Origin of the sequence: Dactylosporangium sp. NPDC000521, assembly GCF_042898305.1 — a bacterium.
In the GTDB taxonomy this organism is placed as follows: Bacteria; Actinomycetota; Actinomycetes; order Mycobacteriales; family Micromonosporaceae; genus Dactylosporangium.
In genome coordinates this window covers 57672-113427 of the sequence record NZ_JBIAYW010000009.1, presented here as the reverse complement: position 1 = coordinate 113427, position 55756 = coordinate 57672, and the positions used below count along the sequence as shown (strand labels likewise).

Below are 55756 nucleotides of genomic sequence, written 5' to 3'. Positions count from 1 at the left end.
CATCTCTCTGTTCACCTCATCGCGAGCAAGCTGACATTGATCAGCCCTCGACGCTGATTGCTTCCGTGAGGTAAACAAAAGTGGGCAGAAACACGGTCGGGCGGCAGACCGACTGATCGATCGATCATGATCGACCAATGGCGGGCAGACCGACTGGGGACGGTGGCATGGACGGATTGGTACTGAGAGCGGCGAGTTATCCCGGCGACGAGTGGGTCCCGCCTGCCCAGGCAGAGGAATCCGCGCAGGTCGCAGCCATGGTACCCCGGCAGCGAGGGCAGCACTCGACGGGCCGGCGCGGCAGGATGTTCGTCGCCGCGGTCGTGTGCTCGCTGCTGTGCTCGCTGGTCCCCCGCCCCGCGTACGCCGATCCGGCCGGCACGATCCCCGACACCGGTTCGCGGCCGATCGCGTCCGGCACGCTCCTCATGCCCGGCCAGAGCGGCACCACCGCACCCGCGACCGTCGGCGGGAGCACCACGTCGCTGCGCGGCCCGCTCGCCACCCAGCTCGCCACGCTCGAGGTCTCCGTCAGCACGCTCGGGCAGAAGCGACTCCAGGCACAGCTCGACCTCGAAACCGCGCAGGCCGCGGCCGCCGACGCCCAGGACAAGCTGCGGCTGGCCACCGACCAGCTCGCCGAGCTGCGCAACCGGGCCGACTCGGCCGCCGCGGAGGCGTACAAGCGCGCGACGGGTCTCGGCCCGCTCGACGGCTATGCGCACAACCTGCACCAGTTCGGCCTGCTCGCCCCGGGCCTCGGCCAGCAGCCGGGCAGCCAGGAGAACGCCCGCGACCTGCTGCGCGCCGAGCAGGAGGAGGCGGCCGCCAAGCAGCAGTACGAGCTGGCCCAGTCGACCTACCTCGCCGCGCAGGGCACGTTCGCGCCGCTCGACGCCGAGTTCCAGGTCAAGGACGCCGAGTACAAGAAGCTCAAGTCCGACAACGAGCAGGCCGTGCTGACGATCGCCGCGCAGGAGGCGGCCGCGGAGCAGGGCCTCGGCACCGTCGACAACGTGCCGGTCGACGGCATGGTCGCCAACCCGAAGGCCCTCCAGGCGCTCAACTTCGCCCTCGGCAAGATCGGCAGCTGGTACGTCTGGGGCGACGAAGGCCCCAACACCTTCGACTGCTCGGGCCTGGCCTACTGGGCCTACGGGCAGGTCGGGGTCCGCGTGCCGCGGGTCGCCAACGACATGTACCACGGCACCCACGCGATCCAGGCGACCAAGCGGACCCTCGGCGACCAGCTGCTCCCGGGCGACCTGGTGTTCTTCGCCAGCGACTCCAGCGACTGGCGCTCGATCTACCACATGGGCATCTACGTCGGCGGCGGCAAGATGGTGCACGCGCCGACCACGGGTGACAAGGTGAAGATCGGGCAGGTCAAGTGGTCGCGCTTCTACGGCGCCACCCGGATCTTCGACGCCGTACGGGCGCCGAACGCGACGGCGACCGCCACCGCGTCGGCGACCGCGACGGCTTCCGCCACCGCGTCGGCCACTGCCTCGGCCACTGCCTCCGCCACCGCATCGGCGACGGCGTCGGCCTCGGCGACCGCATCGGCTTCCGCGTCGGCCACGGCGTCGCCGTCCGCGACCAAGTCGGCGACCCCGAAACCCTCCGCGTCGACGTCCTCCTCATCGCCCTCGCCGGCGCCGGAGCCCGAGGACACGACGCAGCCGCCGAGCACGCCGGCCACCACCGCCGCGGCGCCCATGAAGTCGGCCCTCAAGCCGTCCACCGCGGGGGCCAGCACGACCGCGCAGACCACGGCCTCCACGGCGGGCAACTGAGCATCCTGTACCACCGGACCGGCTCACGGGTCTCCCGTGGCCGGTCCGTTCGTTTCCGAACAATCCGGCGTCCGCGCACACGGTTTTGATCCAAAACCCGACCGAGGTCCGGTCCAGCGTTCCGTGACTTGATGTGGCACCGTGGACGCGTGACTGGCGGCGGGGGCACGCCGGGAGCGCGATGACGCCCGGGCAGGGCACGGTCATGGAGGGCAGCAATGGACGAGCGGGAGACACGGGACGGCGCACGCGACGAGGGGGTGCGGGCCGGCGCCCCGTTCGGCTTCTCGCCCGGCGCGCAGTCGCAGGCCACGAACCCGGCGGCCGGCACCGGCGCGGACGCACTCGACGACCTGCCGCCGCTGCCGCCGCCACCGCCGGTCGGCGCCGAGCTGCCGCCGGACATTCCGGCGGAAGTGGTCCCCGACGCGGCCTACGAGCTCCCGCCCACCCCCACCGACGGCGCCCTCTGGCCCGGCGGCGACCCGTTCGCGGACGCCGCCGACGACGACGAGGACGATCCGGAGGTCGCGGCGATGGTCGCGGCGTTCAACTCGACCGACACCGCCGTGCCCGGGTCCGGCGTGCTGTCCGAGGCGCCCGACACCCCCGAAGGCCTGGACGCCGGGGTGATCCCCGCCGGCACCGGGGTGGCTGCCGGGGTGAGTCCGGCGCCGAGCGGCTCGTTGAACGAGGCGCCCGACCGGCCGCCGGCCGGTCCTGACGCGCCGCGCCGCCGCGCCGAGCCCGAGGCTGACGTGATCGCCGCCGCGCTCTCCGCCGAACCGCCGGCGTTCCAGCTGCCGAGCTTCGACTCCGTCGCCGGGACGTACGGTCCCCCGCCGGGCGAGTCCACGCCGTACTCCGGAATGCACCCCGCGGAGCCGGCGTCCCCGGAGGTGGCGGCGCCACCGTTCGCGCCGATCCCGGTATCGGGTTTCGGGGCTCCCGCGGCGTCGGCGCCGGCGCCGGACCCGGTGGCGCCGGGTGATGCGCCGGGTGGTTCGCCGGGTGGTTCGCCTTCTGCTGGTTCATCGGTTGATGAGGGGCCGTTGCCGCCGCTGCCGAGCCGGACCCGGGCGCCGCGGCCGCTGCCGGAGTCGTCGTGGGACGCGTTCGCGCTGCCGTGGAGCGCACCTTCGTCCTCCGATTCCCCTGCCGGCGCTTCGTCCGCCGACGCGTCTCCCGCCGGCGCTTCGTCTGCTGACTCGGCGGCCGGCGCTCCTGCGGCGGAGCCGCAGGTGGTGCATCCGTTCGCGGTGCAGCGGCCGTCCCTGCCGTTCCCGCCTGCCGCCGATCCCGCTCCGGCCGCCGCGGCCCAGCCTGCCGCCGAGCCTGTGCTCGCGCCGATCGACCGGCCCGTCGTCGACGTGCCCGCCGAGCCGCTGATGGCGCCCGGCTCGTCCGCGCCGGTCTCCTCCGCGCCGGTGGTGCTGCCGGTCGCCGGGGCGTTCGCGGCCGCCGTGGTCGCCGCCCGGGCCAGCGCCTCCGTGCCGGGCGCCCGCTCGGTGACCGCCGAGGAGGCCGAGCAGGCCGCCCGCGCTACCGCCGCCGCCACCCCGACCGTGTACCGCACCTCCATGGCCCTCCCCGAGTCCATGGCCGCCCCCGGCACTGCCGGTCCCGGCACCTCTCCCTCCGGTGCCGTCGCCTCCTTCGCTCCGCGCGCCGAGGTTTCCGGCTCCGCCGCGTCGGACGCGGGCCTCTCCGGCTCGGACGTCGCCCTCTCGGGCTCGGGTGGTGCCGGGTCGGCCGCTTTGGGCGATGTCGAGCGGTCCCCCGCTGGGCCTGTCGATCCGCTGCCTTCGCCTTCGCCTTCGCCTTCGCCTTCGCCGCAGCCGGAACCTGAGCCGGAGCCTGAGCCGTCGCCGCAGCCGCAGCCGGAGCCGTCGCCGTTCCCGAGCCCGGAGCCGGTGCCCTCGCCGGAGCCGGCGCCGTTCCCGCCTGCGCCGGAGCCTGAGCCGATCCCGACGCCGTACCCGCCGGCTCCTCCGGTGCCCACGCCCTCTCCCCTGCCGCAGCCGGAGCCGATGCCGCGACCGTTCCCGGGTCCTGGACCCGAGCCGTCGCCGATCCCGGGTCCCGGACCCGAGCCGTCGCCGCCGTTCCCCGGCCCCGGGCCGCAGCCGCCGTCGCCGTTCCAGGCGCCCGCGCCGTACACGACGCCGTCCTCCCAGCACCCGTGGGGCACCTCCGACACCGGCCAGCCCGCCGCCGCTGCCTCCGGACAGGACGGGGCGCCTGCTTGGGCCCAGCCGGCTGCCGGCGTACCGCAGCCACCTGCCGCACCGCAGCAGCCCCCTGCCGCTCCGCAGCCGTGGCTGGCGGGCCAGCAGCCCGTGTCGACCCCGCCCGGCCCGAGCTGGGCCCAGCCCCCGGCGCCGCAGCCGTGGCAGGCTCCCCCGGCCCAACCAGCGCCCGGCGGCCACGGTGCCCCGGGCCAGCAGCCCCCGGCCTACCAGCCTCCGCCGCAGTACGGCACCCCTGGCCAATACGGCACTCCCGCCCAGTACGGCGCTCCGGGCCAGCAAGGCGCCCCGGGCCAGTACGGCGTTCCTGGCCAGCAGGGCGCTCCCGGTCAGCCGGGCCAGTACGGCGCCCCGGGCCAGCAGGGCGCCGCAGGCCAGCAGGGCGCCCCGGGCCAGTACGGCACTCCGGCCCAGCCGGGCCAGTACGGTGCCCCCGGCCAGCACGGCATGCCCGCCCAACCCGGGCAGTACGGCACCCCTGGCCAGTACGGCGCTCCGGGCCACCAGGGTGCTCCGGGCCAGTACGGCGCTCCAGGACAGCAGGGTGCTCCAGGCCAGCAGGGTGCCCCCGGGCAGCACGGCGCCCCGGGCCAGCCTGGTCAGTGGGGTGCTCCTCAGCCCGGCCAGCAGGGCTCCGCAGGCCAGTACGGCACGCCGCCTCAGCACGGTCAGCACGGCTCGGCGGGTCAATACGGCGCTCCTGGCCAGCCCGCCCAGTACGGCACGCCCGGCCAGCCCAACACCTACGGAAACCCGGGGCAGCCTTCGGCACCGGGCCAACCTTCGGCGCCGGGTCAGCAGGGATGGGCCACCCCGCCGGCGTCAACCCCGCCCGCGCAGGGCTGGGCCGCGCCTCCCGCACCCGCACAGCCCAGCTGGCAGCAGCCCCCGGGCCAGCAGCCTGCCGCCCCACAGGGCGAGCAGGGCTGGGCCGCCGCGCCAGGCCAGGGCTGGGCCCCGCCACCCCCGACGCCCCAGGGCTGGCAGCCTGGCCCCGGCCAAACGGGCGAACAGGTCTCAGCTCCCCCAGCACCCTCCTGGCAGCCGCCCCCGGCTCAACCGGCATCAGCCCCACCGGCGTTCGCCCCACCGACCTCGGGCGCACCGGCGTCCAGCTCCCCGCCGTTCGCTCCACCCTTCGGCGCACCCGCGTCGTCACCGCCGGCCTTCGCCCCGCCCGCGCCGGGTCCCTCTGACTCCGCCCCGCCAGCGTTCGCGCCGCCCACCTCTGGCGGACCAGCGTCCAGCACCCCACCGTTCGCCCCACCCGCGTTCGCGCCACCGTCGTCATCCGACTCAGCCCCGCCAGCGTTCGCGCCGCCCACCTCTGGCGGACCAGCGTCCAGCAACCCACCGTTCGCGCCGCCAGCGTTCGCGCCACCGTCGTCATCCGACTCAGCCCCGCCAGCGTTCGCGCCACCGACCTCGGGTGGACCGGCGTCCAGCACTCCGCCGTTCGCGCCGCCCGCATTCGGGGCCCCGGCGCCGAACTCGCCCGCTTCGGCGCCACCGAGCTCCGGGGCAGGGTCGTTCACCATGCCATCAGCGTCACCGTCGGACTCCATGCCGCCGGTGTCCTCGCCGGGCGCTGTGTCCGGATCGTTCACCATGCCATCAGCGACGCCGTCAGCGTCGACGCCGCCGGGTTCTGCGCCACCAAGTTCGGGGGCTGGGTCGTACACCATGCCATCAGCGTCACCGTCAGACTCCATGCCGCCGGTCTCCTCCCCGCCGGCCTTCTCGATCCCCTCGGCGAACCCGTCGGACTCGATGCCGCCGGTGTCGGCGCCGCCGAGCTGGGCTCCCGGTGGGCAGGCGTCAGGCTGGTCGCCGCCGCCGGTCGCTGACTCGGTGTCGGCGCCGTTCGCGCCGAGCTGGACCACGCCGGCCGCAGAGCCCTCCGCGCCGCCTGCGTCCTCCGCTCCCTCCTCACCTGCCGCTCCCGCGGCTTCTGCCTGGGCCCCGCCGCCGTCCTCGCCGGACAGCCGCCAGGGCTGGACGCCGCCGCCTTCCTCCGACGGGCCGCCGGCCTACTCGGTGCCGACCGCCCAGCCCGAGGTGCCCCCGCTGCAGCAGACAGGCTGGGGCGCTCCCTCCTGGGCCCCGTCCGAGCCGCCGTCGGCCGGCCCGGAGCGGGACGACCGGCCGTCCAACGACAGGACGCCCGGCGCCGTCTACCCGTCGAGTGGCGCACCCGCCAACCCGTCTCCTCCGCCGCACCAGCAGCCGCCCGCGATCCCCCCGCCTGAGGCCGACGAGACCCAGGTGGTGAGCGACGCGGGCCCTTCGCCCGCGGCGGAAAGCTACGGAAAGTGGGCTCGGAACCATCGCGGCTCTGCGGGCACAGTCTATGGCGGGCAAGGTGTCACCCCGGTGACAACAGCTCCGGCCGACGGCGGCAGCAGTCCTTTGGAGAACTCCGGCTCGCTGACCGGGCACATCTTGAGTCAGGGCACGCAGGAAGCGGACGAGGACGACGACGAGCCGGCCCGGTCCAGCAACCTGAAAGTCATGATCATCATCGCGGTCATCGTGGTGGTGCTCGTGGCGGGCGGTTACCTCGCGGTCACGTTCTCCAGGTCGTTCATGGAGGACATGTTCGGCGGCGTACCGCAGAAATAGTGAGGCACGACACCTCGACGCGGGGTCGGTGAGCGAGATCGGATAAGCTGAAGGGTCTCCAATCGGAAGGTCCCAGCTCCTTGCTGCTCGCTGACCCCAGTTCGTTCCCCTCCATCTTCGAATCCACCGATGAGCCGGGCTTCGCCGGCCTCGGTCTGCCCGCCAAGTTGGTGCGCGCGCTCGCCGACCAGGGCATCACCGATCCGTTCCCCATCCAGGCCGCGACGATCCCCGACGTCCTCGCGGGCCGCGACGTGCTGGGCCGGGGCCGCACCGGCTCGGGCAAGACGCTCGCGTTCGGCCTGCCGTTGCTGGCCCGGCTGGCGGCGAGCGGGCGGTCCCGCCCGCATGCGCCGAAGGCGTTGATCCTCGTGCCGACGCGCGAGCTCGCGATGCAGGTCAACGACGCGCTGACGCCGCTGGCGAAGACGCTCGGCCTGTTCTGCAAGACCGCCGTCGGCGGCGTGCCGTATGACCGGCAGATCTGGTCGCTCGAGCGGGGGGTCGACGTGCTCGTCGCGACGCCCGGCCGCCTCGGTGACCTGATCAAGCGCGGTGCCTGCCGGCTCGACGCGGTGGAGATCACCGTGCTCGACGAGGCCGACCAGATGGCCGACATGGGCTTCCTGCCGGAGGTCACGGAGATCCTCGGGCAGACGCCGGCCGGTGGCCAGCGCCTGCTGTTCTCCGCGACGCTCGACAAGGACGTCGACTCGCTGGTCAAGCGCTTCCTGGTCGACCCGGTCACGCACTCGATCGAGCCGCCGACCGCTTCGGTCGGCTCCATGGACCACCACGTGCTGCTGGTCCCGCCGAACGACAAGTTCGCCATCGCCGCGTCGATCGCCGCCCGCAAGGGCCGCACGATCCTCTTCGTGAAGACGCAGATGGCCGTCGACGAGCTGGTCGAGCAGTTCGCGGCCGTCGGCGTGCGGGCCGGTGCCCTGCACGGCGGCAAGACGCAGCGGGTGCGCACGCGCACGCTCGCCGAGTTCAAAGAGGGCGCGTGCAACGTGCTGGTGGCGACCGACGTCGCGGCGCGTGGCATCCACATCGATGACGTCTCGCTGGTCGTACACGTCGACCTCCCACGTGACCAGAAGGACTATCTGCACCGCGCCGGGCGGACCGCGCGGGCGGGTGCCACGGGGACGGTCGTGACGCTGGTGCTGCCGCGGCAGCGTCGGCGGGCGGCGGCGCTGCTCGCGAAGGCCGGGGTCACCCCGACCGAGCTGCGGGTGCGGGCCGGCGATCCGGCGTTGGCCGAGGTCACGGGCGCTCGGCAGCCGAGCGGCGTGCCGGTGCGCATCCAGCGCAGTGCCCCGTCGCACGGTGGTCGTCCGGCCCGGCGGCCGCAGCACGACCATGATCGTCGTCCACGGCGTTAGTCGATGACGACAAGGGCGGTCCGCGCATGGTGCGGACCGCCTTCTTTTGTCGTACCCATCGGATAGCGTCGACGCATGACGGTGCTACCTCGGGCGTTCGCGTGGCAACGGACCGACACGACAGGCGGCGAGTTCGTCACGCTCGACGACCGCCGCGGGCTCTATGCCAAGGGCACGGCGTTCGCCGCCGACAACGCGTTGTATTCATGCCGATATGACCTGCACACCGACGAGGGCTGGGCGAGCACACGGCTGGAGGTGACGGCCGAGGGTGCGGGCTGGCGCCGGACGCTGCGGATGGAGCGGGCCGCGGGCCGGTGGCGGGTCACCACGGGCGAGCAGGGCGATCTGGAGCGGGCGCTGCCGACGGCGCCGTTCGCGGGCATCGAGGAGCCCGAGCGGCTGCATCAGGTGCTCGACATCGATCTGTATAACTCCCCGCTGACCAACACGTTACCTGTGCGGCGGCTGGGCCTGCACCGCGCGGAGCCCGGCACGGTGTCGACGATCGAGGCGGCGTGGGTCCTGCTGCCCAGCCTGGCCGTGTTGCCGTTGCAGCAGGTGTACGAGGTGCTGCCCGGCCGACGGGTGCGCTATTCGTCGGAGAGCTTCACGGCCGAGCTGGAGCTGGACGCGGAGGGTTACGTGGTGGACTATCCCGGGCTTGCGACGATGGCCTAAGCCGGCGGCTGGGTGCGGCCTTCCCACTTCGTGGAGAGGGCGATCGCCGTGCGCGTGCGGGCGACGCCCTTGACGCGGTTGAGTTCGATGATGAGCCGCTCCAGGTCGCCGATCGTCTTCACGCGCGCCTTGCACAGAAACGATTCCTCGCCCGCCATGAAGTAGCAGGATTCGATCTCCGGATGCTCGCGGAGTGCCGCGAGGATGTCGTCGGTGTCGCCGCTGCTGTCGTGCACGATGCCGATGACGGCGGTCAGCGGCAGCCCCATGGCCTCCGGGTGGATCTCGGCGCGGTAGCCCTGGATGACCCCCGACGACTCGAGCTTGCCGACGCGCTCGTGCACGGCCGGCGCGGACAGGCCCACCTTCCGGGCCAGCTCCGCATATGGAAGACGGGCGTTGTCTCGAAGCAGGTCGATAAGTTGTCGATCGATCGCGTCCATCGCGTCCAGCCTAATGGTCGGGGTTTTAGCACAGCTAATTACCCAACACGTGCGATTTCCTCGTTTCCCGGACACGGCACGCTAGCGGTGCTGTAATGGGCGTACATCCCAGGATGACTCGTGCTTTCAGCTTGCCGCATGGGGGTGCGCGGGCCCGATCGAGCCACCCATGGGTTAAGGAGGGGCCGTGGAGACGGGAGATCGTCTGCTGACGCCCGGCGAAGTCGCCGCCTTGTTTCGTGTCGACCCCAAAACGGTGACACGTTGGGCGGCGGCCGGCCGGATCAGCAGCATCCGAACCCCGGGGGGACACCGGCGGTTCCGGGAATCCGAGGTGCGGGCACTGCTCGAAGGAGACGAGTCGCTCGACGACACCTCTAACGGGAATGGCCGAGTTCACCCGACCAACGAGTGAACAAGGTATGAGTGACGCCGGCAGCGTCGAGGACCTTGCCGGCGATGAAGTCAACGAGTTGGGCGGCCGTGGCCGCCGCTCCGGCCGAGTAGAAGCCGGGGCTGGCGGGGAGGACCACGGCGCCGGCGTCATGCAGGGCGATGAGGTGCTCCAGGTGACTACGGGTCACCGGGGTCTCCCTCGGGACGACGACCACCGGCCGGCGCTCCTTGAGGTTGACCTCGGCAGCCCGTTGCAACAGGTCCTTGGAGAGGCCGATCGCGATGCCCGCGCATGCCGCGGTGCTCGCCGGGACGACGAGCATGCCCTTGACCTGGTACGACCCGCTGCTGGGACCGGCAGCGAGGTCACCGGCGGGCCAGTAGGCGACGTCTGCTTCTGTCGCTTCTTGCCCCACCCAGGTGGCCAGGTCGTCCTTCCAGTGCGCGTCACGGAAGGGCGCACCGGTCTCGTCGAGGATCGTGAGCCGGGCGGCGCGTGACACGACGAGGTCGACGGCCTCGCCCGCGTCGAACAGCGCCCGGATCACCGCGGCCGCGTATGGCGTGCCGGATGCCCCGGACACGCCGACGACCCACGGCCTGCGCTGATCCACCACGCGGTCAACTCTGCCACAACTGACCGGGCCGCTCGGAAAGTGTCGTACCGGGTTGGCAGGATGGTGGCATGGCACGCGGCTTCCCATATGCGGATCTCAACGACTTCCTCGCCGCCCTCCAGCGGGCGGGTGAGCTGCATCGTGTTTCCGCGCCGGTCGATCCGCACCTGGAGATCAGCGAGATCGTCACGCGGACCGTGCGGGCTGGCGGCCCAGCGCTCGTGTTCGACCGGCCGACGCGTGGCGACATGCCGGTCGCGATCAACCTGTTCGGCACCGAGCGGCGGATGGCGATGGCGCTCGGCGTCTCCCATCTCGACGAGGTCGGCGAGCGCATCGGCTCGCTGGTCAAGCCGGAGCTGCCGGTCGGCTGGGCGGGCATCCGCGACGGCATCGGCAAGCTGCTGCAGCTCAAGGCGGTGCCGCCGAAGCACGTGAAGACCGCGCCGTGTCAGGAGGTCGTCTACAAGGGCGACCAGGTGGACCTCAACCGGCTCCCCGGCCTGCAGATCTGGCCCGACGACGGCGGGATCTACCACAACTTCGGCCTGACCCACACGAAGCACCCCGAGACCGGCAAGCGCAATCTCGGGCTCTATCGGCTGCAGCAGCACTCGCACAACACGCTCGGCATGCACTGGCAGATCCACAAGGACTCGACCGCCCACCACGCGGTGGCCGAGCGGCTCGGGCAGCGGCTGCCGGTCGCGATCGCCATCGGCGCCGACCCTGTCGTCTCCTATTCGGCGAGCGCCCCACTGCCGTCCGACATCGACGAATACCTGTTCGCCGGGTTCCTGCGCGGCGAGCGGGTCGAGATGGTCGACTGCCTGACCGTGCCGCTGCAGGTGCCGGCCAATGCCCAGATCGTGCTCGAGGGCTATCTGGAGCCCGGCGAGCGCCTGCCTGAGGGGCCGTTCGGCGACCACACCGGGTTCTACACGCCCGTCGAGGACTTCCCGGTGCTGCACGTCGAGTGCATGACGACCCGCAAGCAGCCGATCTACCACTCGATCATCACCTCCAAGCCGCCCCAGGAGGACCTGGGCCTCGGCAAGGCGACCGAGCGGATCTTCCTGCCGCTGCTGAAGATCATGATCCCCGACATCGTCGACTACGACCTGCCCGCGGCCGGCGTCTTCCACAACTGCGTGATCGTGTCGATCCGCAAGCGCTATCCGAAGCACGCGCAGAAGGTGATGAGCGCCATCTGGGGCGCGCACCTGCTGTCGCTGTCGAAGCTGATCGTGGTCGTCGACGAGGACTGCGACGTGCACGACTACGCCGAGGTCGCCTTCCGCGCCTTCGGCAACGTCGACTACAAGCACGACCTGCTGATCACCGAGGGGCCGGTCGACCACCTCGACCACTCGTCCTATCAGCAGTTCTGGGGTGGCAAGGCCGGCCTCGACGCGACCCGCAAGGGCCCGTCGGAGGGCTACCATCGCGGCTGGCCGGAAGAGATGATCATGTCTCCCGAGGTTGTGGCGCGGGTCGACAAGCGCTGGAGAGAGTATGGGTTCAAGTGACGCTCACTGAGGCACCCCCGAGCCGGGTCAAGGCTTTCCTGCGGCTCGTCGCGATCGAGCACTCGGTGTTCGCGCTGCCGTTCGCCTATCTGTCGGCGCTGACCGCGATGACCGTGCACGGCGGCCACGTCAACTGGGCCGATCTGCTCCTGGTGACGATCGCGATGGTCGGCGCCCGCACGTTCGCCATGGCCGCCAACCGGATCATCGACCGCCACATCGACGCCCGTAACCCGCGCACCGCCCAGCGTGAGCTCGTCACCGGCGCCGTCAGCGTCCGCACCGCGTGGACCGGCGCCGCCGTCGCCCTCGTCGTGTTCCTCGGCGCCGCCGCCCTGCTCAACTGGCTGTGCCTGGTCCTCGCCCCGCTGGCCGTGGTGCCGCTGGTCCTCTACCCGTACGGCAAGCGCTTCACCAACTGGCCGCACGCGCTGCTCGGCCTGGCGCAGATGGTCGGCCCGGTCGGCGCCTGGCTCGCCGTCACGGGCGACCTGCGCGGTTCGGGCCCCGCCTGGGTGCTCGGCGCCGCGGTCGGCCTCTGGATCGGCGGCTTCGACCTCATCTACGCCTGCCAGGACGCCACCGTCGACCGCGAGATCGGCGTCCACTCCGTCCCTTCCCGCTACGGCGTCCCCTTCGCCCTGCACCTGTCCAGCGCCGCCCACGTGGTGACGTTCGGCCTGTTCGTGTGGTTCGGCCAGCTCGTCGACCTCGGCTGGCTGTGGTGGATCGGCCTGGCCGCCACGGCCGTCGCCTTCATCTACGAGCACGCCATCGTCCGCCCCGACGACCTGTCCCGCGTCAACCGTGCCTTCTTCACAGCCAACGGCTTCGTGGGGATCGCGCTCTTCGTGTTCGCCCTCCTCGACCTGACCGCCTTAGGCGGCCTCCGCCCCTGACCTCCCCTCACACCAACCCCCGCGTCCAGTTGACGTGTGACATTCGCGCTGACCTGGGGGTTCGCATACACATCGCGCGCGGGCGTGGACCTTCGCGTCAACATTCGCGCGGCCGCTGAGCACGGCCGCTCACGCGGGCATTGGGCGTTCACGCGTCGCACATGCCCGTCGAGCGCGAGCGTCCGGCACCCACGATGATGATCACCTCAGCGCTGACATTCCCGCGGGCGTCGACCACAGGCGTCGGCGTTCACACGTTGCGTGTGTCAGTCGGGTGCAAGCGTTCGGCATCTACGATGATCACCTCAGCGCTGGCGTTCCCGCAGGCGTTGAGCACAGGCGTCGGCATTCACGCATCGTGTGTCAGTCGGGTGCGAGCGTCCGGCACCCACGCCAGGCCAGCAGCCCACACCCAGTCGACAGGGCCTGCCGCGGTCGGCTGCGTCGCCGAGTGAAGCATGATTGGACGCCCCTTGTTCGGCTCAGGCAGCCGGGCAGCGGCACACCACAGGTCGGCAGGCCGCACCGGCTCCGGGATGTCGATCGATCCGGCGGACGCTCGTGAACAACCGCGCCAGCACCGGTGTGGTAGCCAAGCCCCGGCCGCGATCGGCAGGACGACGCCGCTGGTGGTGCTGGTCATCGTCGCGCCGGCGGTGATCCAAGGACAGGCATGGTCGCCTGGGCGACCAGGATTGTCCTTGGATCATGGCCGTGACCGACGTCACCGTGGGGATGGCTGCCGCGTCGCGCTGCTCGGGTCTGGGCGGGTGACGCGAAGTGGCGTTGGCGGGTGGGTTGTCGGCGCTGAGTCCGCTGCCAGGGGCGTTGCGCGACCGGTGGTGCTGGTCATCGTCGCGCCGGTGGTGATCCAAGGACGGGCATGGTCGCCTGGGCGACCAGGATTGTCCTTAGATCATGGCGGTGACCGACGTCACCGTGGGGATGGCTGCCGCGTCGCGCTGCTCGGATCGGGCGGTGACCCGACGTGGCGTTGGCGGGTGGGTCGTCGGCGCTGAGCTCGCTGCCCAGGGCTGTTGCCCGACCGGTGTGCTGGTTGTCGCCGTGTCGGCGGTGATCCAAGGAGCGCCCTGGTCGTTTGGGCGACCAGGGCGGTCCTTCGATCAAGCTGGTGGTGGGTGGTTCAGCGTTGCGAGACGGGTCAGACGCCGGCGTAGGAGTGGAGGCCGCTGGCGACGAGGTTGACGCCGAAGAGGTTGACGAGCATGGTCAGCCAGCCGACGACGGCGATCCAGGAGGTGATGCGGCGGCTGACGCTCGGGGTGGAGCGGGCGTGGAGGTAGCAGGCGTAGACGACCCAGGCGATGAAGGACCAGACCTCCTTGGGGTCCCAGTTCCAGTATCGGCCCCAGGCTGCCTCGGCCCAGATAGCGCCGGCGATGACGCCGAAGGTCCAGACGGGGAAGGCGAAGGCGTGGACGCGGAAGGTGACCCGCTCCAGGACGTCGGCCTGCGGGATGCGCTCGCCGAGGCTGTACGGGAAGTTGCGCTTGCCCTGGTCGTAGCCCATGCGGATCAGGTGCATGGCGGCGGCGACGAAGCCGACGAGGAAGATGCCCGAGGCGATCGAGGCGGCGCCGACGTGGATGACGAGCCAGTAGGACTGCAGCGCGGGGACCAGGGGGCCGACCTGGACGTACAGCGTCATGCCGGCGATCGCGAGCAGGAGGGACGCGACCAGGGTGACGAAGAGGCCCAGGTGGCGGAGGTTGCGCCACTTGAACAGGACGACCAGCCAGGCGGAGACGCCGACGAGGGTGGCGGTCATGACGAACTCGTACATGTTGCCCCAGGGGGCGCGGTCGGCGGCGATGCCGCGGGTGACCAGTGCGCCGACGTGGGCCAGGTAGCCGAGGACGGTGAGACCGACGGCCACGATGCCCGCCCACCGGAGACCCGAAGCACCCGAATCAGACTTATCCGAAAAATCGGAAATGTTCGCTGAAGAGGGAGGAGGCGCGGAGGAAGAGGAGGAGCGCGCGGAGGAAGAGGAGGAGCGCGCGGAGGAGGAGGAGGAGGAGGAGGAGAGCGCGGAGGAGGAGAGCGCCGAGGAAGAGGACGCGGAAGCAGAAAGCGCCGAAGAAGACGCGGAAGCAGAAAGCGCGGAAGAGGTGGACGCCGCAGCGGCGACCGGGACGGCCTCGACCGGGACGGCCTCGACCGGCGGGGCGTCGGCAAGCGCCAGAACGCGCTGGCCGACGAGGCTGCGGGCGCCGAACGCGTACTCGACGGCGTACGCGAGCATGGCCAGGACGTAGCTGAAGATCGTGACGACCAGCAGCTGATTGGACAACTCACCCATCAAACGACCTCCTTGACGTCAGCGTCAGTCTGCGCCACCTGGTCCGGCACGGCGGCGGCAGGGGTCACCGCGGCCACGATCGACGCGAACTCTTCCGCGAAGCCCGGGTAATCGCCGCGCGGCAGGCCGCCCGCCGACATGCCGGTCGGGGTGATCCGGAAGAACACCCGGCGGCGCTTGCCGGTGAGGGAGCCCAGCAGGCCGAGCAGCAGGGCGGCCGCGCCACCCAGGACGATCGGCTGGCCGGGGTCGTGGCGGATCGACATGCTGATCCACTGCTCGGTGCCGAGGAACTCGACCGTCGTGCCGTCCGGGAGGGTGCCCTTGTCGCCGGGCTTCAGCATGATCGGTGCGCCGAACGGGCTGAGGCGCTTCGCGTCGATCTGGCGCTGGTCCAGCGTGTACACGGACAGGGGGGCGCCGGCGTCGAAGCCGAGGACGCCGCGGTACGCCTGCAGCATGAGGCGCGGGTCCTTCTCGGCGGGGAAGGCCGACGACGCGACCGAGGGGTCGGACGGCAGGGTGGGCAGGTAGACGCCGGAGAAGCCGATCTGGGCCTTCTCGTCCCGGGTGCCGGTCGACGGGTTCAGGTTGACGTCCGGGAAGGTGGCGACGCCGTCGCTGGTGAGCATCCCGTCCTTGGGCAGGAAGGCAGCGACCTGCTCGTGCGACTTGCCGTACTTGTCCGTGTAGCGCAGGCGGGGGGCGTACCCGTGGCCGAGCAGCGACACGTTGGCGCCCGAGAGCCGCAAGGGGTCGTTGACCTGCAGCACGTGCTTGGAGGAGCGGCCCCGCTCGGTGACGGTCACGTCGGCCTTGTAGGTGACGGGCTGGCCGTTGTCGAGGTACGTGGCGGCGAACTTGTCCATCCGCACGCAGAAGCGGGGCAGGTCGCCCTCGCCGACCTGGGCACCGAGGGCGTGCTCGTCGTAGTTGAGCAGGGTGTTGCAGAAGGCGAAGTCCTGTCCCTGGATGAGCAGCCGGTTGCCGTGCCAGCCGAACCAGGACCCGTACGCGACGCCGATCAGCAGCGACAGCAGCGCGAAGTGGAAGACCAGGTTGCCGGTCTCCTTGAGGTACCCCTTCTCCGCGCTGATCTCGGTGACGTCGCCGGAGACCCGCACGGCGGTCCGGAAGCGCCGGCGCCGCAAGACGCCCAAGACCGAAGAAGCAGATGCGGCGGGCAGATCGACGGCGGAGGCGGGCAGCCGGGAGAAGCGCGCGGGAGCGGGCGGAGGCTTGCGCAGCATCGCGGCGAGGTGGGACCGGAAGCGGGGCACCAGGCAGCCGACGAGCGACGTGAAGAGCAGCAGGTAGATCGCCGAGAACCACGGCGAGGCGTACACGTCGAAGAAGAAGAACCGGTCCAGCGTCGGGCCCCAGTCGGGGTTGTCCCGCAGATACTGCCGGACCTGCTCGGGCGACACGTTGCGCTGCGGCAGGACCGAGCCGGGGATGGCGGCGACGGCGAGCAGGAACAGCAGCACCAGCGCGGTGCGCATCGAGGTCAGCTGGCGCCAGGCGCGCCGGCACACGGAGACGAGCCAGCGTGTCACAGCGGCACCAATCCGGGCCCGAAGTTGGCCGTGAGAGCGATCATGAGCGAGTGCCAGACGCCGGTGATGAGCGCGACGCCGACGAGGACCAGCAGCGCGCCGCCGATGCGGGTCACCCACCGGCTGTTGCGGCGGATGAAGCGGATGACGCCGATGAGCCGCTGGAAGCCCAGCCCGACCGCGATGAACGGCAGGCCGATGCCGAGGCTGTACGCGATGGCGAGGGTCACCGCCCGCGCCTGGGAGCCGCTGGTGGAGCCGAGGGCGATCATCGCGGCGAGCGTGGGGCCGGTGCACGGCGCCCAGGACAGGGCGAAGACGACGCCGAAGACGGGAGCGCCGACGAGCCCGGCGGCCGGGAGCCGCTGGATCCTCCACTGCCGCTCCAGCCCCGGCACGAGCCCGATGAAGGCCAGCCCGAGGACGATGACGATCACGCCCGCGACGATCTCGATCGTCCGGCGGTGGACCATGAGCTGCATGGCGGCGCTGGTGGCGAGGACGATGAGGGTCACGAAGACGGTCGTGAACCCGGCGATGAAGAGCGAGATGCCGGCGACGACCCGCCCCCGGCGCTGCCCGGAGTCGAGGTCGGCGCCGGCGAGGCCGGTGACGTAGGAGAGGTAGCCGGGCACGAGCGGCAGGATGCACGGCGACAGGAAGCTGGCCAGCCCGGCGAGGACGGCGACGGCGACCGCACCGACCAGCGGGCCGCTGGTGGTGAAGTCGAAGACGCCGGCGAGGAGCATCAGGCCTGCTCGGCGACCAGGTCGCGCACGATCGGCTCGAGCAGCTTCTGGTCGACCTGGGAGCGGATGACGGCGGCGACCCGGCCGCCGCGGTCGATGACCAGCGTGGCGGGGATCGTGTTGGGCGGCACGGCGAAGTTCAGCGGCAGCTCGCCCGGCGGGTCGAAGATGCTGCCGTACGACGGCTTCACGTCGGCCAGGAAGGACGCGGCCGGGTCGCGCTGGTCGCGGACATTGACGCCCACGAAGACGACGCCGTCGCCCTTCGTCGCGCTGTACACCTTCTCCAGCTCGGGCGCCTCGGTGCGGCACGGCGCGCAGTAGGACGCCCAGAAGTTGATCACGACGACCGAGCCCTTGTGCTGGGCGAGGTCGAACGAGCCGGCACGGTCCATGAAGTCGCCGCGCATCGCCGGCGCCGCGACCCGGTCGGCGGTGGCGATCTTGCGGCTGCCGAGTGCGTTCTGCGGGGTGGTGCTGTCACAGGCCGCCAGGAAGACGAAGGCGACCAGCACCACGGAGAGCCAGGAGCGCATCATGCGCCTTTCGCGTCGCGCGCGCCCGGCGACATGGCGACGAGGTGCGCGGCCGGCTCGCTGTACGCCACCCCGACGATCTTCGCGTCCTCGAAGTGGAAGCTGGTGTAGCTGGCGAGGTTGCACTCGCGCTTGCGGGGGTCGTGCCACAGCCGCCGGCGCTCGACGTGCCGGCGCAGCGTCCAGATCGGCAGCTGGTGCGACACGCACACGGCCTCGTGGCCCTCGGCGGCCTCCCTGGCGGCCATCAGCGCGGCGAACATGCGCGAGGCGATCGCCGTGTACGGCTCGCCCCACGACGGGGTCACCGGGTCGCGGAGCACCCACCAGTTGCGGGGGTCGCGGAGCGCGCCGTCGCCGGCGCCGACCCGCTTGCCCTCGAAGAAGTTGCCGCTCTCGATGAGCCGCTCGTCGACGGCGATCGGCAGCCCGAACTGGTCGGCGATCGGCGACGCGGTCTGCTGGGCGCGCTCCAGGGGGCTCGCCACCACGTAGGTGACGTCCTTCTCGGCGACGGCCTGGGCGGCGGCCTTGGCCATCTGCACGCCGAGCTCCGACAGCCGGTAGCCGGGAAGGCGGCCGTAGAGGATCTTCTCCGGGTTGTGCACCTCGCCGTGGCGCAGCACGTGCACGATCGTCTTGGTGGTCATGCCGCCACCTCCGCTACGCTCCGGCGCCCGTGGTGAGCCCGCTCCGGACCGCTCATGACAGGCCCGCCGAGGCGGCCGCGGCGGCGCGGGCGGCGTGCGGGAGGGCGGCCGCGATGACGTCCAGGGCCTCGGCGCCGATCGCGGTGGAGACGAACCACGACTCGAAGGCGCTGGGCGGCAGGTAGACGCCCCGGGACAGCATCGCGTGGAAGAACGCCTTGAACGCCGCCACGTCCTGCGTGCGCGCGTCGTCGTAGTTCCGCACCGGCTGCGCGGTGAAGAAGATCGAGAACATGCTCCCGGCGGTGGCGAGCGTGTGCGGTACACCCGCCGCGGCAAGAGCATCGGAGGACAGCTTGCCGATCGTGGCCGCGGTCGCGTCGAGCTGCGCATAGACCTCGGGGGTCGCCAGCCGCAGGGTCGCGAGGCCGGCCGCGCAGGCGAGCGGATTGCCCGACAGCGTGCCGGCCTGGTAGACCGGGCCGGCCGGGGCGAGGTGCGCCATGATCGAGGCGCGACCGCCGAACGCGGCGGCCGGCAGCCCACCGCCCATGACCTTGCCGAAGGTCCACAGGTCGGCGTCGACGGGCTCGAGGCCGGTCCAGCCGGCGCTGCTGACCCGGAAGCCGGTCATGACCTCGTCGAGGATGAGCAGCGCGCCGTGGCGGTGGGCGAGCTCGGCGAGCTTGCCGTTGAACCCGTCGTGGGGCGCGACGACACCCATGTTGCCGCAGGCCGCCTCGGTGATCACGGCCGCGATCCGGTCGCCCTCGGCGGCGAAGACCGCTTCGACGGCGGCGATGTCGTTGTACGGCAGGACGATGGTGTCCCCGGCCGCCGCGCCGGTGACGCCGGGCGAGTCGGGCAGCGCGAGGGTCGCGACCCCGGACCCGGCCGCGGCGAGCAGCGCGTCGACGTGGCCGTGGTAGCAGCCGGCGAACTTGACCACCTTGGGCCGGCCGGTGAAGCCTCGGGCGAGCCGGAGCGCGCTCATCGTGGCCTCGGTGCCGGAGTTGACCAGGCGGACCTGCTCGACGGGGGTGCGCGCGACGATCTCCTCGCCCAGCGCCACCTCGCCCGGTGTCGGGGTGCCGAAGCTGGTGCCGTGCGCGGCCGCGGCGGTGATCGCACCGATCACCTCGGGGTGCGCGTGGCCGAGGATCAGCGGCCCCCACGAGCAGACCAGGTCGACGTAGCGTCGCCCGTCGGCGTCGGTGAGCCAGCAGCCCTCGCCACCGACCATGAACCTGGGGGTGCCACCGACCGCGCGGAACGCCCGGACAGGTGAATTCACCCCACCCGGCACGATGGCCTGAGCGCGGTCGAACAGTGCCTGCGAAGCCGGAGCGTCACCCGCATAGGGGCCGAGGCCGGCGGAGTCAATAGCTGTCACAGCCTGCCCATTCTGACAGCCTGTCCGCGGCGACGCCGAGCGCCCCCGGGCGGCCTGTGCCCGACGCCACTGCGGGAGGTGAATCACGTTAGGCTGTGCTGGTGGATCGACCGGAGCTTTCCGTCACTGTGCGGCGCGCGCCGACCGAGACCGTGGTGGCGCTCGCGGGCGAGATCGACATGTCCACGGTCCAGCGGCTGGCGACCGCCGTCGATGAGATCCTCGGCGGCGACGCCCCGCAGCGGGTCGTCCTCGACATGGGGGGCGTGACGTTCTGCGACTCGCAGGGCCTCGGCACGCTCGTCGTGCTCAGTCGCAAGGCGACCATGGCACAGAGCTACCTGGTGCTGGTCAACGTGGGTGCGTTCCTGATCCGCGTCCTGGACATCACGGGCCTCAGGGGCGCGCTGATGATCCAGGAGCCTGCCTGAAGGCCCTGGTCAGCGTCTCCATCGCCTTCTCCACCTGCGAGCGGCCGACCTCCCCGCCGGCGGCCAGCCCGGCCTTCAGCAGCGCGGTGGCCTCGTCGACGGCGACCCCGGCGGCCCGCAGCTCGCCGTCCCTGGCCTTGACCAGCTCCGACAGCACCGCGAGCTGAGCGGTCTTCGTCCACAGCTCGACGAACACGGACACCTTCGCCCGGAGCACCCATGGGTCGAAGGGCTTCGTGAGGTAGTCGACGGCGCCGGCCGCATACCCGCGGAGCGCCAGGTGCGAGTCGCGGTCGGCCGCGGTGAGGAAGATGATCGGCACGTGCCGGGTCCGCTCACGGCGCTTGATGTGCCGGGCGGTCTCGAAGCCGTCCATCGTCGGCATCTGCGCGTCGAGCAGGATCAGCGCGAAGTCGTCCACCAGCAGGTGCTTGAGGGCCTCCTCGCCGCTCTCGGCGGCGACGGCCTGGACCGGCAACCCCTGCAGGATCGCCTCCAGGGCGAGGAGGTTGTCCCGCCGGTCGTCGACGAGCAGCACCTTCGCCGGCCGGTCCGGTCCAGTCAAGGGACGCGCCCCTTTCATCCGTTTCGGAGCAACTTACACCGCCCGACCCTCCCCGTTCACCCAGGCGGACATCACGTCAAGCAGCTCATCAAGATCGACTGGCTTGGTGATGTAGTCGCTCGCCCCTGCGGCCAGGGACGACTCGCGGTCGCCAGGCATCGCCTTGGCGGTCAGGAACACCACCGGCAGGTTCGCGAAGCGCCGGTTGCGCCGGATCGCCCGGGTCGTCTCGTTGCCGTCCTGGTCGGGCATCATCGCGTCCATCAGCACGATGTCGACGCCCGGGTGCTCCGACAGCACGCGGACGCCGTCGGCGCCGTTGTCGGCGTACAGGACGGTCATGCCGTGCAGCTCGAGGGCGCTGGTGAGGGCGAAGACGTTGCGGACGTCGTCATCGACGATGAGCACGGTCGCACCGTCGAGCTGATGCGCGGCCGCGGTCGGGCGCCGCTCCGTGGTCGGCAACGCCCGCAGCATCGCCGGGCCGGGCGGCAGGCTGCGCACCGGCGGCTGAGGCTGCGCCGGCACGGTGTGCACGGTCTGGGTGACCTCGGTCGCGATGACGTCCGGCAGATAGAGGGTGAAGACGGCGCCCCGGCCGACCTCCGAGGTGACCCCGATCGCACCGCCGAGCAGCCGGGCCAGTTCGCGGCTGATCGACAGGCCGAGGCCGGTGCCACCGTACTTGCGGCTGGTGGTGCCGTCCGCCTGCTGGAACGCCTCGAAGATCAGCGCGACCTTGTCGTTGGAGATGCCGATCCCGGTGTCGGCGACCGCGAACGCGATCACCCGGCGCGCGCCGGCGAGCGTCGGCGACGTGAACTGCAGGTCGGGCGTGGCGACGCTGATCGACAGCGTGACGGCACCCTTCTCGGTGAACTTCACCGCGTTGGAGATCAGGTTGCGCAGGATCTGCTGGAGGCGCTGCGGGTCGGTGACGATCGCGGGCGGCAGCTCCTCGGCGGTGCTGACCGTGAAGTCGAGGCCCTTGTCCTCCGCCTGCGGGGCGAACGCCTGCTCCACGTACGAGCGGATCTCGTCGAAGGAGACCTCGCCGGGCTCCACGTCCATGCGACCCGCCTCGATCTTCGACAGGTCGAGGATGTCGTCGATGAGGGCGAGGAGGTCGGAGCCCGCGTTGTGGATCGTCGCGGCGAACTCGATCTGCTTCGCGGTCAGGTTGGCGTCCGGGTTGTCGGCGAGCAGCCGCGACAGCAGCAGCATCGAGTTGAGCGGGGTGCGCAGCTCGTGGCTCATGTTGGCGAGGAACTCCGACTTGTACTGCGACGCCTGCGCCAGCTGCTGCGCCTTCTCCTCGAGGCCGAGGCGGGCCATCTCGATCTCGCGGTTCTGCTTCTCGATGTTGCCCTTCTGCTCCGACAGCAGCGTCGCCTTCTCCTCCAGCTCGGCGTTGGTGCGCTGCAGCTCCGCGGACTGGTCCTGCAGCTCCAGCGCGAGGCGCTGCGACTGGGACAGCAGCTCCTCGGTCCGCCGGTTGGCGAGGATCGTCTTGAGCGCGACGCCGATGGTGACCACGAGCCGGTCGAGGAACGCCAGGTGCAGCTCGGAGAACGAGGCGACGCCGGCGAACTCGATGACGCCGAGCGGCTCGCCCTCGAACAGCACCGGCAGGACGACGAGGTCCGCGGGTGGGGTCGCGGCGACCCCGGAGCGGACCTGGAGCCGGCCGTCCTGGGGTGCGCTGACCCGGATCGCGCGGCGCGACAGCGACGCCTGCCCGATCAGGCCCTCACCGGGCGCGAAGCTGACCTCGGCGCCGGGCGCCATGTAGCCGTAGGACGCCTCGAGGCGCAGCCGCAGGCCGGACTCGGCATCGGCACTGGCCAGGAAGAACGCGCCGATCTGCGCGTCGACCAGCGGCGTCACCTCGGCCATGATCATGCGGCAGACCTCGCCGAGGTCGCGCTGGCCCTGCAGGAGGCCGCCGACGCGGGCCAGGTTGGAGTCGAGCCAGCCCTGCTCGGCGTTCTTCTTCGTCGTCTCGCGCAGCGTGACGATCATCTGGTTGATGTTGTCCTTGAGCTCGGCGACCTCGCCGAGCGCCTCGACCGCGATCCGCTGGGTCAGGTCGCCGCGGGTCACGGCGGTGGACACCTGAGAGATCGCCCGTAGCTGGGTGGTCAGCGTCGAGGCGAGCTGGTTGACGTTCTCCGTCAGGTCGCGCCAAGTGCCGGAGACGCCGCGCACCTGCGCCTGACCGCCGAGCTTGCCCTCGGAGCCGACCTCGCGGGCCACCCGCGTGACCTCGTCGGCGAACGACGACAACTGGTCCACCATCGTGTTGACCGTCGACTTCAGCTCCAGGATCTCGCCGTGCGCGTCGACGGTGATCTTCTGCGACAGGTCGCCACGGGCGACGGCGGTGGTGACCTGGGCGATGTTGCGGACCTGGGACGTCAGGTTGGACGCCATCGAGTTGACGTTGTCCGTCAGGTCCCGCCAGGTGCCGGAGACGCCCTTCACCTGGGCCTGGCCGCCCAGCTTGCCTTCCGTGCCGACCTCGCGCGCGACACGCGTGACCTCGTCGGCGAACGACGACAGCTGGTCGACCATCGTGTTGACGGTCGACTTGAGGGCGAGGATCTCACCCTGGGCGTCGACGGTGATCTTCTGCGACAGGTCACCGCGGGCCACGGCGGTCGCCACCTGCGCGATGTTGCGGACCTGGGCGGTGAGGTTGGACGCCATGAAGTTGACGTTGTCCGTCAGGTCGCGCCACGTGCCGGCGACGCCGCGCACCTGCGCCTGACCGCCGAGCTTGCCTTCCGTGCCGACCTCGCGGGCGACACGGGTGACCTCGTCGGCGAACGACGACAGCTGATCCACCATCGTGTTGACCGTCGACTTCAGCTCCAGGATCTCGCCCCGGGCGTCGACCGTGATCTTCTGCGACAGGTCACCACGGGCCACGGCGGTCGCCACCTGCGCGATGTTGCGGACCTGGGACGTCAGGTTGGACGCCATGAAGTTCACGTTGTCCGTCAGGTCGCGCCACGTGCCGGCGACACCCGTCACCTGCGCCTGACCGCCGAGCTTGCCTTCCGTGCCGACCTCGCGGGCGACACGGGTGACCTCGTCGGCGAACGACGACAGCTGATCCACCATCGTGTTGACCGTCGACTTCAGCTCCAGGATCTCGCCCCGGGCGTCGACCGTGATCTTCTGCGACAGGTCACCACGGGCCACGGCGGTCGCCACCTGCGCGATGTTGCGGACCTGGGACGTCAGGTTGGACGCCATGAAGTTCACGTTGTCCGTCAGGTCCCGCCACGTGCCGGCGACACCCGTCACCTGGGCCTGACCGCCGAGCTTGCCCTCCGTGCCGACCTCGCGCGCGACACGCGTGACCTCGTCGGCGAACGACGACAGCTGATCCACCATCGTGTTGACGGTGTCCTTGAGCTCGAGGATCTCGCCCTGCGCGACAACGGTGATCTTCTGCGACAGGTCGCCACGGGCCACGGCGGTGGCCACCTGGGCGATGTTGCGGACCTGGCCGGTGAGGTTGGACGCCATCGAGTTGACGTTGTCGGTGAGGTCCTTCCAGGTGCCGGCCACACCGGGCACGTCCGCCTGGCCGCCGAGCTTGCCCTCGGTGCCGACCTCGCGGGCCACGCGGGTCACCTGCTCGGCGAAGATCCGCAAGGTGTCGACGAGCGAGTTGATCGTCTCGGCGAGCTCGGCGACCTCGCCCTTCGCCGCGACGGTGATCTTCTGCGACAGGTCGCCTCGGGCGACGGCGGTGGCGGCGGTGGAGATCGAGCGGACCTGGCCGGTGAGGTTCGCGGCCATCGAGTTGACCGAGTCGGTGAGGTCGCGCCAGGTGCCGGCGACGCCCGTCACCTGCGCCTGGCCGCCGAGCTTGCCCTCGGTGCCGACCTCGCGGGCGACACGGGTGACCTCGTCGGCGAACGACGACAGCTGATCCACCATCGTGTTGACCGTGCGGCCGATGGTGAGGAACTCGCCCCGCAGCGGCCGGCCGTCGATCTCCAGCGCGAGCTGCTGCGACAGGTCGCCCTCGGCGACCGCGACGATGACCCGGGCGATCTCCGTCGTGGGCCGACCCAGGTCGTCGATCAGCGAGTTGACCGCGTGGATGCGGTCCAGCCACGCCCCCTCGAAGCCCTCCTCGTCGAGGCGCTCGGTCATGCGGCCCTCACGGCCGACGACCCGGCTGATCCTCATCACCTCGCGGGTGTGCCGCAGCTTGAGCTCGGCGAGCCGGTTGAAGCGCTCGACGACCTCACCGGGCAGCCCGTCGCGGCGGCTCAGCCGGTACTTCAGGTCGCCCGCAGCCAACCGGTCCAGCCCGGTGGACAGCTCTTCGAGCAGCAGCGTCTCGGGACTCTTCTGGGTGACTTCTTCGACTGTGGTCATAGCGTCTCCACCGGTCTCGGGGGCAGGCGGTGTCCACCCATCGTCGTCTCCAGGTTGGATTGTTACCACCGTTCGGTAGAGACTGCGAGGTGTGAACGCCCCGACCGTCCGGAGGATCCGGCTTCCGGCCGACCATAGCTCTCCTGGGCTGGCCCGCGAAGCGATCCGGACGATCGTGCACGAACGGGACCTGGGCGGCATTCTCGACGAGGCGCTGCTGCTGGTGACGGAGCTGACGACCAACAGCGTCGTGCACGCCGGCACCGAGGTCGACGTCGAGATCACCGCCGCGGACACATCGCTGACGGTCACCGTGCTGGACTTCAAACCCGGCACCGTCGTGCCCAACATCCCCACGCCCGGCACCGACCTGGACGAGCGCGGCCGCGGCCTGCTGCTCGTCGACCAGCTGGCGTCCTCGTGGGGCACCCTGCACTTCGGCGGCGGCAAGGGCGTCTGGTTCCGGCTGGACAAGAAGACCGGAGCCGTGGGCAGCGACAGGACGCCACCCAGCTTCGAGATCCCTGTCGCGCCCGCGCCGGAGGCCCTCAGCGCGCTCGGCTGGTCGGGCGTCGGCACGTCGCTGACCGAGGTCTCGGAGGAGCTGCTGCAGCGGCTCGTCGGCGTGATCGGCGCGACCGGCGCAGCGCTGACCATGGACGAGGGCGACGGCCCGCACACGATCGCCGCCGTCGGCCGGCTCACCGGGACCATCGACAGCGGCCTGCGGGTGCCGCTGCGGGTCACCAAGCCCTGGCGGGCGGAGCTGCTCGTCGCCGGCGGTGGCGGCAACCCGTACGCGCGGCCGCTGACGTCGCTCGCCGCGGACCGGCTGATGCTGCTGATCGAGAACCACCGGCTGCGCCGCGCCGACTCGGAGCGGCGCACCTGGCTGACGTTCCTCGCCGACGCCAGCGAGCTGCTCGCCCAGTCCCTCGACGTCGAGCTGACCCTCGCCCTCATCCCGCGGCTGGTGGTGCCGCGGCTGGGCACCTGGTGCGCGATCCACGCCGCCGACGCCGGCGGTGAGCTGCGGCTCGCCGCGGCCGCGCACGCCGACGAGGCCATGCTCCCCGGGCTGCTCGACGCGCTCGCGCAGGCGGCCCCGCAGCTGAAGGAGGCGATGGGCACCGACGCGGTGGTGCCGCTCGGCACGCCGCTGGAGGGGTATGTCATCGCGCTGATCGCCCGTGGGCAGCACCTGGGCACGCTGACCGTCGGCGGCAGCGGCGACACGTGGCAGCGCAGCGAGGAGATCGCCGTCGTCGAGGACGTGGCCCGCCGCGCCGCGCTCGCGATCGACAACGCCAACATCCACGCGGAGCGGCGCAGCATCGCCCAGGCCCTGCAGCGCTCGCTGCTGCCGCCGCAGCTGCCGAAGGCCGAGGGCGTGGAGTTCGGCGCCGAATACGTGCCGACCGGCGAAGGGGTCGACGTCGGCGGCGACTTCTACGACGTGGTGCCGCTCTCCGGCCGCCGCTGGCTGGTGGTCGTCGGCGACGTGTCGGGCAAGGGCGTCCAGGCGGCGACGGTCACCGGGCTGGTACGGGACGTCACCCGCGTCCTGGTCCGCGACGGCCGGCCGATGCCCGAGACACTGAAGCGGATCAACGAGACGCTGATCGATCGGGGCGCCGGCCGCTTCTGCACGCTGTGCCTGGCGGAGATCCTGCGCCGGCCCGACGGCACCCTGGACGTGGCGCTGCACCTCGCCGGGCACGACCAGCCGGTGCTGCTGCGCGCCGACGGCAGCACGGAGCTCGCCGGCAGGTGCGGCACCGCCCTCGGCCTGCTCGACACGATCAACACCCCGCGCACCCAGATCACGCTGCAGCCCGGCGACACGCTGATCTTCTACACCGACGGCGTCACCGAGCGCCGCCGCGGCACGGAGCTCTTCGGCGTCGACCGGCTGCGCGAGGAGGCGGCGCTGCTGGCCGGCTTCCCCGCCGACGTGGTCGTCGCCCGCCTGCGCGCGACGACGCTCAGCTTCTCCGCGGAGTCCCCCCGCGACGACATCGCCATCTTCGCCGTCCGCAACGACAGCTAAAGCCAAGCGACAGCTAGAAACCCAACGACACCTAGAAACCCGACGACACCTAGAAACCGCGCAGCCGGAGCAGCTCTTCGTAGACGTCGGCCGGGTGCGCGTTGAGGTCGTACCGGCTGAGCAGGAACAGATGCTCGCCCGCGTCGATCTCCAAGAGCTCGCTGCGCAGGCCACCACGGGACCGGGCGTCGACGCGCATCCGCTCGACCTGCACCCAGTCGACCCGGCGGCGGCCCGCGTAGCCGCTGACGACGGTGACCCCGTCCAGGTCGGCGGCGAGACGGACCGGTGCGACGAAGTCCCGCAGCGCATAGATGCCGAGGATGGCCGCGGCGACCACCGCGGCGGTGAGCATCCGGCGGTCGCTCGCGGCGAACACGCCGGCGACCAGGAGGCCGATCGCCGCGCAGCCCTTCAGCGCGGCGAAGCCGGTCGACACCCGCCACCGCAAGGCGGTCACGGGCGGCTGCGGCTGCGGCATCGAGGAGTCGAAGGTTCCGCTGCGGAGGTCCATGCCCCCCAGCATGCGCTATTTCGTCTTGGTGATCGAGGTGGCGGTGACGGTCCCGTCGGCGTTCTGGCCGACGACCGTCACGCTGGAGCCGGCGGTGAGGTCCTTCAGCGCACCCGGCGTGCTGACGGTGGTCGTGCCGCTGGTCTTCACGATCAGCGTCTGGCCGTCGGCGGTCTCCACATAGACGGTGGTGCCGTCGACGAGCTTGACGGTGCCGGTGATGCCGCCGCGGGTCCCGCCCTGCGCGCCACCCTGCGCGCCGGTGCCGGCCTGACCACCGTTGAAGCCGCGGCCGGCGAACTGGCTGGCGAGCGCCGCCGGGTTGACGCCGCCGGGACCGGTGGCGGCCGCCGGCGCGGTGCCGTAGGACTTCTGCACCTGGGCGCCGCCGACGAAGCCGGCGACCAGCAGCGCCAGCCCCGCCAGGACGAACGTGGCCCGGTTGGCGAGCCGGCGCGGCGCCGCCTTGGTGATCCGCTCGTTCAGGTCGTCGTCGAGCGGCTGCGCGAGCAGGTCGTCCGGCTCTTCCACGACCACGGGCTCGAGGACCACGGTGTCCGGGTCGTCCAGCTGATCCAGTGTCGATGCGTTGGGCCGGCGGAAGGCGTGGCTCACGGGAATCTCCTACTCATAGCGCAGCGCTTCGATGGGGCGCAGGCCGGCGGCGCGGCTGGCCGGGTAGCTGCCGAAGAACAGCCCGATCGCGACCGAGAACCCCAGCGCCAGGAAGACCGAGCTGGGCACGATGACGGGCTTGATGCTGACGATCGTGAAGCGGCTGCCGATCACCGCCGCGGCCACGCCCAGGAGGCCGCCGATCAGGCTCAGCACGGTCGCCTCGACCAGGAACTGGGTGAGGATCGTGCGCTTCGGCGCGCCGAGCGCCTTGCGGATGCCGATCTCCCGGGTCCGCTCGGTGACGGTGACCATCATGATGTTGGTGATGCCGATGCCGCCGACCAGCAGGCTGATCCCGGCGACCGCGCCGAGCAGCAGCGTGAAGGTCTCCGCGGTGTTCGCGCGGGTCTCCAGCAGCTGCGACGCGTTCTGGATGCGGTACGCGCTGGTGCTCGACCCGGTGATGTTCAGCTTCGCGTTGAGGATCGCGGTGACCTCGCCCTGCGCGTCGGTGACGTCCTCCGGCGCGGTCGCCTGCACCAGCAGCTGGTTCAGCGACCCGTAGCCGGTCAGCGACTCCTGCACCGCGGTGACCGGGGCGATCGCGACGTCGTTGGGGTCGGTGAAGCCGGTGCCACCCTTGTCGGCGAGCACCCCGACGACGGTGAAGAGCTTGCCGGAGACCGTGATCTGCTTCGACAGCGGGTCGACGGCGCCGAACAGCTCCTCCGCGACGGTCTTGCCGATGAGCACGACCTTGCGGGAGTCCTTGACGTCCTCGTCGGTGAAGAGGGCGCCCTTGTCGACCTTGAAGTTCGAGGCCGCGACGTAGCCCGGGTACGTGCCGACGAACTGCGCGATCGTGTGGTCGGTCCCCTCGTAGGTGGCCGACTGCGAGCCGGTGACGACCGGCGAGACGCTGCGCACGTGCGGCGCCTCGTCCTTGTCCGACAGCGCCGGGACCAGGTCCATGGTGAGGGCGGTGCTCGTCGTCGCCGCCGCGCCCCGGGCGCCGCCGCCACCGCCTGCCGTGACCGTCAGCGTGTTGGTCCCCAGCGACTCGATCTGCTTCTGTACCGCCTGTGCCGAGCCGTTGCCGACCGCGACGAGCAGAATGACGGCCGCGACGCCGATGAGGATGCCGAGCACGGTGAGACCGGACCGCAGCTTGTTGGCGGTGATCGCCCGCAAGGCGAAGAGGATGTTCATGTCAGCCGCTCATCCTGGACGATGTGTCCGTCGACGAGCCGGATCAGTCGCTTCGCCCGCTCGGCGACGTCCGGCTCGTGGGTGATCAGCACGATCGTCCGGCCCGACGCGCTGAGCCGGTCGAAGACGGCCAGGACGTCGTTGGTGGACTGCGTGTCGAGGTTGCCGGTCGGCTCGTCGGCGAGCACCAGCGCCGGCGCGGTGACCAGCGCCCGCGCGACGGCGACCCGCTGCTGCTGGCCGCCGGAGAGCTGGTTGGGCTCGTGGCCGGCGCGGTCGGCGAGCCCGACCATCGCCAGGGCGAGGTTGGCCCGGCGGCGGCGCTCCGCGGACTTCACCCCCGCGTAGGCGAGGGGGAGCTCGACGTTGGCGAGGGCGCTGGTACGCGCGATCAGGTTGAACGCCTGAAACACGAACCCGATCCGCCGGTTGCGCACGAGCGCGAGCTGCCGGTCGTTGAGGCGGCTCACGTCGACGCCGTCGAGCAGGTACTTGCCGCTCGTCGGGATGTCGAGGCAGCCGAGAATGTTCATCAGTGTCGACTTGCCGGAGCCCGACGAGCCCATGATGGCGACGTAGTCGCCGCGCTCGACGGTCAGCGACACCCCGCGCAGGGCCTGGACCTCGGTCTCGCCCTGCCCGTAGATCTTCTTGACCTTCTGGACGTCCAGCACTGGGTGCATGACCGGCGCTCCCATCAGTTGCCCTGGCGGCCGCCGCCGCCACCGGTGAAGCCGCCGCCACCGCCGGTGAAGCCGCCTCCGCCGCCGGGGAAGTTGCCGCCGCCGGGGAACTGGTTCGTGCTGGTGCCGGTCGAGGTGGTCGTCGTGGTGATCACGACCTGCTCGCCGGCCTTGAGCCCCGACCTGATCTCGACGAACGAGCCGCCGGTGATGCCGACCTCGACCGTCCGGGTCTCCACCTGGCCGTTGACCTGCACCTGGACGGTGCGCTGCCCGCCGGCCGTGCGCAGCGCCTGGGTCGGGATGCGCACCGCGTTCTGCGCCTCGGCGATCGTGACGACCGCCGTGGTGCTCTGCCCGAGCCGCACCCCTTCCGGCAGCGTGTCCAGGCCGATGACCACCGCGTAGGAGTTGACGTTGTTGCTGGTCGTCGCCGTCGGCGAGATCGTGCTGACCTTGCCGGTGGCGCGGGTGCCGCTGAGCGCGCTCCAGCTGACCTCCGCGGCCTGGCCGGGCTTGAGCTTCGTCGCGTCGGCCTCCGCGAAGCCGGCGTTGATCTGCAGCTTCGTCAGGTCGGCGAGCTGGATGAAGCCGGTCGAGCCGCTGTTGGGGGAGGTCGTGCCGCCGGTACCGCCGCCGCCGGACGAACCGGAGGACGACCCGGAAGACGACGAGGCCGATCCGACGGCGCCGTTGACGGCGGTGACCGTGCCGGCGATCGGCGCGGTCAGGACGGTGCCGTTCACCGTCGTCTGCGCCGACGTGACGTTGGCCTGCGCGGTCGCGACCTGCGCCTCCGCGGAGGCGATCGTGGCGTCGTCGGCGTTGTTGTTCTCCGCCCGGGTCAGCGCCGCCTTCGCCGCGGTCAGGTTGGCCTTGGCGGTGCTCAGCGACGCGTTCGCCGCCGTAGGGTCGATCTTCGCCAGGACCTGCCCCTTGGTGACCACGTCGCCGACCTTCACGTCCACCTCGGTGACCGTGCCCGAGCTGGTGAAGTTGGCGTTGGCGGTCGCGGAGCTGGCGACCGAGCCCGACGCCGACACCGTCTGCGACACCGTGCCCTGCGTGACCGCGACGACCCTGGTCCGCGTGGTGGTCTGCGACGCCTGGGCCGCCGCCGGGCCGGAGACGATCTGGTAGGCCCAGAGCCCGCCGCCGGCCACGGCGACCGCGAGCCCGGCGTTGATCAGGCCGACGGAGTTCAGACGAGGCCGGCGAAGCGACGGCAGCGACACACGCATGAGGGGAATCGTGGTGGGTGCCGCTCGGAGCGACCCTCAGCTTCCCTCGGAGTTACCTCGGAATTCTGTTATCCGTTTTCATCCGATTCGTCATCCTTGAGCGAGGCATCGAAGTCCGGCTCGTCCATCGCCGGCAGCAGCACGCGGAACCGCGCACCGGCGCCCGGCGCCGTCCACAGCTCGACCCGCCCGCCGTGCGCCTGCACGATCGCCGCGACGATGGCGAGGCCCAGTCCGGCGCCGCCGTGCCGGCGGGAGCGGGAGCCCTCCGCGCGGTACAGGCGCTCGAACACCCTGGTGGCGTCCTCCGGCTTCATGCCCGGTCCCGTGTCGCTGACCTCGATCGCGGCGAGCGGCACCCCCTCGGGCAGCGGCGCACCGATCGACGCGGTCGGCGGCGCGGTGTCGCCGGTCGCCCGCCCGACCCGGACGACGACGCGGGTGTCCTCCGGCGTGTGCTGCAGCGCGTTGCTGACCAGGTTGGCGACGACCTGCCGGATGCGCGCCTCGTCGCCCTCCACGGTCACCGGCTCGAACGTCACCGACTGGTCGTCCAGCGCTGACAGTTGCACGAACCGGGTCGGCACCCGCACGTGCGCGTCGCGCACCGAGTCGGCGGCGACGGCGAGCAGGTCCACCGGGTGCCGCTGCAGGGGTCGCTCCTCGTCCATCCGGGCCAGGGTCAGCAGGTCGTTGACGAGCAGCCGCATCCTGCTGACCTCGGCCTCGATGCACGCCATCGCCTCGTCCAGCGCGGGTCCGGGCGGGGCACCGCCGCGCCGGTACAGCTCGGCGAAGCCCTGCACGGAGGTCAGCGGCGTCCGCAGCTCGTGCGCGGCGTCGGCGAGGAACTGGCGCAGCCGGCGCTCCGATTCGGCGCTGTCGTCGACGGCCTCCTCGATGCGGGTGAGCATCGTGTTCAGCGCGATGCCGAGCCGCCCCGACTCGGTGTGCGGGTCGGCGTCGACGATCCGGCTGGAGAGGTTGCCGCCGGCGATCTCGACCGCGGTCTCCTCCATGCGGGTCAGCGGGCTCAGCCCGACCCGCACCAGCGACGCCGTCGCGAAGCCGGCGAAGCCGAGCACGATCAGGCTCACCAGCAGCGAGTACTGCAGCATCTGGTCCCGGGTGTCCTGGATCTCGACGAGGGAGACGGCGTTCGCGCCGTATCCGCTGCCCGCCTGGGAGGGCAGTGGGAACACGATCACCCGCCAGTCCTCGCCGGCCGGGCTGGTGACCGTGAACGGCTTCGGGTTCTCGGCCCGCTGCCGGATGTCGCCGAAGAGCGCCGGGTCCAGCACGGCGGTCTGCGGATCCTTGAGCTTGCCCGCGCTGTCGAAGCGGTAGATCTGGTACAGCGGCCCGGGAAAGAACTCGCCGTTGTACCGCTCGCGCCGCCCGGTCACCGAGGCGCTCGGGGCCGGGTTGGGGCTCGCGCCAGGGTTCGGGTTGCGGCCCGCGAACGCGGGCGGGTGCGCCGAGCGCTCCAGCTGGTCGTCGATGCGCTGCATCAGGTACCAGTTGAGCAGCCCGACGCCGATCGCGTTGGCGGCGACGAGGGCGACCCCGGCCAGGGCCACCACGGAGACGACGATCCTCGTGCGGACCGTCCATTGGCGCCACGGCCTGAGTCTCACCGCTGCCGCTACTTCTGGGGCAGCCGCAGCGCGTAACCGACCCCGCGGACGGTGTGGATCAGCGGCGGATCCCACTTGTCGACCTTGCGGCGCAGGTAGTAGACGTACGACTCGACGATGCGCCCGTCGCCGCCGAAGTCGTAGTTCCACACGCGGTCCAGGATCTGCGCCTTGCTGACCACCCGGCCGGCGTTGGTCAGCAGGTACCGCAGCAGATTGAACTCGGTCGGGGAGAGGTCGACCCGGTGCCCGCCGCGGCGGACCTCGTGCGCGTCCTCGTCCATCTCCAGGTCCGCGTAGCGCAGCACCCCGCCGTCGACGAGCTGCTGCTGCTCGCCCAGGCTGCGGCGCAGGATCGCGCGGATCCGCAGCACGACCTCCTCCAGGCTGAATGGCTTCGCGACGTAGTCGTCGGCGCCGACCGTCAGCCCCGAGATGCGGTCCTCGACGGAGTCCCGCGCGGTCAGGAACAGCACCGGCACCGGCCGCTGACCGGTGCGCAGCCGCTGCGCGACCTCGAACCCGTCCAGGTCGGGCATCATCACGTCGAGCACGACCAGGTCGGGCGCGAACTCGGCGGCGGCCGCGAGGGCCTCCCGTCCGCCGCCGGCGACCTTCACGTCGAAGCCCGTCAGCCGCAACGTCGCGGACAGCAGGGCACGGATGCTCGCCTCGTCGTCCACGACGAGGACCTTCGGCTGCGGCGCGTTCGCCTGCACGGTCATCGGCTCCATCGTCACCGACCTGCCGTCAGGATCTCGTCGCCTTCGGCAAGTCCGCTCGTGATCTCGGTGTTGACGTCGCCGCGCAGCCCCGTCCCGACCTTGCGCTCCTCGTCGCGGCCGTTGACCCTGACCACGACCAGCCCTCCGCGCACGGCCGTGGAGGGCACCGACAGCACGCCGTCCACGGACGCGGTGACCACTGCGACAGTAGCGCTCTGGCCGTAGAGCAGCGTGTCGGGCACCTTGTCGAACGCGATCAGCGCCGCGTAGCGCACCAGCCGGTTCGACACCGTGCCGGCCGGGTCGATCTGGATGACCTTGCCGTCGTACTTCGCGCTCGCGTTGTCCGGCAGCGTGATCCGGGCGACCTGCCCGGCCTTGAGGTGCGCCACCTCCGCCTCGGTGAACTGCGCCTTCACCACGACGTCGCCGGTGCCGGCGAGCGTGATCACGCTCGAGCCGGCGGTGGACCCGACGGTGCCGTTCACGGCGAGGATCTTGCCCGCGAGCGGCGCGGTGATCACCGTCCCGGCCAGCTTGGCGTTGGCCTGGGTGAGGGTGAGCTTCGCGTTGTTGAGCCGCTGCTGCGCGTTGAGCAGGTTGTCGCTGGCGTTCTGGACACTGTTCTGGTTGCCGTTGCCGGCCACGGGGTTCTGTCCGCCGCCGGGCGCGCGGCTGGCGCTCGCGCTGACACTGGGCGTGCTGGTGGCACTCGCCTGGGCGGTCTCCGCGCGGTCGAGGGCGTCCTCGGCGCTGTCGACGCTCTTCTCGGCGGCGTCCACCGACTCCTGCGCGGCGGTCGCGTCGATCCTGGCCAGCACCATGCCGGCCGCGACGACGTCGCCGGGCTTGACGTTGAGCTCGGTCAGCGTGCCGCTGCTGGTGAACCCGAGGGTGCGGCTCTGCTGCGCCTGCACCGTCCCCGACGCGGAGACCGTCGTCGAGACCGTCCCGCGGGTCACCTTCGCCGTGCTCACCTTCGCCGGCGCCGCCTTCTCGCCGCCGTTCTGCAGGACCCCCACGACGACCGCGGCCGCGAGCACGGCAGCCCCTCCGGCCAGCCACCAGACCTTCATGCCTGCAAGTTCACCGGCCCCGGCTCCCCATCACCTCGACCGGACCTCAAAGTTTCCTGGGAAGGCGCTCTCACCGAATTTTGAGGTCCAGCCCACGGTGCGTCGAGGTTCGCGCCGTTGCATGTGGTGATGACCAAGCGGATCGGTGGCGCCGCTCTCGCGCTCGCCGCGGTGGCGTTCTTCGCCACAGCCTGCGGATCGTCGGACAGCGCGGCGCCGGCAACGGCTGCCTCCGGCACCGACTACGCGTCGTGCCTGCGCGACAACGGCGTCAACCTGCCGCAGATGAACGGCTCCGGACGCCCCACCGCCCGCCCGTCCGGCAACCCGTCGGGCCGTCCGACCGCGTTCCCGTCAGGGCCGCGCCCGTCCGGCAGCGGTGGGTTCCGCGGCGGTGGCGGCGGCTTCTTCGGCACTGCCGCGCCGAACGGCGTGGACCAGCAGACCTGGGAAAAGGCGCAGAAGGCCTGCGAGTCGCTGCGCCCGACCGCGTTCCCGAGCGGCGGTTTCGGCAATGGCGGCGGCGGCAACGGCGGAGGTCGCGACGCGGCGTACCGCAACTGCCTGACCGAGCACGGCGTCACCGTCAGCGGCCCGGTCGACCAGCTCGACACCGGCGACGCGAAGGTGGCGGCCGCCGTCACCGCCTGCGCTCCCCTCAAGCCCAGCCCTCGCCCGTCCGCTTCGTAGCCCTCCCCGGTTGCCGGACAGGCTGTGCGCCGATCTTGCCGGCGTGGTGGTGGCAAAAAGGACACTGTGGGAGTGTCCTGGCACTACGCCCGCAAGATCGGCGCACGAAAAGTGCCGGAAGCGCGTGTCGCTGAGCGCGAACCGTCGTTGCCTTCGATATGGAGACGCTGGACACATTCACGTGCACATTCCTGCCGGCCACGGCACTGGCGAAGCTCTCCCCCGCGACCATCCGCCGCCACGTCCAGGTGCTGCGCGGCTGCGCCGGCGACCGTGACGCCGTCGCCGTCGTCGCCCGCTGCACGTCCCGCGCCTCCCGGAACAGTGTGCTGATGCTGACCCGCAGCCGCCTCGTGATCACCACCGAGTCGCCGCTGCTGCGCCGGGTCTCCCTGCACCTCAACACCGACCTGCACTCGCTCGCCGACGTCACCTGGACCCCCGAGCCGACCCGCTCCGGCATCCAGCTCGGCGTGACCGCCATCGACGGCGTCCGCGAGAACATCTGGGTCCGCCTCACGAACAAGGCCGAGATGCGGCGCCTCGACGAGGCCCTCAAGCAGGCGTTCCGCACGCCGTGGGGCGTGATCGCCGCCGCCACCACGCCCCGGGTGCCCGCTCTGGCCACGGCGGCCCTCCGCATCGCCTGAGCGATCAGCCGGCCTCCGCGTCACTCAGGCAATCGGCTCACCCTTCACAGCAGGCGCTGGCTTCCGCGCGAAGGGTGAGCCGATCGATGCCCTTGTATCCGACTGGCCGGAGATCCAAACATCGCCCGAACATCGGGCGGGGTGCGGGCGCGGCAGAATGAGCCCGTGGATCAGGGCAAGGGGCTGGTGCTGGTCGTCGAGGACGAGCGGCCGATCGCCGACCTGCTGCGCATGTATCTGGCGCGCGAGGGCTTCGGGGTGCACGTCGAGCACGACGGCACGGCGGGCCTGGCCGCGGCGCGGAAGTTGCGGCCCGTCGCGTGTGTGCTGGACATCGCCCTGCCGGGGATGGACGGCACGGAGATCTGCCGGCGGCTGCGGGAGGCCGGTGACTGGACGCCGGTGCTGTTCCTGACCGCGCGGGACGACGAGGTCGACCGGATCCTCGGGCTGGAGCTGGGCGGCGACGACTACGTGACCAAGCCGTTCAGCCCGCGGGAGCTGGTCTCGCGGGTGAAGGCGGTGCTGCGCCGCACGCAGGGGCCGCCCGACGTCGAGCGGATCCGCACCGTCGGCCCCGTCACGCTCGACCCCGCACGGCGGGAATGCCGGGTCGGCGGCACGCCGGTGGCGCTGACGTCGACGGAGTTCGCGCTGCTGGCGCACCTGATGCAGCGCCCGGGGCGGGTGTTCACGCGGGAGGAGCTGCTCGGCTCGGTGTGGGGGTACGCCGCGCACTCCGGCACCCGGACGGTCGACGTGCACGTGGCGCAGGTGCGCGGGAAGCTCGGCGCCGCGGCGGGGGTGCTCAGGACGGTGCGGGGCGTCGGGTACACCGCCGATGCCTAGGTCCGGGTTCAGGTCCATCGCCGCGCGCAGCGCGCTGGTCACCTGCCTGGTCGCGGTCATCTCGGTGCTGGTGACGGCGCTCGTCGGGGCGCCGCTGGCGGTCCAGGAGGCCAACCGGGCGGCCCGGATCCGGCTGGCCGACGAGGCGACGCTGACCGCCGAGCTGCTGCGCCCCCGGTTCAACACGCCCAGGAGCACGGACGAGCAGGTGATCGTCGAGCGGCTGCGGAACCGCGGGATCGAGGTCTACCTGATCCGGGCGGGGCAGGCGGATCGCGAAGGGCTGCCGGACGGGGTGGTCAGGACGGTCGGGGCCGGGCGGCAGGTCCCGGTCCGGCGGGCGATGGTGGACCAGCGGGTGCGGTTCGTGGTCGGGCGGCCGGTCGGCAACGCGGGCAACGGGGTGGTGCTGACCGAGCGGGTGCCGTCGCGGCAGGCGACCATCGCGCGGCTGTGGGGTCAGTTGTGGATGGCGCTGCTGGCCGGGTTGGCGGCCGGGCTGCTGGCGGGCGTGCTGCTGGCCAGGAGGATCGCGCGGCCCATCCGTACCGTGGCGGACGCGGCGAATCGGCTCACCGCCGGCGACCGGTCGGTCACGCTGGACGCGGACGGGCCGGCAGAGGTGGCGGATCTGGCGCACGCGGTGAACGCTCTGACCGCGGCCCTCGCCACGAGCGAGGGGCGCGAGCGGGACTTCCTGCTGTCGGTGTCGCACGAGCTGCGCACGCCGCTGACGACGATCCGCGGCTATGCGGAGGCGCTCGCGGACGGGGTGGTGGGTCCGGACGGGGCGCAGCGGGCGGGGCAGACGGTGCTCGACGAGGCGGAGCGGCTGGACCGGCTGATCGCCGATCTGCTGGTGCTGGCCCGGCTGGAGGCCGCGGACCTGCCGGTCGAGGTGGTCGACGTGGATCTGACGCAGCTGGTGGCGGCGACCGCCGAGGCGTGGGGCGGGCGGCTCACGGCGGCGGGGCTGCTGCTGCGCACGGAGCTGCCGCCGATGCCGGTGCCGGTGCGCACCGACCCGGGAAGGGTCCGCCAGATCGTCGACGGCCTGCTGGAGAACGCGCTCCGGGTCGTGCCGTCCGAGCAGACGACGGGGGTGCCGGTGGTGCTGGCGCTGGTGTGGGGGCCGGCGGAGGCGTCGATCGAGATCCGTGACGGCGGGCCCGGGTTCACCGACGACGACCTGGCGGTGGCGTTCGAGCGGGGTGCGTTGTCGCGGCGGTACCAGGGCGCGCGCAAGGTCGGCAGCGGGCTGGGGCTGGCCCTCGCCGCGCGGATGGCCCGCCGGCTCGGCGGCAGGATCGAGGCCGGCCACGCACCCGAGGGAGGGGCGAGATTCACGGTGACGGTGCCGTTTGGGCCGGGTGAGAGGAGGTAGTGCACCCGTCGGCCCAATTGCGGAACTGCTCGGACAGGAGGTATCCAGATGCGACGCACACGCATAGGCCTGCTGCTCAGTGCCGCGGTCCTCGTGATCGTCGGCGCCTTGCCAGGGGTCGCACTGGCGCAACCGACACCTGGTCAGACCGGTCAGACCTATCAGCACGAGAACTGGCTCAAGGACGTGCTGCACGGTGAGGGCATCGTGCAGACGAAGAAGGGCCCGGTGCGGGTCGCGATGCAGAACGGCACCGCGACGGCGACGACGGGCACGTCCCTGACGGTCCGGTCGACCGACGGCTACACCAAGACGTGGACTCTGGCCAAGAACGCCAAGATCTTCGACAACCACATGGCTGTGCAGCCGGAGGCGGTGCAGGCGGGCAGCTCAGTGGTGGTCGGCGGCCCGATCACGACCAGCGGCGGCGCGAGCCCGGCGGCGACCGCCAGCACGACCTACACGGCGCAGATCGTGCTGATCCAGTCAACGGCCGGGACCCCGGCACCGGCGCCGGCGACTTCTTAAGGCCGAAGTCCGGCTCAGGGCCGAAGTTCGGCGATGCAGCACTTCACGGAGCCGCCGCCCTTCTTGAGCTCGGTCAGCTCCACCGGGACCGGCACGTAGCCGGCCTGCCGGAGCTTGGCCGCCAGGGCGGTGGCTTCGCTGTTGAGCACCACGTTGCGACCGTCGGAGACGAGGTTGAGCCCGAACGACAGGGCGTCCTCCTCGTCGGCGACGACGGCGTCCGGGAAGAGCTGCGCGAGCACCCGCTGCGACGCGGCCGAGAACGCGCCCGGGTAATAGACGATCGTGCGGTCGTCCAGCGACGCCAGCGCGACGTCGAGGTGGTAGAAGCGCGGGTCGACGAGGCGCAGCGAGATCACCGGCCGGCCGAGCGCCTCCTGCGCCTCCGAGTGCGCCGAGGTCTCGGTCCGGAACCCGTGACCGGCCAGGATCACGCCGCCGCCGAGAGCGTCGGGCAGGTAGGCGAAGTCACCCTCGCCCTCGTTGGTCTCGGCCGGCGCGACGAACTTCCAGCCGTGGTTGTCGTAGAAGCGCCGGTGCGCGGCGGCCTCGGCGATGCGCTGCGGGTACTTGAAGCGCGCCCCGTAGACGACGCCGTCGACGCTGAACGCCCCGTTGGCCGCATAGACCATGTCCGGCAGGCCGATCTCCGGCGGCAGCACGTGCACCCGGTGGCCGAGGCGCACCAGGGTCTCCCGCAGGCCCTCCCACTGTTTCAGGGCGAGCTCCGTGTCGACGGGCGTGGACACGTCCATCCACGGGTTGATCGCGTACTCCACCACGAAGTGCTCGGGTGGTGACATCAGGTAGGTGCGCTCGCGTGGCAGCCGCTCGACGTGGGTCACGAGATCAAACGGTAGATTTGCGGGGTTGCACAAAACAGCGGTAATGCTTGCTTTCGAGGAGGGATTCGTTGCGCCTCGACCCGATCGACCAGCAGATCATTGCGTTGCTGCAGGAGGACGCCCGCTCATCGTATGCGGACATCGGATCGCAGGTGGCGCTGTCCGCACCGGCGGTGAAGCGTCGCGTCGACCGACTTCGATCCAGCGGGGTGATCCGCGGCTATACGGCGCTCGTCGACCCGGACGCGCTGGGGTGGACGACGGAGGCGTTCGTCGAGCTGTTCTGCACCGGTCGGACGTCACCGCAGCAGATCCGCGACGCCGCGAAGCGCCATCCGGCGGTGGTCGGCGCGTACACGATCTCGGGTGAGGCCGACGCGCTGGTCCACCTGCGGGCGGTCGACATGGCGGGCCTCGAGGAGGCCCTCGAACGGCTGCGCGCCGAGCCGTTCGTGACGTCGACCCGCAGCATGATCGTGCTGTCGCGACTGGTCGAGCGGCTGGCGCCGAAAGTCGTCACCGGGCCGGGAACCGGATCGACACCCGGCACGTCCTAGCACGCATGAGACGCTCGCTCGCCGCGTTGAGTGCCCTTGTCTTCGTCGCCGCCGGGTGTACGAGCGGCGCGTCGCCGAAGGCAGCGCCGTCCACGGTCACCGGGCCGGAGCCGGCGTTCAAACTGGTGGCGTTCGACTCCTGCGAGCAGCTGCTGTCGTCGCTGCGGGACGCCGCGGCGGGTGCGGTCGGGCCGTGGGGGTTCCTGAACAACGGCGCCATGCTGCGCGGCGGTGGCGCCGCGGACACCGCCGCACAGCGGAGCTCGTTGAACGGCGGCGGCAAGGCGGCCGCGCCGACCGGTCAGGAGTACTCGGGCACCAACACCCATGAGGCGGGTGTCGACGAGCCGGATCTCGTGAAGACCGACGGCAAGCGGATCGTGACGCTGTCGCGCGGCGCCTTGAAGGTCGTCGACGTCACCAGCCGGACGGTGACGGGGTCCCTTACCCTCGGCACCGTCGACGACGCCAGCGGCAAGAGCGCCGTCAATGTCACGGAGCTGCTGCTGTCCGGCGACCGAGCGCTGGTGCTCGGCTACGACTACCGGGCGGGCTTCGACGACGTGCCCGGCGTGTCGGGCGCGCAGATGACGCTGGTCGACCTCGCCGGCGCGCCGAAGGTGATCGGCCGGTTCACCATCGAGGGCGGCCTGCTCGACGCCCGGCAGGTCGGTGGCACCGCCCGGGTGGTCGTGGTGTCCCGGCCGCGGATCGCGTTCCCCGACAACGCGAAGCTCGGCGGCGACGACGACGCGCGGATCGCGGCGAACCGTTCGGCGGTCATGGCCGCGCCGGTCGACGCGTGGCTGCCGCAGTGGACCGCGACCGACGCCGGCGGCAAGCGCACCGAGGGGCGGGTCGACTGCGGCGCGGTGAGCCGGCCGGCCACCTACTCGGCGACGTCGATGCTGACGGTGCTGACCTTCGACCTGGGCGGCGCGGCACTCGGCGGCGGCGACCCGGTCTCGGTCGTGGCCGACGGCGACACCGTCTACGCCAACGGGCCCAGCCTGTACATCGCCAACGACCAGCGCTGGCGGGTGCTCGCCGCCGACGTGGTGCGCACGAGGGGCGCGACGTCACCGGCCAGGCCGTCGACGCAGGTCTTCAAGTTCGACCTCGGCGCGGCCGGCAGCCCCCGGTTCGTCGCGTCGGGTGAGGTGCCGGGCTGGCTGCTCAACCAGTACTCGATGTCGGAGTGGGACGGGCACCTGCGGATCGCCACGACGATGGCGGCCGACAACACGACGGCGTCAGCGGTGTACGTGCTGCGCCGCGACGGCGGCCGGCTGACCGAGGCAGGTCGCGTCGACGGCCTCGGCAAGGGCGAGCGGATCTACTCGGTGCGGTTCATCGGCACGACCGGCTACGTGGTCACGTTCCGGCAGACCGATCCGCTCTACACGCTCGACCTGCGCGACCCCGCGGCGCCGAAGGTGGTCGGGGAGCTGAAGATTCCGGGGTATTCGGCGTACCTGCACCCCGCGGGCGACGGGCGGCTGCTCGGCCTGGGGCAGGACGCCAACGCGCAGGGCCGGGTGCAGGGCACGCAGGTGTCGCTGTTCGACGTGCGGGACCCGGCGCACCCTTCGCGGGTGGCGCAGTTCAAGCGGCAGAGCGGCAGCTCCGAGGCGGAGCACGACCCGCACGCGTTCCTCTTCTGGGCGCCGCTGGGGTTGCTCGCGGTCCCGGTCTGGCGCGACAGCCAGCCGGCGGTGCTGGTGCTGAAGGTCGGCGACTCGACGATCACCGAGGCGGGTGCGATCACCCACCCCGGCCGCTACACGGCGATCCGCCGCTCGCTGATCGTCGGTGGCACCCTGTGGACCCTGTCGGAGCAGGGGCTGAAGGCGACCGACGCGTCGACCCTGGCCGAGCAGGCCTGGATCGCGCTGTAGCTGGATCGTTCGATTTCGCGCCGCTGTACGGTCAGCGCTGCCCTCCGGCGATGTCCTGCCCTCCGGGGGCGTACTGCCCTCCGGTCACGTGCTGGACGAACGCCCTCCAGGCGGCGGCGTCGACGTAGATCTCCGGGCTGTTGGCATCCTTCGAGTCCCGGATGCCGACGGCCTTCGGGTCGAGGAGGACCTCGACGCAACCGCTGCCGCCACTGCGCGTGCTTTTACGCCACACAATGCTCATGATGTCGACCCCTAATGCTTGGGCTATTCGAATTCGCGAATAGCCCGCTGAATGTAATCCAGTGTTTCAGTGTGGCTCAGTGCCACGGTGCGCAACGACTCGAAGGCGACCAGGTAGCGCCGCACTTCTTCGGGGCGGTTACGGAACACCCCACCGGTCATGCCGTCGCAATACACGATCGGCGGCTCGGTCTCGTTGGCAAACTCCAGAACGGTGAACGTCCCGTCGACCCCACGGTGCGCCCCCCGGTCGAACGGCACCATCTGCAGGGTGACCGTCGGCCGATCGGCGATCTCCAGCAGCCTCATGAGCTGCCGTTTCATGACATCGGTCCCGCCGACGGCCCGCTTCAGCACCGCCTCGTCGAGGATCGCGCGGATCTTCGGCGGCGGATCCCGGGTCAGCACCGCCTGGCGTGCCATCCGGACCGACACCCGCTGGCTCACCACATCGGGCCGCTCCCCCACGGACACCGAATTGATGATCGCGCCGGCATATTCGACGGTCTGCAGCAGGCCGTGCAGAATAACCGCGTCGTAAATGAATATCTCGGCTGCCTCGGATTCGAACCCGATGTATGTCTCATAGGCGCCGAGCAATGCATCGCCATACGCTTCCCACCAGGCCCGCTGGCGCGATTGCGTGGCGAGGGCGGTGATGCGCGTGCGCTCGGCCTCCGCGGTCTGGTAGAGGTCGAACAGCTTCGTCAGGTCCGGGTTGCGGATACTGCTGTTGGCGGTCTCGATCCGGCTGACCTTGGACTCGGACCACTTGAGCTCGGCTGCGACCTCGGCGGCCGTCTTCCGCGCAGCCTCTCGCAACCGGCGCAGCTCGGCTCCGAGCTGGCGACGGAGCAGAGTCGGGCTCGGCTTCGAGGACATCGACCACACCGTACCGCATCGACGAACAAATACTGAGAACTTTCGACACTGAGATGCACTTGCATCTGGCAGCAAGTTGATGCGTAATCAAGTTAGAAGCTTACTGGTGGGGTTGCATGATCCGCCTCACCCGGCGACGGCGACGCTTGGGCTTCGACGTGCCTTTCCCCGGAGGCACCCTGGACGGCGGCCGTCACTGTGGCCGGTTGCCGCCTTCCTCTTTCGTCGCGTCGGCATCCGTGACCCGGACGCCGGCCATCAGCAAGGGAGCGCAACCATGAGTTCCTACGCACCCCAGTCTTTCGAGTCCCGGCCGGTCATCCACTACAACCAGCACGGGATTCTGGTCACCGACCGGATCTTCGCCACCGACCACGGCCGCTACGAGATCGCGGAGCTGTCGCGACCGACGCACGGCACCGGCACCCTGCACGCCGGGGTGCGGGCATGCATCGCGGTCGGGCTCGCGAACGCCGTCGTCCTCGGCGTGGCGGCGACCACCGGCTCCGCGCCGGTCATCCTGGTCGCGCTGTCGGCGCTGCTGATCACCTGGGTCGTCGGGCTCGTCTACGCACGCCGCTGGCCGCGGCAGCACACGCTGCTCGCCGACTACCGCGGCACGCAGGTCACGCTGCTGCGCACGCGGGACGTCGACCTCTTCGGCCGGGTGTCCCGGGCGCTGCGCCGCTCCTGCGGGCTCTAGCGTTCTTCAGAGATACATCCCGGTGCGCTCACCGTCGACCTGCTTGGGGGTGTCGTTCTCGCCGAAGAACCGCTTCCCACCGAACTCGCCCTGCAGGCGGTCGTCCAGCTCGTCCGCGAGCCCGGTCATCACCTGCACGGCGAGCATCAGGTGGGTCGCCTGGAAGTCCCGGCCGAACACCGGCACCGACGCCCACACCGTGTCGTTCGTGCAGTACAGCCGGCCGATCGGCATCCGGTTGGTGAGCTCGGACAGCTTCACGTAGAGCCGCTCGGTCGGCTCGATCTCGGTCAGGACCGGCGAATACACGTCGACCAGCGGCGGGTTGTCCCGCACCCGGACGAACACCATCGCCGACCCGGACCGGATGCCGATGTCACCGTCAGGGTCGATCGTCAGCTCTTCCGGCGTCGTCTTCATCAGCCGCGCCACGACCGTGATCACCTTGTCGTGCAGCGACAGGTCGTCCTGCTCCTCACCTGCCTGGCTGTGCTTCGCCCGCACCACCGCCACCGGCCCGTCGCCGTCGGTCTCGATGATCGACGCGAGCGACCGGGCGACGCCGAGCGACGGCAGGGCCGCCACCAGCCCCTGCGCGTCGTGGGCGAGATAGGTGAGGAACGCGGGGTGCGGCGTGCCGTAGATGTCGCGCAGGGTCCGCATGATGAGCCGGCTGAGCTGGACGGCCTCGCTCTTGGGCACCCGCACGCCGAACGCCTCGCCCGACCCTGGCACCACCCCCGGCGGCGACCACCCGAGCGCCACCGTCTGCGCGATCACGGTCCGCCCCAGCCGATATGCCGCCGGCAGGTCGGCGTTGCCGACCGCGGTCGCGGCGAGCATGTCGCCGTCCTCGCCGGTCACCTGCACCGAATAGATGGCGTCGCCGGTCCCGGACGCCGTGGGGTCGAGCGTCAGATCGAGCGTCGTGCCGGGTGCGAGCTGCCGCAGCGCGTCGACCAGGTGCCGCGCGAAGTCGCGCCAGGCCTCGGCAACCTTCTCCTTGAGGTCCCCGCCGATCGGGTCCTCGTCGTCGAACAGCGCTGCCTCGTAGTCCTGATCATCCGCCATGACCGCCTCCAATCCCCCCGGGCTCACCCTATCCAGACGGCGCACGCCCCGGGTGCCTCGGGCTCCTCCGGGGCCGTCGCTGCCGGGTCCTGGCGTCGATCAGCCCTCGTCCACCAGGGCGACGAGCCGCGCCTTGGCCTCCTCCAGGTCGGCGCCCCGCCCGACGGCGACCCCCAGCAGGAACGCGGTCACCGGCGCACCCGGCCGGGTCACGTTGTGCGCCACGTCCCGCGCGAGGTCGAGGATCGCGTCCTGCTCCCCCGCGCTCAACGGCTCCAGCCCGAGCTCCGCACACGCCCGCACCACCCACGCCGCCAGCTCCGGTTCCCCGCTCATGCCGCCCCTCCCACTACGCTCCGGCCCCATTCATGCGCCGCCCCTCATGTGCCGCTCGGGGTCTGCCCGGCGCAGGTCCTCTTCGGTGTCGCAGTCGAAGTACGGCGCCGGCCCGGACCCGGTCCACTCGACCTCGACCACGTCCAGCCCATCAAACACCGCCCGCATCGACCGCCCTTCGGGCGCCCCGAGCCGCTCGACCGCGTCCCTCAGCGCGCCGGCCCGCCACACCCCGCACAGCAGCTGCCGCTTGCCGCGCCCGTCGACGAACACCGCCCCGTCCGCGCCTCCCGCGACCGCCGCGACCAGGACCTCGACTCCTTCAGCCGTGAGGTGCGGCAGATCCGCGGCGAAGAGCCCGACCAGCGCCGGCCCCTCACCCGCCGCCGCTCGCGGGACAAGCCCGAGCGCCGCGGCCGTCGCCGCCGCCGGACCGGCACCGGGCGGCTCCTCCCGGACGGTGCGCACCCCCGCGGGCAGCCCCTCCCGAGGCGGCCCGACCACGATCCGCAGCGCCGCCCCCTCGACCGCGGCCAGCACCCTGTCGAGCATCGGCACCCCGGCGACGGGCAGCATCGGCTTGTCCTGGCCGCCGAGCCGCGTCCCGCCACCCCCGGCCAGGATCACCGCCACGAGTCCCGGCCATGCGGTGGCTGCGCCCATGGGCAGAACGTACCGTCGAGCAGGCAACGACCGGAACCACTCGCCGCAACTGGAGGCCCGACCATGGGACGCGTCACGCAACGGCGCACGATCACCCGGGTCACCGTCACCCCGGCTCCGGACGCCCCGGCGGGGGTCGCGGTCAAGGTCGGGCCGGACACCCTGATCGCCGAGGAGCCGCTGGAGGTCAGGGTCGGGCCGGCCGGGTCGCCACGGCCCGCGCTGGCGGTCACGATGCGGACGCCCGGGGACGACCTCGATCTGGCGATCGGCTTCCTCCTCACCGAAGGAATCATCAGGTCCGCCGCGGACGTGCGGACGGCACAACTGTGCGCCGGCGACCAGGAAGCGAACACGTACAACGTCGTGGACGTGGTGCTCGCCGCCGGAGTCCCGGCCCCGCAGACCGATCCGAGCCGGAACTTCTACACCACCTCCTCGTGCGGCGTGTGCGGCAAGGCAAGCATCGACGCGGTGCGGACGCGCTCACGATTCGACGTCGCAGCGGACGGCGTACGGGTGACGCCGGCGCTCCTGGCCGCCCTGCCCGACGCGCTGCGCGCGGGCCAGCGGGCGTTCAGGACGACGGGTGGGCTGCACGCGGCCGGCCTGTTCGACGCGGACGGAAGCCTGGTCTGCCTCCGGGAGGACGTGGGCCGGCACAACGCCGTGGACAAGGTGATCGGCTGGGCCGCCCGCCAGGAACGCCTGCCGCTCACCGGTCACGTGCTGATGGTCAGCGGCCGGGCGAGCTTCGAGCTGTGCCAGAAGGCCTGGATGGCAGGCATCCCAGTGCTGGCCGCGGTCTCGGCGCCGAGCACCCTGGCCGTCGACCTGGCCGAGGAGGCAGGGCTGACACTCGTCGGCTTCCTGCGCGGCCAGACCTTCAACGTCTACACCGGCACGCACCGCATCGCCGACCTCCCCCAAACCCACTGAGCGAGCGACCACCGGCGAGGGCGAGCTGGTCGACGAGTGTGCCCCGCCCTCCCCGGCAACGCCCCCACCGCCGCAGGAGGCCGCCCGTCGAGGTGGGTTGGCAGGTCAGTGCCAGTGCTCCCGCACAAGAACCCCAGATCGCCGACCGGGCAAGGAGCGGATCCCGCGGCGCCGGGCCGGCCGCGCCCGACCCGGCCCGGGCACCAGCACCGCAACCAGGTCGAACACCGGCAGGGCCTTCAGCGCTTTCGGCGGCGGGTGGTGCGGGGCCGGGTGCAGCGGCCGTCGCGTCGGCCGATCGGGGACAGCGACCGCGGGACAGCAACTGCGGGGGCAGGCCGCGGCCGAGAGTCTCGGTTATGAGCTTGGCGGCACGATTTCCAGCGGCGGCGGCGAACGCGCAATCCAGAGCGAGCCGGGCCGCGCCACGACTGACGGGACTGTGGCCGTGATTCCGCAGCCGAAGGACCAGATCGCCGACCAGGCAAGACCAGGCAAAGAGCGGTCCCAGAGCGGTCCCGGAGCGGTCCCGGAGCGGCTGGCCGGCCGCGTCCGACCCGGCCCGGGCACCAGCACCGCAACCAGGTCGAACGCGGCTTCGACCGCCCGCGAACGGCTCGCGGCTCGGGGGTCGCGAGCAGGCGCGGCCCCTGAAACACCTCCTCCAGTCAGAACGCAGCACCAGGCAGACCATCAGCGCCCCGCCCGAGCCAGGAGCGGCGCGCGGACAGGCCGCTCACAACCCCCGCCCGAGCTAAGAGCGGCGCGGGCAGGCCGACAAATGCCCCCGCCCGGGCCGAGAGCGGCGGGCAGGCCGACGACGCCCGCGCCGGAGGCGAGTGCGGTGCCGGGGGCAGGGAATTCAGCGCTTCCGGCGCCGGGTGGTGCGGCGGCGAGGTGGGGTGGGGCGGCGGCCGATCGGGGGGAGGGACTGCGGGGACAGGCCGCGGTCGAGGATCTCGGCCATGAGCTTGGCGGCGCGGTATCCAGGGTCGGCGTCGAACGCGCGGTCCAGGGCGATCCGGGAGCGGACGCCGTTGCCGGAGCGCCAGGACACGTAGGCGACGAGCATCGCGGCCGGGGCGGCGAACGTGGGGGCGCAGCGGCGCAGCACGTCGGTCCACAGGCGGTCGTGGAGGTCGAGGTCGGTGTCGAGGTCGCGGTCGATGCGCAGCCAGGCCTCGTCGCGCAGGGGCAGGTTGTGGAGGAGGAACGCGAGCCAGGCGACCTCCTCGTCGGTGAGGCCCTCGCCGGCGCGGACACGGCGCAGCGCCGCGTCGATGGAGGCGACCCCTTCGGCGGGCGTGCCGGGCGAGCGGGCGAGGCGGGTCTGGGCGTGGCGGGTGGCGCGCTCGGCGGCGTCGAGGGCGGGGCCGGTCGGGGCGGCGAGGCTGGCGACGAGGGCGGCCCGGTCGGGCAGCGCGACCATCCCGATCAGGGTGGCGGTCGCCGCGACCGCGGACGTCTCGACGTCGAAGGGCTGGCCTTCGGCCGGGCAGCAGTGCGGCGACTCGCAGATCAGCGACCGGTAGCGACCCTCATGGGCCCAGAGCATCTCGTGCACGGCGATGCCGTGGCGGCGCATCGCGGCGGTGGTGGCGTGGATGAGGGTCTCGACGCGCTCGGGCGGGCCATAGCCGATGAGCACGACGTGGTCGACGTCCTGGCGCGCGAACAGGGCGCCATAGCCGTCGGCGAGCGTGCCGAGGTCTTCGCCAGGGTCGGGCAGGTCGTCGCGCATGTGGAAGCGCAGCCGCCTGTCGCGCACCCCGAGGGCGACGATGCTGTCGGACGGGTGGAACCCGAACAGGTACGGCGTGCCGGCGAGGATGTCAGCAGGGGTGCGCAGCCGCAGCCGGGGCTGCGCGAGGGTCGAGGTCGCGGTCGTCATGCACCCGAGCCTGGCGGTCGCCGCCACTCACGGGAACTCGCGGTTTTCGGCTGTGGACAACGCCCGATTCGATCCACAACCGCCGGCCGCACCTTGACAAAGAAGCAGCGCACCGACAATGAAGCAGATGCGACGAAAGACCAAAGACGAAGATTAGAAGCGGAACCGCTGCGCGTGCAGGTCGATCCCGTCGCGCCAGTCATGGCCGTCCGGGTGCAGGTCGATGGCGAGCGTCACCCGGGCGAGCGCGTCATACCCCGCCGCCTGCAGGCACCGGATCGCGTCGATGTTGCGCGCCGCCGGCGAGATGCTCAGCTGCCCGAGCCCCCGCCGCCTGGCCTGGTCGGCGACGTGGGAGAGCAGCGCCCGGCCGATCCCCGCACCGCGCCGTGACGACGCCACGACCAGCGGCTCGACCTGCCCACCGCGGCCGTCGAGGATGAGCCCGACCATGCCGACCACGCCGACGCCGAGGATCTCCGCGACCCACATGCCGGAAAGGTCGAGCCGCGTGAGGTACTCCTCGAACGCGGCCCCCGGGTCACCGCTGACGGGTGGCGTCGCCGGATAGAGGTGTTGATGCTCCTCGGTCAGCTCCGCCCACAGCTGCCGGCACTCGCGATGGTCCGTCGGTCGATACGCCCGGATCGTCGGCTGCAGCGTAGCGACCCCGCCACCCACGCCGTCACCTGTGCGAACAGTCACCATGTGTTCATGCTTACTCCGGTGCGCGGCGCCACGACACCCACATCGCGGTATTGCACCCCGGCCGATCGCCGCCTGACCGTTTCACGCCTTTTGTTGCATCACGCGGATCGCGGCCACACGGTTATGGATCGAGCCGACGAGCGATAGCATCAAAATCGGCTCGCAGCTACGACGAAGGGACCGCCGGTCGGGACGGTCCCTTCGCTGTTTGCTCAGCTTGATTACGGAAGGCGGAATTCACCGTCGGTGTCGACCGCGGCGATGAAGGTCTCCCATTCGGCGCGGGTGAAGCGCACCGATCCCGCGTCCGGGGCGTTGGAGTTGCGGACCTCGACGACGCCGTCGACGAACCGCGCTTCGACGCACTGTCCGTTGTTGCCGCTCCGGGTGGGCTTGTGCCACCGCTCGTTCAGCGCAGCCATCTGCGCACTCCTTCGTTTGTCAGGCCGTCCCAGCAATCGCCGACTCGATCAACTTGACCGACTCGAATGGGCTGAGTGCGGCGGCTCGCAGACTTTCGAACACGTCGTGGTACCGCTGGACGTCTCCGGCTTCCTGGTAGATGTCGCCGGCCATGGCTTCGGCATACACGACGCTTGGTGCACCTTGGAACTTGAGGATCGCGAACGACCCAGCCATGCCGGCATAGGCTCCCCCGCTGAAGGGGAGTATCTGGACCGTCACGTTCCTCGCCCGGCTCATTTCGGCCAGGTGCTTGAGCTGCGACCGCATCACGTCGGGCCCGCCGATGAGGCGCCGGATGACGCTCTCGTCGAGGACCGCGATGAACTGCAATGGATTCTCGGCCCGGGCGAGCAGCTCCTGACGCTCACGCCGGGCGCTGACGTGCGCCTGGACGGCATCCTCCGACTCGCCGGACGGGGAGGCGGCGGCGAGCAGCGCCCGCGTGTACTCCTCCGTCTGGAGCATGCCGGGCACCACCAGCGCCTCGTAGTCCCGCATCTCGATCGCGTTGGACTCCAGGCCGATGTAGCGGGAGTAGTGGCTCGGGAGGTCGCCGAAGCGGGCGAACCAGCCCCGGGTCTTGCCTTCCTTCGCGAGCGCGATCAACGTTTCCGTGAGATCGCGGTCATCGACGTCGTAAATCTTGAGCAGTTGTTCGAGGGTGCTGCGGCGGATGCCGACCTTCCCGCCTTCCATGCGGCTGATCGTGCTGGGGGAGCAGTCGAGTTGCAGGCCGACGTCCTCGGTGGTGAGCTTCGCCTGCTCGCGCAGTCGACGGAGCTGTTTGCCCAGCTGGAAGCGGGGGAACGTGGGGCTGTGCGCGTGCGACACCACTCACCTCCATTACTCACGACGAGTGTCACCGTTACCGGGTTGTCGCGCAAGCATGTGCGTCAGTGAGCGATTGGGTTGCTCTACTCAAGTTTGACGGAACGTATTGCCCCGGGAAACCTGCACATGCATTCTGGGGCGGTCAGAGCTGGATCCTCTGTCGGAGGGAGATCCGTCGTGATCGAAGACGACGTGCTCCTGCTCGAAGGCGCACCGCGGCTCTTCGGCATTGTCGCCGATCCTTTCGATGACGACCATCCTCAGGTCGTCGCCTGGGGTCACGAGCTGCCGGATCAGGCCGTGCTCACGTGGCGCCTGGGGAATGGGAAGTCCGAGATCGCCGTCTTCCGGTCCGCGGACGACGCGCTGGCGACCGCCCAGCAGCTGTACTCGGCCCGGATCCTGTGGACCGCACCCGCCGCGCAGGGGTTCTGATGGCCGTCATCTATGACCACGCCGTCACCGACGCCCGCCGCCTCGTGGCCCGCCACCAGCCCTTGCACGTCCAGCAGGCGACACGGTGCACGGCCGGCTGCACGCACTGGCCGTGCAAGCCGTTCTCCATCGCGTGGGCGATGGTGACCCGCAACTCCAACACGCGCGCCGGCCGCTGACCCGCACACCTCATAGACGCAGCGCTAAACCTGTTCGGACGGGCAGTCCTCCAGATCTGACCGATCGGCCGACCCCGATCGAGGCCGATGACCGGCCCAGCGCTTGACCGCCTCCGGCCGACCCTTGAGCCTCGCGTCCCAGCCCGGCCACGCCTTGTCCTGGATGGGCACGCCCTTCGTCGGTGAGGGCGTCGGCACGACGGCAGGAGGCTCCTGCACCTCGGGCGCCGGCGAGGACGGCGGAGCCGGCGCCACCGTGGGCGGCTTGCTCCCCGTACCGACGACGACACCGCCGCCCGATCCACCTGACGTCCTCCCGCTGGCGCGCGGCTTCACCACGGTCGCCGGGGGCAGTGGCGCGGTCGGCTCCGCCACGTGCGTCGGCGTGCCCGCGCCGTGCAGCCCGCTGCTGGGCGTCGGGGCGAGCACGAGCGGACCGGGATGCGGCTCCGCGACGATCGGCGTCCGGACAGACGGCGCCGTGTCCAGCGTGGCGCTGCCGGCGGCGACCACGATCAGGGTCGGCACCGAGGTCAGCGCCACGAGCAGCGCGGAAATGAGCAGCGGCCGCCGGTTCGGCGACAGCATGCGGTGGGTACGGACGTCGGATTCCAAAGGAAGCGCTCCAGTGTGCGGGGGAAGGCAGAACGAAGCTCATTGGGACCAACTGCCGCACGCCGGGCGAGGATCTGCCCGGTTCGGAGGGATTTTTCGACCTTGCGACGCGGGCGAACCCGGACTCCATGGTGTCGATCCACACGCCTTCTGCGATGCTGGACACACACCGGCAACGGGGCTGTAGCGTCCGCATACCCTGCGACTGAGCCCCAGAGCCGGCTCCCGGGCGTGATCCACTCACACCCACCGCGACGCGCCGGCTCCAACAGGGTCGCCGCGTAGCAGCCACCCCCGCTGCGCGGCAGGGTTACCCCCGCTGCCGACGCGAGAGACGACAGGGAGAAACGGATGGCGAAGGGCGAAGCAAAGGCCCGGACGTCAGGAACACGGGCCGCGCCTGAACCCGCGTTCGTGCAGCTGCTCACCCCCGAAGGAGACCGGGTCCAACACCCCGACTACACGGTCGACTTCACCGACGAGGAATACCGCTCGCTCTACCACGACCTGGTCGTGGTCCGGAAGCTCGACGCCGAGGCGACCGCCCTGCAGCGCCAGGGCGAGCTGGGCATCTGGGCGAGCCTGCTGGGTCAGGAGGCGGCGCAGGTCGGCTCCGGCCGGGCGCTGCGCGCGCAGGACATGGCGTTCCCGACCTACCGCGAGCACGGCGTGCTGTACTGCCGCGGCGTCGACCCGATCGCACCGCTGACCCTGTTCCGCGGCGTCGACCAGGGTGCCTGGGACCCCAACGAGTTCAAGTTCGGCATGTACACGATCGTGATCGGCGCGCAGACGCTGCACGCGACCGGCTACGCGATGGGCGTCACCAAGGACGGCAAGGTCGGCTCCGACGACGGCGAGGCCGTCATCGCCTACTTCGGCGACGGCGCCACCAGCCAGGGCGACGTCAACGAGGCGTTCATCTGGGCGTCGGTCTTCAACGCGCCGATGGTGTTCTTCTGCCAGAACAACCAGTACGCGATCTCGGAGCCGCTCGAGCGGCAGACGCGGGTCCCGCTGTACCACCGGGCCAGCGGCTTCGGCTTCCCCGGCCTGCGCGTGGACGGCAACGACGTGCTCGCCTGCTACGCGGTCACCCGCAAGGCCCTCGACGACGCCCGCCACGGCCAGGGCCCCTCGCTGATCGAGGCCTACACGTACCGGATGGGCGCCCACACCACGTCGGACGACCCGACCAGGTATCGCATCGCCAGCGAGGTCGAGGCCTGGCAGGCGAAGGACCCGATCGCGCGCCTGCGGGCCTTCCTCGGCAAGCAGGGCATCGCCGGCGACGACTTCTTCGCCGCCATCGACGAGGAGGCCAGGGTCGCCGCCGCCGACCTGCGCGAGCGCGTCCTCAACATGCCCGACCCGGACCCGCGCACCCTGTTCGACCACGTGTATCCGCACGGATCGCCGGAGCTGGAGCAGCAGCGGGCGCAGTTCGACAAGTACCTGTCGTCGTTCGAGGGGAGTGGGCACTGATGGCCGAGACCCTGACGATCGGTAAGGCGCTCAACACCGGCCTGCGCCGGGCGATGGAGCGTGACCCCAAGGTCCTCGTGATGGGTGAGGACGTCGGCAAGCTCGGCGGCGTCTTCCGCATCACCGACGGCCTGCAGAAGGACTTCGGCGACGAGCGCGTCATCGACACCCCGCTCGCCGAGTCCGGCATCATCGGCACCGCCGTCGGCCTCGCGATCCGCGGCTACCGGCCGGTGTGCGAGATCCAGTTCGACGGGTTCGTCTACCCGGCCTACGACCAGATCGTGTCGCAGGTCGCCAAGATGCACTACCGCTCCAAGGGCAAGGTCCGGCTGCCGATCGTCATCCGGATCCCCTTCGGCGGCGGCATCGGCGCGGTCGAGCACCACTCCGAGTCGCCCGAGGCCTACTTCGCGCACACCGCGGGCCTGAAGGTCGTCTCCTGCTCCAACCCCGACGACGCGTACTGGATGATCCAGCAGTCGATCGAGTCCGACGACCCGATCATCTTCATGGAGCCCAAGCGCCGCTACTGGGAGAAGGGCCAGGTCAACGTCGACGCCGCGAGCGCACCGCTGCACGTCTCGCGGATCGCGCGCCCCGGCACCGACGCGACGCTGCTCGCCTACGGCCCGATGGTCCGCACCGCGCTGGACGCCGCGACCGCCGCCGCCGAGGACGGGCGCGACCTGGAGGTCATCGACCTGCGCACGCTGTCGCCGCTGGACATGGGCCCGGTCTACGAGTCGGTGCGGCGCACCGGCCGCGCGATCGTCGTCCACGAGGCGCCCGGCAACCTGGGGCTCGGCTCGGAGATCGCGGCCCGGATCACCGAAGAGTGCTTCTACTCCCTCGAGGCGCCGGTCCTGCGCGTCACCGGGTTCGACACGCCGTACCCGGCCGCCCGGGTCGAGGAGGAGTACCTGCCCGACCTCGACCGGGTGCTCGACGCCGTCGACCGCTCGTTCGGGTTCTAGGGGGACGCGCAGTGACACGGGTCAAAGAGTTCAACCTTCCCGATCTGGGCGAAGGCCTCACCGAGGGCGAGATCCTCAAGTGGCTCGTCCAGGTCGGCGACACGATCGAGCTCAACCAGCCGATCGTCGAGGTCGAGACCGCGAAGGCGGCGGTCGAGATCCCCGCGAAGTGGGCCGGCCAGGTCGCCAGGATCTTCCACCCGGAGGGCACGACGGTCGAGGTCGGCGCCCCGATCATCGCCATCGACACCGATCCGGGCGGTGCCGCGACGCCGGCCACGGAGGCTTCCACCGAAGCTTCCACGGGCACGCCGTCCGCGGCGGCGCTGGCGGCCGTCGACATCGCCGGTGACGCGCCGGTCGAGCCCGGCATGATCGGCGGTCCCGCACCTGGCGGGCGCACCGCCGTGCTCGTCGGCTACGGACCGAAGACCGCCGCCGCGAAGCGCCGTCCAAGAACAAATGCAAGTGCAACCGCGGCTCCTGTACGACCAGAGCCTCCCGCCACACCCGTAGCGCCAGCTCCGGTCGCCGCGGAGACGGTGGGCCGGACGCCACCGCCGCCGGCGCAGGGCAACGTGCTGGCCAAGCCTCCGGTCCGCAAGCTGGCCCGGGACCTCGGCGTCGACCTCACCGCCATCGCGGGCACGGGGCCGAACGGTTCGATCACGCGGGACGACGTGCTGTCCGCCTCGTCCGCTCCCGCCGCCGCTCCGGCTGCTTCGGCGGCGGCTCCGGCGCCCCGCGTCGGCCGTGAAGAGCGGATCCCGGTCAAGGGCGTGCGGAAGCTGACCGCCGAGAACATGGTGGCGAGCGCGTTCACCGCGCCGCACGTCACGGAGTTCCTGACGGTCGACGTGACCCGCTCGATGAAGGCCCTCGAACGGCTGAAGGCCAAGCGGGACTGGCGCGACGTGCGGGTGTCGCCGCTGCTCATGGTCGCCAAGGCGGCCCT

General features: G+C 71.3%; 54 protein-coding genes (1 of these 54 running past the window's edge). 23 read left to right on the top strand and 31 right to left on the bottom strand.

Annotated features, from left to right (window positions below; genetic code table 11):
- Nucleotides 1-257: 257 nt before the first annotated feature.
- A complete protein-coding gene (locus tag ACFY3L_RS28430) occupies nt 258-1796 on the top strand; it encodes a C40 family peptidase (protein WP_389330386.1) in 1539 nt (512 codons plus the stop codon).
- 433 nt (nt 1797-2229) lie between these two features.
- Here the strand turns inward: ACFY3L_RS28430 and ACFY3L_RS28425 are convergent, their stop codons facing one another.
- Both ACFY3L_RS28425 and ACFY3L_RS28420 read right to left on the bottom strand, forming a co-directional pair.
- The gene (locus ACFY3L_RS28425; RefSeq protein WP_389330384.1) at nt 2230-3378 is read right to left on the bottom strand and encodes a hypothetical protein; all 1149 of its coding nucleotides are present in this window, start codon (nt 3376-3378) and stop codon (nt 2230-2232) included.
- A gap of 1722 nt (nt 3379-5100) precedes the next feature.
- Nucleotides 5101-5928: a hypothetical protein gene (locus ACFY3L_RS28420; RefSeq protein WP_389330382.1), complete on the bottom strand. Its 828-nt coding sequence runs from the start codon at nt 5926-5928 to the stop codon at nt 5101-5103.
- Nucleotides 5929-6418: 490 nt separating this feature from the next.
- Between ACFY3L_RS28420 and ACFY3L_RS28415 the strand changes: the two genes are divergently transcribed.
- From ACFY3L_RS28415 to ACFY3L_RS28405, 3 genes are all read left to right on the top strand, one after another.
- A complete protein-coding gene (locus tag ACFY3L_RS28415) occupies nt 6419-6667 on the top strand; it encodes a hypothetical protein (RefSeq protein ID WP_389330379.1) in 249 nt (82 codons plus the stop codon).
- Nucleotides 6668-6750: 83 nt separating this feature from the next.
- Nucleotides 6751-8055, top strand: coding sequence for a DEAD/DEAH box helicase (locus tag ACFY3L_RS28410; RefSeq protein WP_389331367.1), 1305 nt, complete (start codon nt 6751-6753; stop codon nt 8053-8055).
- Between the two features lie 75 nt (nt 8056-8130).
- Nucleotides 8131-8736, top strand: a complete 606-nt coding sequence (locus ACFY3L_RS28405) for a putative glycolipid-binding domain-containing protein (protein WP_389330376.1) — start codon at nt 8131-8133, stop codon at nt 8734-8736.
- Here ACFY3L_RS28405 and ACFY3L_RS28400 read toward each other — a convergent pair.
- Nucleotides 8733-9179 carry an Lrp/AsnC family transcriptional regulator gene (locus ACFY3L_RS28400; RefSeq protein WP_389330373.1) on the bottom strand — a complete coding sequence of 149 codons (447 nt, stop codon included), beginning with the start codon at nt 9177-9179 and terminating at the stop codon, nt 8733-8735. The two genes, ACFY3L_RS28405 and ACFY3L_RS28400, sit on opposite strands and share 4 nt — an antisense overlap.
- A 187-nt stretch (nt 9180-9366) precedes the next feature.
- On the opposite strand from ACFY3L_RS28400, the gene ACFY3L_RS28395 reads away from it, so the two are divergent.
- Nucleotides 9367-9594, top strand: coding sequence for a BldC family transcriptional regulator (locus ACFY3L_RS28395; protein ID WP_363393668.1), 228 nt, complete (start codon nt 9367-9369; stop codon nt 9592-9594).
- Here ACFY3L_RS28395 and ACFY3L_RS28390 read toward each other — a convergent pair.
- Nucleotides 9557-10189 (bottom strand): UbiX family flavin prenyltransferase, encoded by a 633-nt coding sequence (locus ACFY3L_RS28390; RefSeq protein WP_389331364.1) that lies wholly within the window; start codon nt 10187-10189, stop codon nt 9557-9559. The genes ACFY3L_RS28395 and ACFY3L_RS28390 overlap by 38 nt on opposite strands.
- 71 nt (nt 10190-10260) lie before the next feature.
- Between ACFY3L_RS28390 and ACFY3L_RS28385 the strand changes: the two genes are divergently transcribed.
- Together ACFY3L_RS28385 and mqnP are read left to right on the top strand one after the other, a co-directional pair.
- On the top strand, nt 10261-11721 hold the full coding sequence (locus ACFY3L_RS28385; RefSeq protein WP_389330370.1) for a menaquinone biosynthesis decarboxylase: 1461 nt from the start codon (nt 10261-10263) through the stop codon (nt 11719-11721).
- Nucleotides 11718-12620, top strand: a complete 903-nt coding sequence (gene mqnP / locus ACFY3L_RS28380) for a menaquinone biosynthesis prenyltransferase MqnP (RefSeq protein WP_389330367.1) — start codon at nt 11718-11720, stop codon at nt 12618-12620. Before ACFY3L_RS28385 ends, mqnP begins: the two co-directional genes overlap by 4 nt.
- A 1162-nt stretch (nt 12621-13782) precedes the next feature.
- Here the strand turns inward: mqnP and ccsB are convergent.
- Genes ccsB through hemL form a run of 6 tightly spaced genes read right to left on the bottom strand, consistent with a single transcriptional unit; the run spans nt 13783 to nt 19827 of the window.
- Entirely contained in the window at nt 13783-14943 is a 1161-nt protein-coding gene (gene ccsB, locus ACFY3L_RS28375) for a c-type cytochrome biogenesis protein CcsB (RefSeq protein ID WP_389330364.1), read from the bottom strand.
- Nucleotides 14943-16499, bottom strand: a complete 1557-nt coding sequence (locus ACFY3L_RS28370) for a cytochrome c biogenesis protein ResB (protein WP_389330362.1) — start codon at nt 16497-16499, stop codon at nt 14943-14945. Before ACFY3L_RS28370 ends, ccsB begins: the two co-directional genes overlap by 1 nt.
- Nucleotides 16496-17248, bottom strand: a complete 753-nt coding sequence (locus ACFY3L_RS28365; protein WP_389330360.1) for a cytochrome c biogenesis CcdA family protein — start codon at nt 17246-17248, stop codon at nt 16496-16498. The genes ACFY3L_RS28370 and ACFY3L_RS28365 overlap by 4 nt, the downstream gene beginning before the upstream one ends.
- On the bottom strand, nt 17248-17787 hold the full coding sequence (locus ACFY3L_RS28360) for a TlpA family protein disulfide reductase (RefSeq protein ID WP_389330358.1): 540 nt from the start codon (nt 17785-17787) through the stop codon (nt 17248-17250). The genes ACFY3L_RS28365 and ACFY3L_RS28360 overlap by 1 nt, the downstream gene beginning before the upstream one ends.
- On the bottom strand, nt 17784-18434 hold the full coding sequence (locus tag ACFY3L_RS28355) for a histidine phosphatase family protein (protein WP_389330355.1): 651 nt from the start codon (nt 18432-18434) through the stop codon (nt 17784-17786). The genes ACFY3L_RS28360 and ACFY3L_RS28355 overlap by 4 nt, the downstream gene beginning before the upstream one ends.
- Nucleotides 18435-18486: 52 nt before the next feature.
- On the bottom strand, nt 18487-19827 hold the full coding sequence (gene hemL, locus ACFY3L_RS28350) for a glutamate-1-semialdehyde 2,1-aminomutase (protein WP_389330352.1): 1341 nt from the start codon (nt 19825-19827) through the stop codon (nt 18487-18489).
- Nucleotides 19828-19928: 101 nt separating this feature from the next.
- Here hemL and ACFY3L_RS28345 point away from each other — a divergent pair, with 101 nt between their 5' ends.
- Nucleotides 19929-20258, top strand: a complete 330-nt coding sequence (locus ACFY3L_RS28345; protein ID WP_389330349.1) for an STAS domain-containing protein — start codon at nt 19929-19931, stop codon at nt 20256-20258.
- Here the strand turns inward: ACFY3L_RS28345 and ACFY3L_RS28340 are convergent.
- Nucleotides 20224-20823, bottom strand: coding sequence for a two-component system response regulator (locus tag ACFY3L_RS28340; RefSeq protein ID WP_389330346.1), 600 nt, complete (start codon nt 20821-20823; stop codon nt 20224-20226). The two genes, ACFY3L_RS28345 and ACFY3L_RS28340, sit on opposite strands and share 35 nt — an antisense overlap.
- A 33-nt stretch (nt 20824-20856) precedes the next feature.
- Nucleotides 20857-25224 (bottom strand): HAMP domain-containing protein, encoded by a 4368-nt coding sequence (locus ACFY3L_RS28335; protein WP_389330343.1) that lies wholly within the window; start codon nt 25222-25224, stop codon nt 20857-20859.
- Between the two features lie 175 nt (nt 25225-25399).
- Between ACFY3L_RS28335 and ACFY3L_RS28330 the strand changes: the two genes are divergently transcribed.
- On the top strand, nt 25400-27274 hold the full coding sequence (locus ACFY3L_RS28330) for a SpoIIE family protein phosphatase (protein ID WP_389330340.1): 1875 nt from the start codon (nt 25400-25402) through the stop codon (nt 27272-27274).
- Nucleotides 27275-27323: 49 nt separating this feature from the next.
- On the opposite strand, the gene ACFY3L_RS28325 is transcribed toward ACFY3L_RS28330, so the two are convergent.
- From ACFY3L_RS28325 to ACFY3L_RS28290, 8 genes are all read right to left on the bottom strand, one after another.
- The gene (locus ACFY3L_RS28325; RefSeq protein WP_389330337.1) at nt 27324-27788 is read right to left on the bottom strand and encodes a PH domain-containing protein; all 465 of its coding nucleotides are present in this window, start codon (nt 27786-27788) and stop codon (nt 27324-27326) included.
- A 15-nt stretch (nt 27789-27803) separates the two neighbouring features.
- The gene (locus ACFY3L_RS28320) at nt 27804-28403 is read right to left on the bottom strand and encodes a hypothetical protein (protein WP_389330334.1); all 600 of its coding nucleotides are present in this window, start codon (nt 28401-28403) and stop codon (nt 27804-27806) included.
- A 9-nt stretch (nt 28404-28412) separates the two neighbouring features.
- Entirely contained in the window at nt 28413-29615 is a 1203-nt protein-coding gene (locus ACFY3L_RS28315; RefSeq protein WP_389330331.1) for an ABC transporter permease, read from the bottom strand.
- Nucleotides 29612-30298: an ABC transporter ATP-binding protein gene (locus ACFY3L_RS28310; protein WP_389330328.1), complete on the bottom strand. Its 687-nt coding sequence runs from the start codon at nt 30296-30298 to the stop codon at nt 29612-29614. The genes ACFY3L_RS28315 and ACFY3L_RS28310 overlap by 4 nt, the downstream gene beginning before the upstream one ends.
- Before the next feature lie 14 nt (nt 30299-30312).
- Nucleotides 30313-31539 (bottom strand): efflux RND transporter periplasmic adaptor subunit, encoded by a 1227-nt coding sequence (locus tag ACFY3L_RS28305; protein WP_389330325.1) that lies wholly within the window; start codon nt 31537-31539, stop codon nt 30313-30315.
- 68 nt (nt 31540-31607) lie between these two features.
- Nucleotides 31608-33176 carry a sensor histidine kinase gene (locus tag ACFY3L_RS28300; RefSeq protein WP_389330322.1) on the bottom strand — a complete coding sequence of 523 codons (1569 nt, stop codon included), beginning with the start codon at nt 33174-33176 and terminating at the stop codon, nt 31608-31610.
- 8 nt (nt 33177-33184) lie between these two features.
- Entirely contained in the window at nt 33185-33901 is a 717-nt protein-coding gene (locus tag ACFY3L_RS28295; protein WP_389330319.1) for a response regulator transcription factor, read from the bottom strand.
- An 11-nt stretch (nt 33902-33912) separates the two neighbouring features.
- Complete coding sequence (locus ACFY3L_RS28290; RefSeq protein WP_389330316.1) at nt 33913-34977, bottom strand: efflux RND transporter periplasmic adaptor subunit; 1065 nt, start codon at nt 34975-34977, stop codon at nt 33913-33915.
- Between the two features lie 129 nt (nt 34978-35106).
- Between ACFY3L_RS28290 and ACFY3L_RS28285 the strand changes: the two genes are divergently transcribed.
- The 5 genes from ACFY3L_RS28285 to ACFY3L_RS28265 all read left to right on the top strand — a co-directional run bounded on the left by ACFY3L_RS28285 (nt 35107) and on the right by ACFY3L_RS28265 (nt 39078).
- On the top strand, nt 35107-35667 hold the full coding sequence (locus tag ACFY3L_RS28285; protein ID WP_389330313.1) for a hypothetical protein: 561 nt from the start codon (nt 35107-35109) through the stop codon (nt 35665-35667).
- Between the two features lie 158 nt (nt 35668-35825).
- On the top strand, nt 35826-36317 hold the full coding sequence (locus ACFY3L_RS28280) for a hypothetical protein (protein ID WP_389330310.1): 492 nt from the start codon (nt 35826-35828) through the stop codon (nt 36315-36317).
- Nucleotides 36318-36482: 165 nt separating this feature from the next.
- A complete protein-coding gene (locus tag ACFY3L_RS28275; protein ID WP_389330307.1) occupies nt 36483-37166 on the top strand; it encodes a response regulator transcription factor in 684 nt (227 codons plus the stop codon).
- Nucleotides 37159-38550: a histidine kinase dimerization/phospho-acceptor domain-containing protein gene (locus ACFY3L_RS28270; RefSeq protein WP_389330304.1), complete on the top strand. Its 1392-nt coding sequence runs from the start codon at nt 37159-37161 to the stop codon at nt 38548-38550. The genes ACFY3L_RS28275 and ACFY3L_RS28270 overlap by 8 nt, the downstream gene beginning before the upstream one ends.
- A gap of 48 nt (nt 38551-38598) precedes the next feature.
- Nucleotides 38599-39078, top strand: a complete 480-nt coding sequence (locus ACFY3L_RS28265) for a hypothetical protein (protein WP_389330301.1) — start codon at nt 38599-38601, stop codon at nt 39076-39078.
- Nucleotides 39079-39092: 14 nt separating this feature from the next.
- Here ACFY3L_RS28265 and ddaH read toward each other — a convergent pair whose 3' ends face one another.
- Complete coding sequence (ddaH, locus tag ACFY3L_RS28260) at nt 39093-39923, bottom strand: dimethylargininase (RefSeq protein WP_389330298.1); 831 nt, start codon at nt 39921-39923, stop codon at nt 39093-39095.
- A 68-nt stretch (nt 39924-39991) separates the two neighbouring features.
- Here ddaH and ACFY3L_RS28255 point away from each other — a divergent pair, with 68 nt between their 5' ends.
- Together ACFY3L_RS28255 and ACFY3L_RS28250 are read left to right on the top strand one after the other, a co-directional pair.
- Nucleotides 39992-40480, top strand: a complete 489-nt coding sequence (locus tag ACFY3L_RS28255) for an Lrp/AsnC family transcriptional regulator (protein ID WP_389330295.1) — start codon at nt 39992-39994, stop codon at nt 40478-40480.
- Between the two features lie 5 nt (nt 40481-40485).
- Nucleotides 40486-42378, top strand: coding sequence for a beta-propeller domain-containing protein (locus ACFY3L_RS28250; protein WP_389330292.1), 1893 nt, complete (start codon nt 40486-40488; stop codon nt 42376-42378).
- A gap of 31 nt (nt 42379-42409) precedes the next feature.
- Here ACFY3L_RS28250 and ACFY3L_RS28245 read toward each other — a convergent pair whose 3' ends face one another.
- Together ACFY3L_RS28245 and ACFY3L_RS28240 are read right to left on the bottom strand one after the other, a co-directional pair.
- Complete coding sequence (locus ACFY3L_RS28245; protein ID WP_389330289.1) at nt 42410-42622, bottom strand: DUF397 domain-containing protein; 213 nt, start codon at nt 42620-42622, stop codon at nt 42410-42412.
- A gap of 23 nt (nt 42623-42645) precedes the next feature.
- Nucleotides 42646-43503, bottom strand: coding sequence for a helix-turn-helix domain-containing protein (locus ACFY3L_RS28240; RefSeq protein ID WP_389330286.1), 858 nt, complete (start codon nt 43501-43503; stop codon nt 42646-42648).
- A 277-nt stretch (nt 43504-43780) separates the two neighbouring features.
- Between ACFY3L_RS28240 and ACFY3L_RS28235 the strand changes: the two genes are divergently transcribed.
- A complete protein-coding gene (locus tag ACFY3L_RS28235; protein ID WP_389330284.1) occupies nt 43781-44206 on the top strand; it encodes a DUF6232 family protein in 426 nt (141 codons plus the stop codon).
- Between the two features lie 6 nt (nt 44207-44212).
- Here ACFY3L_RS28235 and ACFY3L_RS28230 read toward each other — a convergent pair whose 3' ends face one another.
- The 3 genes from ACFY3L_RS28230 to ACFY3L_RS28220 form a co-directional block, all read right to left on the bottom strand.
- Entirely contained in the window at nt 44213-45277 is a 1065-nt protein-coding gene (locus ACFY3L_RS28230; RefSeq protein ID WP_389330282.1) for a hypothetical protein, read from the bottom strand.
- 99 nt (nt 45278-45376) lie between these two features.
- Nucleotides 45377-45613 (bottom strand): DUF6457 domain-containing protein, encoded by a 237-nt coding sequence (locus ACFY3L_RS28225; RefSeq protein WP_389330280.1) that lies wholly within the window; start codon nt 45611-45613, stop codon nt 45377-45379.
- A 30-nt stretch (nt 45614-45643) separates the two neighbouring features.
- Entirely contained in the window at nt 45644-46240 is a 597-nt protein-coding gene (locus tag ACFY3L_RS28220; RefSeq protein ID WP_389331361.1) for a molybdenum cofactor guanylyltransferase, read from the bottom strand.
- A 99-nt stretch (nt 46241-46339) separates the two neighbouring features.
- On the opposite strand from ACFY3L_RS28220, the gene fdhD reads away from it, so the two are divergent.
- A complete protein-coding gene (gene fdhD, locus ACFY3L_RS28215; protein ID WP_389330278.1) occupies nt 46340-47215 on the top strand; it encodes a formate dehydrogenase accessory sulfurtransferase FdhD in 876 nt (291 codons plus the stop codon).
- Nucleotides 47216-48077: 862 nt separating this feature from the next.
- On the opposite strand, the gene ACFY3L_RS28210 is transcribed toward fdhD, so the two are convergent.
- The 4 genes from ACFY3L_RS28210 to ACFY3L_RS28195 form a co-directional block, all read right to left on the bottom strand.
- Nucleotides 48078-49106, bottom strand: a complete 1029-nt coding sequence (locus ACFY3L_RS28210; RefSeq protein ID WP_389330276.1) for a DUF4192 domain-containing protein — start codon at nt 49104-49106, stop codon at nt 48078-48080.
- A 153-nt stretch (nt 49107-49259) separates the two neighbouring features.
- Nucleotides 49260-49814 carry a GNAT family N-acetyltransferase gene (locus ACFY3L_RS28205; protein WP_389330273.1) on the bottom strand — a complete coding sequence of 185 codons (555 nt, stop codon included), beginning with the start codon at nt 49812-49814 and terminating at the stop codon, nt 49260-49262.
- Nucleotides 49815-50035: 221 nt separating this feature from the next.
- On the bottom strand, nt 50036-50236 hold the full coding sequence (locus ACFY3L_RS28200; RefSeq protein ID WP_033359839.1) for a DUF397 domain-containing protein: 201 nt from the start codon (nt 50234-50236) through the stop codon (nt 50036-50038).
- Nucleotides 50237-50255: 19 nt separating this feature from the next.
- The gene (locus ACFY3L_RS28195; protein WP_389330270.1) at nt 50256-51110 is read right to left on the bottom strand and encodes a helix-turn-helix domain-containing protein; all 855 of its coding nucleotides are present in this window, start codon (nt 51108-51110) and stop codon (nt 50256-50258) included.
- Nucleotides 51111-51287: 177 nt separating this feature from the next.
- Here ACFY3L_RS28195 and ACFY3L_RS28190 point away from each other — a divergent pair, with 177 nt between their 5' ends.
- Nucleotides 51288-51545 carry a hypothetical protein gene (locus tag ACFY3L_RS28190; protein WP_389330267.1) on the top strand — a complete coding sequence of 86 codons (258 nt, stop codon included), beginning with the start codon at nt 51288-51290 and terminating at the stop codon, nt 51543-51545.
- A complete protein-coding gene (locus ACFY3L_RS28185) occupies nt 51545-51724 on the top strand; it encodes a hypothetical protein (RefSeq protein ID WP_389330265.1) in 180 nt (59 codons plus the stop codon). Before ACFY3L_RS28190 ends, ACFY3L_RS28185 begins: the two co-directional genes overlap by 1 nt.
- 24 nt (nt 51725-51748) lie before the next feature.
- On the opposite strand, the gene ACFY3L_RS28180 is transcribed toward ACFY3L_RS28185, so the two are convergent.
- The gene (locus tag ACFY3L_RS28180) at nt 51749-52339 is read right to left on the bottom strand and encodes a hypothetical protein (protein WP_389330262.1); all 591 of its coding nucleotides are present in this window, start codon (nt 52337-52339) and stop codon (nt 51749-51751) included.
- Between the two features lie 351 nt (nt 52340-52690).
- Here ACFY3L_RS28180 and pdhA point away from each other — a divergent pair, with 351 nt between their 5' ends.
- The 3 genes in view from pdhA to ACFY3L_RS28165 are tightly spaced (at most 11 nt apart) and all read left to right on the top strand, a layout consistent with a single transcriptional unit that may run on beyond the window.
- Nucleotides 52691-53824: a pyruvate dehydrogenase (acetyl-transferring) E1 component subunit alpha gene (pdhA, locus tag ACFY3L_RS28175; RefSeq protein ID WP_389330259.1), complete on the top strand. Its 1134-nt coding sequence runs from the start codon at nt 52691-52693 to the stop codon at nt 53822-53824.
- Nucleotides 53821-54801: an alpha-ketoacid dehydrogenase subunit beta gene (locus ACFY3L_RS28170; RefSeq protein WP_389331358.1), complete on the top strand. Its 981-nt coding sequence runs from the start codon at nt 53821-53823 to the stop codon at nt 54799-54801. The genes pdhA and ACFY3L_RS28170 overlap by 4 nt, the downstream gene beginning before the upstream one ends.
- A gap of 11 nt (nt 54802-54812) precedes the next feature.
- Nucleotides 54813-55756 carry the 5' portion of a dihydrolipoamide acetyltransferase family protein gene (locus ACFY3L_RS28165; protein ID WP_389330256.1) on the top strand. The gene runs 508 nt beyond the window's last position, so 944 of the gene's 1452 nt are visible here — the first part of the coding sequence; its start codon is at nt 54813-54815; its stop codon lies off the right edge, out of view.

Coding starts and splice junctions, on each gene's coding strand:
- ACFY3L_RS28245 (WP_389330289.1), bottom strand. CDS start 42,622: ATGAGCATTGTGTGGCGTAAAAGCACGCGCAGTGGCGGCAGCGGTTGC.
- pdhA (WP_389330259.1), top strand. CDS start 52,691: ATGGCGAAGGGCGAAGCAAAGGCCCGGACGTCAGGAACACGGGCCGCG.
- ACFY3L_RS28360 (WP_389330358.1), bottom strand. CDS start 17,787: ATGATGCGCTCCTGGCTCTCCGTGGTGCTGGTCGCCTTCGTCTTCCTG.
- ACFY3L_RS28280 (WP_389330310.1), top strand. CDS start 35,826: ATGGAGACGCTGGACACATTCACGTGCACATTCCTGCCGGCCACGGCA.
- ACFY3L_RS28425 (WP_389330384.1), bottom strand. CDS start 3,378: ATGGAGGTGCGGTACACGGTCGGGGTGGCGGCGGCGGTAGCGCGGGCG.
- ACFY3L_RS28305 (WP_389330325.1), bottom strand. CDS start 31,539: ATGCGTGTGTCGCTGCCGTCGCTTCGCCGGCCTCGTCTGAACTCCGTC.
- ACFY3L_RS28250 (WP_389330292.1), top strand. CDS start 40,486: ATGAGACGCTCGCTCGCCGCGTTGAGTGCCCTTGTCTTCGTCGCCGCC.
- ACFY3L_RS28295 (WP_389330319.1), bottom strand. CDS start 33,901: ATGACCGTGCAGGCGAACGCGCCGCAGCCGAAGGTCCTCGTCGTGGAC.
- ACFY3L_RS28200 (WP_033359839.1), bottom strand. CDS start 50,236: ATGGCTGCGCTGAACGAGCGGTGGCACAAGCCCACCCGGAGCGGCAAC.
- ACFY3L_RS28285 (WP_389330313.1), top strand. CDS start 35,107: ATGACCAAGCGGATCGGTGGCGCCGCTCTCGCGCTCGCCGCGGTGGCG.
- ACFY3L_RS28385 (WP_389330370.1), top strand. CDS start 10,261: ATGGCACGCGGCTTCCCATATGCGGATCTCAACGACTTCCTCGCCGCC.
- ACFY3L_RS28210 (WP_389330276.1), bottom strand. CDS start 49,106: ATGACGACCGCGACCTCGACCCTCGCGCAGCCCCGGCTGCGGCTGCGC.
- ACFY3L_RS28310 (WP_389330328.1), bottom strand. CDS start 30,298: ATGCACCCAGTGCTGGACGTCCAGAAGGTCAAGAAGATCTACGGGCAG.
- ACFY3L_RS28205 (WP_389330273.1), bottom strand. CDS start 49,814: ATGGTGACTGTTCGCACAGGTGACGGCGTGGGTGGCGGGGTCGCTACG.
- ACFY3L_RS28325 (WP_389330337.1), bottom strand. CDS start 27,788: ATGGACCTCCGCAGCGGAACCTTCGACTCCTCGATGCCGCAGCCGCAG.
- ACFY3L_RS28185 (WP_389330265.1), top strand. CDS start 51,545: ATGGCCGTCATCTATGACCACGCCGTCACCGACGCCCGCCGCCTCGTG.
- ACFY3L_RS28430 (WP_389330386.1), top strand. CDS start 258: ATGGTACCCCGGCAGCGAGGGCAGCACTCGACGGGCCGGCGCGGCAGG.
- ACFY3L_RS28270 (WP_389330304.1), top strand. CDS start 37,159: ATGCCTAGGTCCGGGTTCAGGTCCATCGCCGCGCGCAGCGCGCTGGTC.
- ACFY3L_RS28405 (WP_389330376.1), top strand. CDS start 8,131: ATGACGGTGCTACCTCGGGCGTTCGCGTGGCAACGGACCGACACGACA.
- ACFY3L_RS28225 (WP_389330280.1), bottom strand. CDS start 45,613: ATGAGCGGGGAACCGGAGCTGGCGGCGTGGGTGGTGCGGGCGTGTGCG.
- ACFY3L_RS28400 (WP_389330373.1), bottom strand. CDS start 9,179: ATGGACGCGATCGATCGACAACTTATCGACCTGCTTCGAGACAACGCC.
- ACFY3L_RS28355 (WP_389330355.1), bottom strand. CDS start 18,434: ATGACCACCAAGACGATCGTGCACGTGCTGCGCCACGGCGAGGTGCAC.
- fdhD (WP_389330278.1), top strand. CDS start 46,340: ATGGGACGCGTCACGCAACGGCGCACGATCACCCGGGTCACCGTCACC.
- ACFY3L_RS28290 (WP_389330316.1), bottom strand. CDS start 34,977: ATGAAGGTCTGGTGGCTGGCCGGAGGGGCTGCCGTGCTCGCGGCCGCG.
- ACFY3L_RS28235 (WP_389330284.1), top strand. CDS start 43,781: ATGAGTTCCTACGCACCCCAGTCTTTCGAGTCCCGGCCGGTCATCCAC.
- ACFY3L_RS28230 (WP_389330282.1), bottom strand. CDS start 45,277: ATGGCGGATGATCAGGACTACGAGGCAGCGCTGTTCGACGACGAGGAC.
- ACFY3L_RS28365 (WP_389330360.1), bottom strand. CDS start 17,248: ATGCTCCTCGCCGGCGTCTTCGACTTCACCACCAGCGGCCCGCTGGTC.
- ccsB (WP_389330364.1), bottom strand. CDS start 14,943: ATGGGTGAGTTGTCCAATCAGCTGCTGGTCGTCACGATCTTCAGCTAC.
- ACFY3L_RS28335 (WP_389330343.1), bottom strand. CDS start 25,224: ATGACCACAGTCGAAGAAGTCACCCAGAAGAGTCCCGAGACGCTGCTG.
- ACFY3L_RS28240 (WP_389330286.1), bottom strand. CDS start 43,503: ATGTCCTCGAAGCCGAGCCCGACTCTGCTCCGTCGCCAGCTCGGAGCC.
- ACFY3L_RS28265 (WP_389330301.1), top strand. CDS start 38,599: ATGCGACGCACACGCATAGGCCTGCTGCTCAGTGCCGCGGTCCTCGTG.
- ACFY3L_RS28315 (WP_389330331.1), bottom strand. CDS start 29,615: ATGAACATCCTCTTCGCCTTGCGGGCGATCACCGCCAACAAGCTGCGG.